The organism is Streptomyces sp. SolWspMP-5a-2 (assembly GCF_900091845.1).
GTDB lineage: Bacteria > Actinomycetota > Actinomycetes > Streptomycetales > Streptomycetaceae > Streptomyces > Streptomyces doudnae.
Window position 1 is genome coordinate 1 of record NZ_FMCI01000141.1, and the last position, 55,108, is coordinate 55,108.

Consider the following 55,108-nt stretch of genomic DNA (forward strand, 5'->3'; position numbering starts at 1 on the left):
GGCACCCACCCGCGGTCGGGCGCGGGGACGGGGGGCGGACTCCGAACTGCGGAGTGACCGGTATGCACCGTAAAGTGCCGGTAAATCCTTTCAGTGCGGCCGTTCCGCACCGCCACCCCGCCCGAGCACGAGGGGATCCGCCGTGACCTATCCGCCGCCGCCCGGCACACCCCGGGCCCGTATCCCGGGGCCGCAGCAGCCGCCGCCGACGTACCCGCAGATCCGTCCCGGCCTGTGGAAGCGGTGCCTGTGGGGCGGGCTCGCGCTGTGGGTGCTGACCGCGTTCGTCACGTACGCCACGAAGAACACCACCCTGCTGCCGACGCTGATCCTGCTCGGCAGCTTCCTGGTGCCGGTCACCTTCGTCCTGTGGGCCTACGAGCGGCACGGCCGCGACCTGGGCGTCAGCGTGATCCTCGGCTGCTTCCTGACCGGTGGCACGCTGGGCGTCCTGGGCGCCTCGCTCATGGAGTACTACCTCGTCCATCCGTCCCTGTGGATGTTCGTCGGCGTCGGCCTGATCGAGGAGGCCGTCAAGGTGGCGGCGCTGATGTTCGTGCTGCGCCGCCAGGTGCGGATCAGGGGCATGCGCGCCGGACTGGTGCTCGGCGCCACCGTCGGCTTCGGCTTCGCCGCCCTGGAGTCCGCCGGGTACGCCTTCAACGCCGCGCTCAGCACCGACGGGATCGACCTGCGCGCCCTGCTCCAGACCGAGATCCTGCGCGGCGTCCTGGCCCCCTTCGGACACGGCCTGTGGACGGCGATCATCGGCGGGGTGCTGCTCTCCTGGCGTCGCCCGAACGGCCGCTTCCGCTTCGCCGCGCCGGTGGTCGGCACCTATCTCGGGGTGGCCCTGCTGCACGCCCTGTGGGACTCGACGCACGGCATCGCGGTCTGGCTGGTGGCCCAGCTGACCAGCGGCGGCCTGGACCGGGAGCTGTTCGCGCAGGGGTACATCCCGCGCCCGACCGACCAGCAGGCGCACCTGTTCACGCTGTTCTCGGTGGGGGGCCTGGTGGTGGTGGCGCTGTTCGGGGTGGCCTGGGTGCGGGCGCTGGCCCGCCGGGACCCCTCTTGGAGAAATACCCCCTAGGGGTATAACGTGGGGAAGGACGGGGTCCCCCGTGGGCCCCGCCGACCCCACACGCCTCGACGAGGAGAACGACATGACCGCCCCGACCGACACCCCGGGATCCGTGACCGCCGTCTACCGGGTCACCGGCATGAGCTGCGGACACTGCGAGGGTTCCGTCTCCGGTGAGCTGTCCGAACTGCCCGGCGTGACGTCGGTGAAGGCCGTCGCGTCGACCGGCGAGGTCACCGTGGTGTCCGAGGCGCCCCTGGACGAGGCCGCCGTGCGCGCCGCCGTCGACGAGGCGGGCTTCGAGCTGGCGGGCACCGGCACGGTCTGAGCACCCGCCCGCACCACCACGGCGCCGCCCGCCCCGCACCGCACGGGGCGGGACGCCCGCGCCACCACGACGAACAGCACCTGTTCTCCGACCGGGCCGTGCCGACCAGCTGATACTGGCTCCGCGCGGTCCGGTCCGATGTCTGGAGTCCGGACATGACCACCACCACGACCACCCGGTCACCGGGAGACCCGGCCGACACCACCGGCACGAGCGACGTCGAGCTGCTGATCGGCGGGATGACGTGCGCCTCCTGCGCCGCCCGCGTCGAGAAGAAGCTCAACCGGATCGACGGCGTCAGCGCCTCGGTCAACTACGCGACCGAGAAGGCGCATGTCAGCTATCCGGCGGGCATCGAGGTCGCCGACCTGATCGCCACCGTCGTCAGGACCGGGTACACGGCCGAGGAGCCGCCCCCGCCGCGCCCCGCGCCCGAGGAGGCGCCCGAGGCCGCCGAGGACCCGGAGCTGGCCGGGTACAGGCAGCGCCTCACCGTCACCGCGCTGCTCGCCGTCCCGGTGATCCTGCTGTCGATGATCCCCGCGCTCCAGTTCGCCGACTGGCAGTGGCTGGCGCTGACGCTGGCCGCGCCCGCGGTCGTCTGGGGCGGGCTGCCGCTGCACCGGGCCGCGTGGACCAACGCCCGGCACGGCGCCGCCACCATGGACACCCTGGTCTCGATCGGGACGCTGGCCGCGTTCGGCTGGTCGCTGTGGGCGCTGTTCCTCGGGGACGCGGGCATGGCCGGCATGAAGGACGAGTTCCGCTTCACCGTGTCGCGCGCCGACGGCGCCTCCACCATCTACCTGGAGGTGGCCGCGGGGGTCGTCGCCTTCGTCCTGCTCGGCCGTTATCTGGAGGCCAGGTCCAAGCGGCAGGCGGGGGCCGCGCTGCGGGCCCTGATGGAGCTGGGCGCCAAGGACGTCGCCGTCCTGCGCGACGGCCGCGAGGTGCGGATCCCGGTGGCCGACCTGGCCGTCGGCGACCGCTTCGTCGTCCGGCCGGGCGAGAAGGTCGCCACCGACGGTACGGTCGTCGAGGGCGCGTCCGCGGTGGACGCCTCCATGCTGACCGGAGAGTCGGTGCCGGTGGACGTGGGCGTCGGCTCCGCCGTCACCGGCGCGACCGTGAACGTCGGCGGGCGGCTGGTCGTCGCGGCGGCCCGGGTCGGCGCGGACACCCAGCTCGCCCGGATGGCGCGGCTGGTGGAGGAGGCGCAGAACGGCAAGGCCGAGGTGCAGCGGCTGGCCGACCGGATCTCGGCGGTGTTCGTGCCCGTCGTCCTGGTCCTGACGCTCGTCACCGCCGGCGTCTGGCTCGCCGTCACCGGCGACACGGTGGCCGCGTTCACCGCCGCCGTCGCCGTCCTGATCATCGCCTGCCCGTGCGCGCTCGGACTGGCCACCCCGACCGCGCTGCTGGTCGGCACCGGCCGGGGCGCCCAGCTCGGCATCCTCATCAAGGGCCCCGAGGTCCTGGAGTCCACCCGCCGCGTCGACACCGTCGTCCTCGACAAGACCGGCACGGTCACCACCGGCCGCATGACCCTGCGCGAGGTGTACGCCGACGGCGCCACCGGCGCCGACGAGGTGCTGCGGCTCGCGGGCGCCGTCGAGCACGCCTCCGAGCACCCGGTGGCCCGCGCGATCGCCGCGGGCGCCGCCGAGCGGCTCGGGGAGCTGCCCGGGGTGAGCGGCTTCGAGAACGTGCCCGGCAGGGGCGTGCGCGGGCGCGTCGGGGACCGCGAGGTGGCCGTGGGCCGTCTCTTCGACACGCTCCCCGAGGAGCTGGCACAGGCCAAGGAGGCGGCCGAGCGGGACGGGCGGACCGCCGTCACGGTCGGCTGGGACGGGACCGCGCGCGGTGTCGTGACCGTCGCCGACGCGGTGAAGGAGACCAGCGCCGAGGCGGTGGGCGCGCTGCGCGCGCTCGGCCTCACGCCGGTGCTGCTGACCGGGGACAACCGGGCGGTGGCCGAGGCGGTGGCCCGGGAGGTCGGCATCACTGAGGTGGTGGCGGAGGTGCTGCCGGGGGAGAAGGTCGACGCCGTACGGCGGTTGCAGCGCGAGGGCCGGTCGGTGGCGATGGTCGGGGACGGGGTGAACGACGCGGCGGCGCTGGCCGTCGCCGACCTCGGGCTCGCCATGGGGACCGGGACGGACGCGGCGATCGAGGCGAGCGACCTGACGCTGGTCCGCGGGGACCTGCGGGTGGCCGCGGACGCGATCCGGCTCGCCCGGCGGACCCTGGGTACCATCAGGGGCAACCTCGTCTGGGCCTTCGGGTACAACGTGGCCGCGCTGCCGCTGGCGGCGGCGGGACTGCTCAACCCGATGATCGCCGGGGCCGCGATGGCCTTCTCGTCGGTCTTCGTGGTGACGAACAGCCTCCGGTTGCGGACGTTCCGTTGACCTCCGCCCCCGGTACGGTGGAATCCGGCCGGAGTTACCGCGGGTTCGCGCAAGTCGAGGTAAGAGTCCCTCTAGAGTCCTGCGCCAGCCTCACATAAGCTCTTCACAAGGCTCGCGCATCATCCTTACGCTTGAGTCCCTGTCGCCGTATCGGGGCTCTTGCGTAGCTATCGGACATATGCAAGAGACGCAGATCACAGTGATGCGAACGTAACCATCAAAGGGGCTCGAAGGTCTAAGTTGACGATGTCAGGCAGCGTCTTGGGGGGCGTTTCCTGGCATCTGAGGATGTCTTGGGGGACTTCCTCAGAGATGCGTTGCCGGGGCACGTACACCGGGCAGCTTTGAGCGGCCATCCCGACGTGCGCTGTCCCGGCAGATCGCACCTGGCAGTACCTAGCAGCACCCAGTAGTACGGCGAGTTCTGCTCGTTCTGCTCAACCGCAACACCAGCGATTTCAGGCGCTGTCCTCACAGACGCCCGGCCGGATCCCGTGGGGGGAATCCGCACCGGGACATGGGAAGGCGCCCTGGACGTCGGCCCGTGGGGGGACCGCCGCCAGGGCGCCTTCCGCTTTCCGCGCCTCTTCGCGCGCCCTGAGCCGCTCCAGGACCCGAAAATCCCTCTGCGGCCCTTCCGCCCTGCGATCTCGCAGCGTTGCCGCCTCGCCGCCTTACGCCCTGCCGCCCTGCCGCCTCGATCAGGGCGAGCCCGTGCGGCCGTGTCCGTAGGCCCGCGCGCGCGACGGCCCCCGGGCACGACGAAGGGGCGCCGGATGAACCGGCGCCCCTTCGTGGGCCGCTGAGGCCACGCGCGGGCGAGCAGCGGGTCAGCGCTCCTCGACCGCCACGAAGTCGCGCTCGACGACGCCCGTGTAGATCTGGCGCGGACGGCCGATGCGGGAGCCGGGCTCCTTGATCATCTCGTGCCACTGCGCGATCCAGCCCGGGAGCCGGCCGAGGGCGAACAGGACCGTGAACATCTCGGTCGGGAAGCCCATGGCCCGGTAGATCAGGCCGGTGTAGAAGTCGACGTTCGGGTAGAGGCTGCGCGAGACGAAGTAGTCGTCGGAGAGCGCGTGCTCCTCCAGCTTCAGGGCGATGTCCAGCAGCTCGTCGGACTTGCCCAGCGCGGAGAGGACGTCGTGCGCGGCGGCCTTGATGATCTTGGCGCGCGGGTCGAAGTTCTTGTAGACCCGGTGGCCGAAGCCCATCAGGCGGACGCCGTCCTCCTTGTTCTTCACCTTGCGGATGAAGGCGTCGACGTCGCCGCCGTCCTCGCGGATGCCCTCCAGCATCTCCAGCACGGACTGGTTGGCGCCGCCGTGCAGCGGACCCCAGAGCGCGTTGATGCCGGCCGAGATGGAGGCGAACATGTTCGCCTGCGAGGAGCCCACCAGGCGCACCGTCGACGTCGAACAGTTCTGCTCGTGGTCGGCGTGCAGGATGAGGAGCTTGTCGAGGGCGGAGACGACGACCGGGTCGGGGTCGTACTCCTGCGCGGGGACCGAGAAGGTCATGCGGAGGAAGTTCTCGACGTAGCCGAGGTCGTTGCGCGGGTAGACGAACGGGTGGCCGATCGACTTCTTGTACGCGTAGGCCGCGATCGTCGGGAGCTTGGCGAGCAGCCGGATCGTGGAGAGGTTGCGCTGCTTCTCGTCGAACGGGTTGTGGCTGTCCTGGTAGAACGTGGACAGCGCCGAGACCACCGACGACAGCATCGCCATCGGGTGCGCGTCGCGCGGGAAGCCCCGGTAGAAGTTCTTGACGTCCTCGTGCAGCATCGTGTGCTGCGTGATCTCGTCCTGGAACGAGGTCAGCTCGTCGCCCTTGGGCAGCTCACCGTTGATCAGCAGGTAGGCCACCTCAAGGAAGGTGGAGCGCTCGGCCAGCTGCTCGATCGGGTAGCCGCGGTAGCGGAGGATGCCCGCCTCACCGTCGAGGTAGGTGATCGCGGATTTATAGGCAGCGGTGTTCCCGTACCCGCTGTCCAGCGTCACCAGACCGGTCTGGGCGCGGAGCTTCCCGATGTCGAAGCCCATGTCGCCGACGGTGCTGTCGATCACCGGGTAGGTGTACTCGCCGTCGCCGTACCGCAGTACTACAGAGTTGTCGCTCACGTCTTCCCTCACCGACGTTGTGCCTCATCTTCGAGGTGCCCTGACTGTCTCTACCTTCCCCCACTTGGTGTAGGAGAGTGCACTCGGGGTCGACCATCGGGTCTATCGGCGGCACTCAGTGCCGCCAACTCGCTCATCCTGCCCCCTGTGTTCCCCGACGGGAAGTGCTGTGTGACCTTCGCGACTCATTTGATCGATCATTTGTTGTGATCCTTGACACAGGGCGGTCGCGTCCGCCATCGCGTATGTCGGGGGTCGGTGCTCCGGGGCCACGGAGGTCGACGTTCCGTGTCCGGTGCCAGCCTCGCAGACGGGGGCCGGGTCAGACCCGTGGCGGAGCGGGGGCGAGCCGGAAGTCGAGTGCCGTGCACCGCCGTCCGGCGGAGACCGTGCGGACCGCCTGGCCGATCGCCTTGCGCGAGCCGACCAGCACGACCAGGCGCTTGGCGCGGGTGACGGCCGTATACAACAGGTTCCGCTGCAGCATCATCCAGGCGCCCGTGGTGACCGGGATCACCACCGCCGGGTACTCGCTGCCCTGCGAACGGTGGATGGTCACGGCGTAGGCGTGCGCCAGCTCGTCGAGTTCGTCGAACTCGTACGGCACCTCCTCGTCCTCGTCGGTCAGCACGGTCAGCCGCTGCTCGACCGGATCGAGGGAGGTGACGACGCCGACCGTGCCGTTGAAGACGCCGTTCGCGCCCTTCTCGTAGTTGTTGCGGATCTGGGTGACCTTGTCGCCGACCCGGAAGACCCGGCCGCCGAACCGCTTCTCCGGCAGGTCGGGGCGGGCCGGGGTGATCGCCTGCTGGAGCAGGCCGTTGAGGGTGCCCGCGCCCGCCGGGCCCCGGTGCATCGGGGCGAGGACCTGGATGTCGCGGCGCGGGTCGAGGCCGAACTTGGCGGGGATGCGGCGAGCGGCGACGTCGACGGTGACGCGGCCCGCGTCCTCCGTCTCGTCCTCGACGAAGAGGAAGAAGTCCTTCAGGCCGTCGGTGACGGGGTGCTGGCCCGCGTTGATGCGGTGCGCGTTGGTGACCACCCCCGACTCCTGCGCCTGCCGGAAGACCCGGGTCAGGCGCACCGCCGGGATCGGGCCGCCGTCGGCCAGCAGGTCGCGCAGCACCTCGCCCGCGCCGACGCTGGGGAGTTGGTCCACGTCGCCCACGAAGAGCAGGTGTGCGCCCGGCGGGACCGCCTTGACCAGCTTGTTCGCCAGCAGCAGGTCCAGCATGGACGCCTCGTCCACGACGACGAGGTCCGCGTCGAGCGGGCGGTCGCGGTCGTAGGCGGCGTCCCCGCCGGGCTTCAGCTCCAGGAGGCGGTGCACGGTGGACGCCTCGGCGCCGGTCAGCTCGGCGAGCCGTTTGGCGGCGCGGCCGGTGGGGGCGGCGAGGACCACACGGGCGCCGCGGGCGCGGGCCAGCTCCACGATCGAGCGGACCGTGAAGGACTTGCCGCAGCCGGGGCCGCCGGTCAGCACGGCGACCTTCCGCGTCAGCGCGAGCCTGACGGCGGACTCCTGCTCCGGGGCCAGCTCCACGCCCGTCCGGCCCCTGAGCCAGCCGAGCGCGCGGGCCCAGTCGACGTCCTGGAAGGCGGGCATCCGGTCCTCGTCGGTGCGCAGGAGGCGCAGGAGCTGGGCGGCGAGGGAGAGTTCGGCGCGGTGGAAGGGGACCAGGTAGACGGCGGTGACGGGCTCGCCGCCGTCGGGGCCCGGGACCTTCTCGCGGATCACGCCGGGTTCCTCGCCGTCCTCCCCCGGCGCGGCCAGCTCGGCGAGGCACTCGATGACGAGGCCGGTGTCGACCTGGAGGAGTTTCACCGCGTCGGAGATCAGCCGCTCCTCGGGCAGGTAGCAGTTGCCCTGGTCCGTCGCCTGCGACAGCGCGTACTGGAGCCCGGCCTTGACCCGCTCGGGGCTGTCGTGCGGGATGCCCACGGACTGGGCGATCTTGTCGGCGGTGAGGAACCCGATGCCCCAGACGTCGGCGGCGAGCCGGTAGGGCTGGTTCTTCACCACGGAGATCGACGCGTCGCCGTACTTCTTGTAGATGCGGACCGCGATCGACGTCGACACCTCGACGCTCTGGAGGAAGAGCATGACCTCCTTGATCGCTTTCTGCTCCTCCCAGGCGTCGGCGATCTTCCTGGTGCGCTTGGGGCCGAGCCCCGGCACCTCGATCAGCCGCTTCGGCTCCTCCTCGATGATCCGGAGGGTGTCGACGCCGAAGTGCCGGGTGATGCGGTCGGCGAAGACCGGCCCGATGCCCTTGACCAGGCCGGAGCCGAGGTAGCGCCTGATGCCCTGGACGGTGGCGGGCAGGACGGTCGTGTAGTTCTCCACGGTGAACTGCTTGCCGTACTGCGGGTGGGAGCCCCAACGGCCCTCCATCCGCAGCGACTCCCCCGCCTGCGCGCCGAGCAGCGCGCCGACGACCGTGAGGAGATCGCCCGCGCCGCGTCCGGTGTCGACGCGGGCGACCGTGTAGCCGTTCTCCTCGTTGGCGTACGTGATCCGCTCCAGCACGCCTTCGAGCGTGGCGAGGCCCGTCTGATTGGACATGCCCCGACGGTACCGGTGAGGTCTGACACCGACCCCGCGGTCAGCCGCGGGAGGCCCGCTTCACCGCGTCGAGAGACACCGCGAAGGCGGCCACGGGAAAGGCGGGAACGGCCCGCGAACGGGCCTTGGTTGAAGGGCTCCGGGTTGCGCTTCCGCGTCGATGAAGGCCGAGCCGTGCGGTACGTCGCGGACGACCGTGTCCAGCGCCGGGACCGGACCGCCCGGGTGCACCGCTCGGCGACCCGGGCACGTACGCCTGGTGCGAACTCGCCTCGGTGCCCGGTCAGCCGGCCTGACGGAGCAGGCTCCAGGGGGTGTCGTCGCCCAGGATCTCCCGGATGTCGGGGCTCTCGGCGGTGGACGCCGCGCTGCGCGGGAACAGGTCCCGCTCGTACGCGGTGAGCGCCGCCTCGGTGTCGCCCGGGTGGGCGGCGACGGCCCTGGCGAGTGCGGCGCCGTCGTACATCGCCAGGTTGGCGCCCTCGCCGTTCGGCCCGGTGAGGTGGGCCGCGTCACCGAGCAGGGTCACCCCGGGGGTCCGGTCCCAGCGGTGGTCGGCGGGCAGGGTGTGCAGGGTGCGCACGACCGGCGGGGTGTCGCCCTCGGTGATCAGCGCGGTCAACTCCGGTGCCCAGCCGTCGAACTCGCCCCGTATCCGCGCGGTGGCCCGCGCCGGGTCGGTGACGTCGATCCCGTCGATCCACTCCCGCGACCGCGCGAGCATCACCCAGGCGTGGAGGTTCCCGTCGCGCTCCCGGTGCGCCAGCAGCCCCTTGCCCGGTTCGAGCGCCATCAGCGTGCCGCCGCCGACCATGCGCGCGGTCCGCGGGTGCCGGTGGTCGCCGTCGAGGAGGTGGGACTCGACGAACGACACCCCCGTGTACGTGGGGACGGCCTCCGACAGCAGCGGCCTGACCCGCGACCAGGCGCCGTCCGCGCCCACCAGCAGGCTCGTGACGACGGTGGCGCCGTCGGCGAAGACCACCTCGTGGCGTCCCGCGCCCAGGGGCCGGACCGTCCTGACCTTGTGGCCCCAGCGGACGGTGCCCGCCGGGAGGGAGTCGAGCAGCAGACGGCGCAGCTCGCCGCGGAGCACCTCGGGCTTGCCGCCGGTGCCGTCGTCGGGCACGTCCAGCAGGATCTTCCCGTCCCGGTCCATGAGCCGCAGCGCCTGGCGTCCCGCCAGGACCAGGTCCTGGAACGCGTCCAGCAGACCGGCCTCGCGCAGGGCGGGCTGGCCGTTGTACTCGCGGATGTCGAGCAGTCCGCCCTGGGCGCGCGCCGTCGGGGACGCCTCCGCCTCGTAGACCGTGGACGGGATGCCGTGGACGTGCAGGACACGGGCGAGGGTGAGGCCCCCCAGCCCGGCACCGATGATCGTGACGTCGGACGTCATGACGGCTCCTTGTGATCACGCCTGCCGGGCGGACGCCCGAGCGGCTCTGCACCGAAGCTCCCAGGCACCCCCGACAGGCCGCCGACACGCACGCGACAACGCACCCACACCTCCGACAGGCGACCGACGGGGCCGAAGCGCCCGGTCTGCCCCGCTCCCAGCCCTTGACCCGGCCGTGGACGGCCGTCAGAACCGCGTTCAGCTCGCGGGGCGTGCGACGACCGGGGCACGTACGTCTGGTGCGAACTTCCGGCCGCCCAGCTCGTTGATCTCATCGCACGAAAGGAGAGCTGATGGTCGTCGACTCGTGCCTGGTCGATCCCCAGGCGAAGCAGATGTGGAGGGACCTGATGACGGCGATCCAGTACTTCTGGCGGCACCCCCTGGCGGAGCAGGTGCGCGAGGAGGGCCGGGAAGAGGGCAGGGAAGAGGGGCGCGAGGAAGGCCGGGAGGAAGGGCGTCTCGGGAAGGCCCGTGAGATGGTTCTGAACATCCTGGAGTGGCGCGGCCTGCCCGTCACGGACGCCACCCGGGCGCGCGTCTGCGCCTGCTCGGACCCCGTCCGGCTCGACGCCTGGGCCCAGCAGGCCACCCACGCCTCGACCGCCGAGGAGTTGTTCACCGGCGAGTGAGCCGACGCGGCCGCCTCCCGCGCGTCAGCCCAGGGCGTCGTCCGGTTCCGGGAAGTCGTCGACCACGGATCTGCCCCGTTCCGGGGCGCGGCGGGGGCGGGCGGTGGTCGCGCCGGTGACGCCCAGGTCGGCGCGCATCGCGTCTCGCATCGTCTCGATCAGGGTCCACAGGTCCCGCTGCGCCTCGGCGGCCGACCGCAGGGTCTCGCCCTCGCCCGGTCTGCCCTGCTCCCAGCGCTTGACCCGGCCGTAGACGGCCGTCAGCGCCGCGTTCACCTCGTGGGCCGGGGCGACGACCGGGTCGGGGGCGATCATCAGCGCCTCCGACCAGCGGTCGCGGAAGGCGTCCTTGGTCTCCTCCAGCACCCGCACGTCGTCCGGTCCGGCCTCGCGGTCCCTCAGCACGTACAGGTGACGGCTGATCGACGTCGCGAACTGCCGTGCGTCCCGGTGGAGTTCCGCGTAGCAGCGGCGCCGCAGCTCGCGGTTCTCCCTGGCCTCCTGGAGCGCCTGGGCCGTCTCCAGCTCGCGCCGCTTGGCCCGGTCCGCGCCGCGCTGGGTGAGCAACGCGCCCCCGAGCGTGCCCGCGACACCCGTCACCGCGATCAACACCGCCCCGATATCCATGGGTTCAGCCTAGGGCGCGACGATTTCCGGTCGTCGGGCTCCCGGGACGGCAGCGTCTTCGCTCCCGGTATCCCCGCCCCGCCGTGGCACCGTCGTCCCGCGCTCCACGCCGTCGCCGGACCGGTCACGATTGGGTCTCGGGGCGGGCACCCCTCTTGCCAGTCGCTCGTGTAATCGATTCCAATCCTCCGTGAAACGTCGATGTAATCGATTCCACAAGGAGGTGGAACGCGATGGCGAGCATCAAGGACGTCGCCGCCGAGGCGGAGGTCTCCGTCGCCACGGTCTCGCGCGTCCTGAACGACCACCCGTCGGTCAGCGCCGCCGCGCGCGTCCGCGTGCTGGCCGCCGTCGACGCCCTGGGCTACCGGCCCAACGCCGTCGCCCGTTCCCTGCGCACCGACCAGACCCGCACCCTCGGCCTGGTCATCAGCGACGTGCTCAACCCCTACTTCACCGAGCTGGCCCGCTCCGTCGAGGAGGAGGCCCGCGCGCTCGGCTACAGCGTCATCATCGGCAACGCCGACGAACGCCCCGAACTCCAGGACCACCACATAAGGACCCTGCTGGACCGCAGGATCGACGGGCTGCTCGTCTCCCCCACCGACGGCGGCTCCCCGCAGATGCTGGACGCCGCGCTGGCCGGGACGCCGATGGTCTTCGTCGACCGGTGGATCCCCGGACTCGACGTGCCCGTGGTGCGCGCCGACGGCACCGGCGCCGTCCGCGACCTCGTCGCCCATCTGCACGGGCTCGGCCACCGGCGGCTCGCGATCATCGCGGGCCCGGCCGCCACCACCACCGGCAGCGAGCGCGTCGAGGCGTTCCGGGACGCGCTCGCCGCGTACGGCGTCCCGCTGCCCGACGTGTACATCGGCCAGGGCGACTTCCAGGCGGAGAGCGGACGCCGGGTCACCGAGGGCTTCCTCGACCTGCCCGTGCCGCCCGAGGTCGTCTTCGCCACCGACAACCTGATGGCGCTGGGCGCCCTGGACGCCGTCCGCGCGCGCGGGCTGCGCGTCCCGGACGACCTCGCGCTCGCCGCCTTCGACGACATCCGCTGGTTCGTGCACACCGACCCGCCGATCACCGCGATCGCGCAGCCGACCGGGGATCTCGGCCGGGCCGCCGTCCGCGCCGTCGTCGACCGGATCGAGGGGCGGGCGCCCGCGTCCGTCACCCTCCCGGCCCGTCTCGTCGTCCGCAGCTCGTGCGGCGAGTCATCCGCAACGAACAGGAGCCAGCCGTGAGCGACCCGGACGAGTTGCTGCGCATCGAGGCCGTACGGAAGACCTTCCCCGGGGTGATCGCGCTCGACGGCGTCGACTTCGACCTGCGCCGGGGCGAGGTGCACGTCCTGCTCGGCGAGAACGGCGCGGGCAAGAGCACCCTCATCAAGATGCTCTCCGGCGCCCACACCCCCGACTCCGGGAGGATCCTGGCCGCCGGGGAGGAGGTGCGCATCCACGGGGCGCAGGACGCCGCCCGCCTCGGGATCGCCACGATCTACCAGGAGTTCAACCTGGTGCCCGACCTCACCGTCGCCGAGAACATCTTCCTGGGACGGCAGCCGCGCCGGTTCGGCATGATCGACCGGCGCCGCATGGAGGCCGACGCCGAGGTGCTCCTGGCGCGCGTCGGCGTCGACGTCTCCCCCCGCGCGCGGGTGCGTGAACTCGGCATCGCCCGGCTCCAGATGGTCGAGATCGCCAAGGCGCTGAGCCTGGACGCGCGCGTGCTCATCATGGACGAGCCGACCGCCGTGCTCACCTCCGAGGAGGTCGAGAAGCTGTTCGCGATCGTGCGGGCGCTGCGCGCGGACGGCGTCGGGGTCGTCTTCATCACCCACCACCTGGACGAGATCGCCGCCCTCGGCGACCGGGTCACCGTCATCCGGGACGGGAGGTCCGTCGGCCAGGTGCCCGCCTCCACCCCCGAGGACGAACTCGTCCGGCTGATGGTGGGCCGCTCCATCGCGCAGCAGTACCCGCGCGAACGGCCCGCCGCCGGGACCGCGTTGCTCTCCGTCCGGGGCCTCACCCGGGACGGCGCCTTCGCCGACGTCGGCTTCGAGGTGCGCGCCGGTGAGGTGGTCGGCATCGCCGGTCTGGTCGGCGCGGGACGCACCGAGGTCGCGCGGGCCGTCTTCGGCGCCGACCCCTACGACCGGGGCAGCGTGCGTGTCGGCGGCAGGGAGCTGCGGCGCGGGGACGTCAACGCGGCGATGGCCGCCGGGATCGGCCTGGTGCCCGAGGACCGCAAGGGCCAGGGCCTGGTCCTGGACGCGTCCGTCGAGGAGAACCTCGGCCTGGTCACCCTGCGCTCCGCCAGCCGCGCCGGGGTCGTCGACCGGAAGGCGCAGCACACGGCGGCCGAGCGGATCGCCGGGCAGCTCGGGGTGCGGATGGCGGGCCTCGGCCAGCAGGTGCGCACCCTGTCCGGCGGCAACCAGCAGAAGGTCGTCATCGGCAAGTGGCTGCTCGCCGACGCGAAGGTCCTCATCCTCGACGAGCCGACGCGCGGCATCGACGTCGGCGCGAAGGTCGAGATCTACCAGCTGATCAACGAACTGACGGCCGCCGGTGCCGCCGTCCTGATGATCTCCAGCGACCTCCCGGAGGTGCTCGGCATGAGCGACCGGGTCCTGGTCATGGCGCAGGGCCGGATCGCGGGCGAACTCACCGCCGACGAGGCCACCCAGGACGCGGTGATGTCCCTCGCCGTCAGTACTCCCGTCCCCGCCCCCGCCACCGCCACCGGCGGCACCCCTGCTACCGAAACGGAGGCCCCCCGTGGCCACTGACACGCTCAAGAGCGCGACGGGCGCGAGCGGCCCTGCGGGGCTGCGCCGGCTGCTGCTCGACAACGGCGCGCTGACCGCGCTGATCGTCCTCGTCGTCGCCCTGTCGGCGCTCTCCGGGGACTTCCTGACCGCCGACAACCTGCTGAACGTCGGGGTCCAGGCGGCCGTCACCGCCGTCCTCGCCTTCGGCGTCACCTTCGTCATCGTCTCCGCCGGGATCGACCTGTCGGTCGGCTCGGTGGCCGCGCTGTCGGCGACCGTGCTCGCCTGGGGCGCCACCCAGCACGGGGTGCCCGTGGTCCTCGCCGTGGTCCTCGCCGTGCTCACCGGCATCGTCTGCGGCCTGGTCAACGGCTTCCTCGTCTCGTACGGGAAGCTCCCGCCGTTCATCGCGACGCTCGCCATGCTGTCGGTGGCGCGCGGGCTGTCGCTGGTGCTGTCCGGCGGGGTGCCGATCCCGTTCCCCGACTCGGTCTCGCACCTCGGCGACACCCTCGGCGACTGGCTGCCGGTGCCGGTGCTGGTCATGGTGGCGATGGGGCTGATCGCCGCGTTCGTGCTCGGCCGCACCTACATCGGCCGCTCCATGTACGCGATCGGCGGCAACGAGGAGGCCGCGCGCCTGTCCGGGCTGCGGGTCAAGCGGCAGAAGCTCGCGATCTACGCGCTCTCCGGCCTCTTCGCCGCCGTCGCCGGTGTCGTGCTCGCCGCCCGGCTCTCCTCCGCGCAGCCGCAGGCCGCCGACGGCTACGAACTCGACGCCATCGCCGCCGTCGTCATCGGCGGCGCCTCCCTCGCGGGCGGCACCGGCAAGGCGTCCGGCACCCTGATCGGCGCGCTGATCCTCGCGGTGCTGCGCAACGGCCTCAACCTGCTGAACGTGTCCGCGTTCTGGCAGCAGGTCGTGATCGGCGTGGTGATCGCCCTCGCGGTGCTGTTCGACACGCTGCGCCGCAAGGCGGGGGCGACCCCGGTGGCGGCGGGCACCGGCGGCGGCAGGGGCCGTCAGGCGGCGACGTACGGTCTCGCGGCCGTCGTCACGGTGGCGATCGTCGGCGCGACCTCCTTCCTGCACAACGGCTCGTCCGCGGCGGCGAATCCGAGGATCGGCCTGTCGCTGTCCACCCTCAACAACCCCTTCTTCGTGCAGATCCGGGCGGGCGCGCAGGCCGAGGCGAGGAAGAAGGGCGTCGACCTGACCGTCACCGACGCCCAGAACGACGCCTCGCAGCAGGCCAACCAGCTCCAGAACTTCACCAGTTCGGGCCTGGGCGCGATCGTCGTCAACCCGGTGGACTCGGACGCCGCGAGCAACTCCGTGAAGGCCGCGGGCAAGGCGCGGATCCCGGTGGTCGCCGTGGACCGGGGCGTCAACGGCGCGACCACGGCCACGCTGGTCGCCTCCGACAACGTCGCCGGTGGTGAACTCGCCGCGAAGACCCTCGCCGAGAAGCTCGGCGGCACCGGCAGGATCGTCATCCTCCAGGGGCAGGCCGGCACCTCCGCCGCCCGCGAGCGCGCCCAGGGCTTCGCCGCCGGGCTCAGGAAGTACCCCGGCATCAAGGTCGTCGCCCAGCAGCCCGCCGACTTCGACCGCAGCAAGGGGCTCGACGTGATGTCGAACCTGCTCCAGTCCCACCCGGACGTGCGGGGCGTCATCGCCGCCAACGACGAGATGGCGCTCGGCGCGATCAAGGCACTCGGCTCCAAGGCGGGCGCCTCGGTGCCCGTGGTCGGGTTCGACGGCACGCCGGACGGCCTCGCCGCCGTCAAGAAGGGCACGCTGTACGCGTCCGTCGCCCAGCAGCCCACCCAGCTCGGCAGGATCGCCGTGGACAACGCCCTCAAGGCGATCCGGGGCGAGAAGGTCGACGCGACGGTCAAGGTGCCGGTGAAGGTCGTCACCAAGGAGAACGCGGCCGGATTCACGGGCTGAGCCCCGCCGTCCCGTTCCCCCCGCCTCTCCAGGGAGTTCCCATGTACGACTACGACCTGCTGGTCGTGGGATCGGCCAACGCCGATCTGGTCATCGACGTCGAACGGCGTCCCGGCGCCGGTGAGACGGTGCTCGGCGGCGACCTCGCCGTCCACCCCGGCGGCAAGGGCGCCAACCAGGCTGTCGCGGCGGCCCGCCTCGGCGCTCGCACCGCGCTGCTGGCCCGGGTCGGCGACGACGGCCACGGACGGCTGCTCCTCGACTCGCTGCGCACGGCCGGTGTCGCGACGGCGGGCGTCCTGACGGGCGGGGCGCCGACCGGCGTCGCGCTGATCACCGTCGACCCGTCGGGTGACAACAGCATCGTGGTGTCACCGGGCGCCAACGGCCGGCTGACCCCCGGGGACGTGCGGGACGCCGACCGCCTCCTGCGGACCTCGCGGGTCGTCTCGGCGCAGTTGGAGATCCCGCTGGAGACGGTCGTGGAGGTCGTCCGGAGGCTGCCCGAGGGCGGCCGGTTCGTGCTGAACCCGTCGCCGCCCCGGCCGCTGCCGCGCGAGGTGCTCGCGGCCTGCGACCCGCTGATCGTCAACGAGCACGAGGCGAAGGTGATCCTGGGCGGCGCGGCGGCCGGGGACGCCCCCGAGGACTGGGCGCGGTCGCTGCTCGCCGAGGGCCCGCGCTCGGTGGTCGTCACCCTGGGCGCCGAGGGCGCGCTGGTCGCCTCGGCGGCGGACGCGGACGAAGCCCGTGACGGGGATGGGGAAGGGGACGGCGTGGAGGTGGCGCGGGTGGCGCCGGTGCGGGTCGACGCCGTCGACACCACGGGCGCGGGCGACGCGTTCACGGCGGCGCTGGCCTGGCGGCTGGGGACCGGCGCGACCCTCGCGGAGGCGGCCGGGTACGCGGCACGGGTCGGGGCGGCCGCGGTCACCCGGCGCGGGGCGCAGGAGTCGTTCCCGACCGGCGCCGAGGTGGGGGCGCCGTGAGGCGGGCGGGCATCCTGAACCGTCATCTCACGGGCGCGATGGCCGCGTTGGGGCACGGGGACGGGGTGCTGGTGTGCGACGCCGGGATGCCGATCCCGGAGGGGCCCCGGGTGGTGGACCTGGCGTTCAGGGCCGGGGTGCCGGCGTTCGCCGAGGTCCTCGACGGGCTGCTCGCGGAGCTGGTCGTGGAGGGCGCGACGGCGGCGGCCGAGGTGACCGGCGCCAACCCGGAGGCGGCGGCGCTGCTGGCGGACCGCTTCCCGGACGCGCTGACGCTGGTCCCTCACGAGGACCTGAAACGGCTGACGGCGGACGCCCGGCTGGTGGTCCGCACGGGCGAGGCCCGCCCGTACGCGAACGTGCTGCTGCGGTGCGGGGTGTTCTTCTGACGCTTCGCCGAGCGGCGGGGGCCGGAGGTCCCGGGAGCCCGGGGACTCTGCGGCGCCCGGGGATGTCCCGGCCGGGTTTCCCGCGACGTCGGGGAGCCTCGGCCCGGGGTCCTCTCCGGTTGCCAGAAAGGCGTCAGGGGCCCGGTCCGTCGACCGGGCCCCCGCTGCTTTCCCCTCCCCAGAACGCCTCGCGATCCCCCCCCGGGTCCCCCACCGAGACGTCCTGATGCCCAGTACGACGGGCGGGATGGGGGGAGGGTTGTACGGCGGTGCGGATTTTTTTCGCCGGATCCCTGAGCGACCGGACACTTCCGGCGTGACGGACGTCACAACTCGCTAGAATGCGGGGGACCGTTGGGGAGCGTCTCGTGGAATCCGATCTCGCTGTACCGCTTCATGCCGTCAGCGTCACCGGCGTCGTCCTCAAGGACGACGGTCGCCTGCTCGCGATCAAGCGGGCGGACGACGGCACTTGGGTGCCGCCGGGAGGGCTGTTGGAAAGAGACGAAGAAGTGGAGCAAGGAGTCGTCCGCGAAGTCTTCGAGGAGACCGGCGTCACAGTGCGACCTGTGCGGCTCACCGGTGTCTACAAGAACGTCTCCCTGCGCACGATAACCATCGCCCTCCTCTGTCATGTGGAGGCGGGCGAGCCCCGCGTCTCGGACGAGGCGGTGGACGTCAGGTGGTTGACCCAGAAGGAGGCCGAATTGATGATGCCTCCCCTTCGCGCGCTCAGAGTGCGGGACGCGCTCGACTCGAACGGTCCGTTCGTCCGGTCCTACTGACGCGGTCGGAGGTGCGCATCACGTTCTACGCGCGGGTACTGCGGGTGCCCCTGCTGGTGATGGTCCTGGCCACCGCCGCCGTCCATGAGGGGACCAGACGCCTCTCGATCAGCAGCGACACCGAGGTGATGGGGCTGCTGTCCCAGTTCGACGGCACGGCCACCACCGTCTTCGTGGCCCTCGCCACGTTACGCGCCTCGGTCAGATCCGAGACCCCGGAGGGAAACGCACGCATGTGGCGGCGCTCGGTACGGTTCCAGTTCGCAGCGGCGTTTGCGCTCGTCGCGTTCGTCGTCGCGACCGCCGCGGCGCACTACACGAATCTGGGCTCATGGGCCGTGGCACTCAATATCACCACGACGGTCAGCGTGCTGTGGGCACTCGTCGGCCCGATCGAGCCGGCATGACCCTGCGCCTGGAGTACGACCTCTCCCTCGCGCCGTCCTCGCACGTGGACCGGATCGTCACCGCCGTAAGGACCGGGCTCCTGGCGCATCGGACAGACCGCCTGGCGGACATCGGCATGACCTACCGCACGGACACCCGTCAGGACGGGCTGAGGCTCTCCCTCAGCGTGGACCTCGAACTCGGCGACTTCGGAATGGCCGAACGAGGTTCGGCGGGGTTGGTCGCTCTGCTCGGAGGCACGAGCTTCCGGGATCCCGCGATCCGGAAGGTGACGCTGAGCGCGTTCGGCCCGCGGGAGAGTGACTCCTTCTTCCCGGGCCCGGTCCTCGGGACCGGGCTCCTGGACGGGTCCGCCTCTCCCGCGCCCTGGCTCTCCGTGCCCGTGCCGAAGACAGCGGCCCGGCAGTCCTGGAACGACGTGAGCCGCACCCTGGTACGGGCCGGGGTGCAGGTCATCACCGACCTCAGCCTGAACGTGAACGACCAAGAACTGGCCACACGCGCCGAGGTCGTGGCGGAGGAGGCGACTGCGGCACGCCCTGTCGCGCTCTTCTTCAACGCGACGAGCAGACTCGAGTACGCGGTCAGGCTGGTCGAGAAGATCGCCACGGACGTGCAGCCCCGGACCCCCAACATCACCCTGGGCATCCGTATGTGCCCGGTGGCCATGGGCTTCTCGGTCTTCGAGTACCTGCGCGCCTGGAACGTGCCGATCTTCGCCTACACGCTCGCCTCCTACCCGTCGGGCCGTACCTCCTGGAGTCAGTCCGCCTACGCCTCGATGATCCACGCCATGGGCGGTGACATCGTCAACGTCGGGCTGCTGAGCGTCCCCGCCCTGGAGAGCGGAACGCTCTACGAAGCCATCATGCCTCTCCTCAACCGGAGAAACGGCGGCAGAGCCAGCCTGCCCGCGCTGACCGGAGGCGTCGAGCCACGTGCCGCCTACGCGTACGCGGCGGCCGTCGACGATCCCGTACTGCTCCACACCATGACCCCGGTCTTCCGCGGCGGCCTCGAACGACGGAGCGTGCGAAGACGGGTCAAGGCCATCCGCGAGGCGGTGGAGGCCGGCCGACGGTCGCTGGACATCGAGCGCCTCTTCGCCGAGCGCAACTCCTCTGTGCGCAACTGGCAGGAACTCGAAGAAGAAAGGTGAAGAACCAGAGTGAACGACGGACGACAGCCCACACCGGGAGAGCCCGAAGCGGGCACAGACCACCGCGCGGGCACACTGCACGTCCTGGGGAGCGGATCGGCCAGGCCGAGCGCCGCTCGGGCGAACTCCTCGTACCTGGTCGAGGCCGCCGGTTCGCTGCTGGCCGTCGACTGCAGCGGCAGCCCCGTGCACGAGATCCTGCGCCGCGGGCTCGATCCCGGTTCTCTGCGGCACCTCCTCCTGACTCATGGCCACGCCGACCATGTGTACGGCCTTCCCAGCCTGATCCACTCCCTGTGGATGCTGGGCCTGTGCAAGGAGGAACCGCTCACCGTTCACGGGACGCCTGAGACGCTCGGTGTCGGGCGGGCGCTTCTCGCTCCCTTCGGGCTCGAGCAGCGGCGCAACGCCCCCCGCATCGATTGGAACCCCGTCACACCAGACCGCCCCACCGCCTGCGAGGGCATCAAGGCACTCGCCGTCACCGCTTTCCCCGTCACCCATGGCGGCATGGAGGCACTCGGGTACCGAATTCTCGACACCGTTCTCTCCGGCGACGCCGTCTGCGACGACCGGCTGGCAAGCGCGGTCGACGACTCCGTGCGGACACTCGTCGTCGACTGCGGCGGCGGCCGGTCCGGGAACGCGGGGCACGCGGGCGCCACGGACATCGCACAACTCGTACGTGCGCGGACCGCGTTGGAGACCGTCCTGCTGACGCACATCGGATTCCCGGCGGACGAGGAGCGCGAGGTGCTGGACGCGTTCCACGGCTGCCGGGCCGACGTGCGCATCCTCGCGGACGGTGATCGCCTTGAACTCGTCTGATCCGACGATCTTCTGCAGCATGGGAGGCTCGGGCTCGACGTACCTGCGCCAGGCTCTGGGCAGGGCCGGGCTGGCCGTTCACAACAAGCCGGACATCGTGCACCACCGCCACTGGGTGAAGCAGGGCCGCGCCGCGCAGAGCGCCGAATTCACGCGGCGGGCCGACGGTTGGAACCTGGACACCGACGATGTCACCGGCATACGGCACTACCTCGACCGGCTCGCCTCGGCCCCGGCCACGACGGCGGTGCTGAGCACCTGGGCGGAACAGCACCTCCTGCGGCACACCGGTCGGCGACGCGTCGTCTTCCTCCTCCGTGAACCGGCGGCGGCCTACCGTTCGATGTGCGAACCCGGCCGGCACGGAGACATCGCCGACGAGTACGGCGGACCGGACTCATGGTTCGCGGTCTTCTACGCCGAACGCTGGCGCAAGATCGCTGAGGAGTATCTGACGCTGCGTGCGGCAGGCTGGGACGTCTTCCTCTGGTCCTACGAGCACCTGCCCGAGCACGCTCGCAGGGACGGCTACGGCGAGATCGTCACCGGCTGGCGGTGTTCGGCCCCTCGCCTGCGACCGGCTCTCCGGGACCAGACGATCGATCTGATCAGGCGCTGCACGGACGAGGTACGAGAAGCCCTGGACATGTCCGACTGGTGAGAGGGAGCCGCCATGGCCACAGGGCCGACCGTCACAGGCGACGTCGCGATCGGGAGACGCAACACCTTCGCACCCGGTGTCGTGATCTACGGCCCAGCGGTCATAGGCGACGACAATTTCTTCGGTGCCTACTCCGTCATCGGCGGGCGATGCCGCCAGGCACATCGGCGGAGCGTCGCCCGGCACGGCACCGGAGCGGTCCACATCGGCAACGGCAACTACTTCGGGGAGCACTCCGTCGTGCACGGCCCGATCGGGAACGTCACAGTCGTCCGCGACAACAGCTCGGTCGGGGCAGGCACCGTTCTGGCCCACGACACGCACACGGGCTCTCATGTCACCCTCTCCGTCAACTGCGTCGTGGGGGGCCACAGCGTCCTGCTCGACTGGAGCGGGCTCGGCATCGGAAGCACCCTGCACCCCAGGACCGTCATGGGTCAGTGGTCCTACGCGGGCATGGCTGCCGTGGTCACCCGCACGGTGCGTCCGGGCCATCTGGTGATCGGCAACCCCGCACGCCCCCTGCGCCCGAACTACGAGGCGTTCGTCCGCTCCGGCCTGGACGCCATGTCCTTGACGCAACTCCGTGAGTTTTTGGAGACCGGAGAGATACCGGAGGGACCAGTGCTGGTCTCCCGTGCCGTGGCCGAGTTCGAGACCGCGGTGGCACAGACGGTCAGGAACAGAGTGCTGCGGAGCTGGGCGGATGTGGAATCGGAGCGCTCGCGAGCGGTCGCCGGTGACTGACGTCTCCGACCCGACCGGTCGTCCGATGCCGTTGTGGCTCGCCGCACGCTCCGTGTGCGGGGCGCACCGTGACCAGTTGACACCGGCCACGGCACCACGCCTGAGCTGGGGAGCGGTCGTCATGTCGACGACCGGTCCGGGAAGCACGGGTCGGCTTCTGCGATCCGTCTTCTACGGCCTCAGGGGCGTGGCAGACGTGTGGCGTCGCCGTCACGCCGTCAGCGAGGACCACGTGCTCCTCGACGCCCTGCTCCTGGCGCTCCGTACCGGTTGTGACAGCCGCGACATCGCCGCGCTGCGCCGATGCGGGAGATCTGGTCTCGACGCCCTGAACGGTGTGGTGCCCCGCGCACGCCGCGCGGAACACCGGGACTGGAACAACTGTGCCGTGGCAGCGGCGCTGGTCAACGACAAAACGGAGTGCAACCGACGGCTAGGGTCGGCGGGGATCGACGTCCCCCGCCAGGTCCCGGTCCCTCCGACGACCCGCATCCGTGCACGGGACGGGGGTCCGGCCGCGCAGGTCCTGGAGTTCAGCCATCCGGACATCCCACCCGGCACCCTCTGTGTCCTGAAGGACCGCCAAGGACTGCAGGGCGACTCCGTGTGGGCGGCCCGCACATGCCAGGAGCCGTCCCCGGGGCACCACGAGGCCGCCAAGGGATCTGAGCAACTGCGGGAGTTGGTGCGCGGGGATCGACTCGTCGCCGAGGAGCGGCTGAGGCCGCCGGACTGGTTCGCTGAGGCAGGTGACACCGCTCTGCCGACCGTGCGCGTGGTCACATCCCGGCTCAGCGGGCGCACGGAGGTGGTGGGCATGGTCCTGTTCCGCGGCGGGCCCGGCGCCGTCGCCGCCAATCGCAGACAGGGCGGCACCGCGCATCTGATGGGCGAGGACGGTTCCTTCGGGGACGGGCTGGACGCACAGGGTGCGGACCGGGGGCCATGCGCCTACGTTCTTCCCGCTCCCTGGGCCACGGGGATGCGCGCGATGTGTGTGCGGGCCCACCGGTTGTTCCCGTGCCTCGGCTCGGTCGGCTGGGACGTGGGACTGGCTCAGCGAGGTCCTGTCCTTCTTGAGGGCAACCCGAACTGGGGCATGAATGTTCCTCAGTTGATGCCGGGTAGGCCCATGCTGCAGGAGTTCAGACGGACCCGCATCAGGGAGGACTGGCGGAGCAGACCCGGGGCGCGGGAGAGGGGCGGACCGTGAAAGAGGCCGACGTGCACATAGCCAGACTCGACGACCCACGGTCGAGCGCCTTCCTCGCCTTCGCTCGCCGGGCCACGCTGGACAGCCTCACCGCCCTGCGGTCGCATCGGCACACCGCACCTGGACAGAGCTGCCTCTGCGCGTGGTACCGGGGGGAGGTGATCGGCTGCACCTCCTGGCTCCCCCGGCGCAGGCTCCGCTACGCGAACCTGGAGGGCGCCCAATCCCACTTGACGGCTGTACACCTGTGTTCGTCCGAAGTCCTGCCGGAATTTCGCGGACTCGGGGTCGGCAGCCTGCTCTACGAGCGCAGGCTCGTGGAGTGCGGCGGCGCCGACCAGCCCGTCAGTGTCGAGATCCTCGGCCGCGGCCGTCCTCTGTCCGTCGCGGCAGGAGCCCTGCCCGGCCTCGTCTGGCACCTCGCCCGCGGCTTCCTGATCGTCGGACACAGCGTCGACGAGGACGCCGGTCCCGTACTGGCCCGGAAGGCGCCGGCGGCTACCGCCACGCTCCCGCGCACTGCGTCGCCCGCGACGTCTTCTGAACGGATCTGAGCGACACGACATCGCCACAGCTCAGTGCACGGCCATGAGCAGGGAGAAGTGGTGCCATTCGCGATCAGTCCGTAGTGATCTGAGCGCAGTCGACGTCATCCCCAGAGTGTGATTAACGCAACGTGCGTCACGGGAACTGAGCGACCGAGCCGTGGTCAACTCTCGCGAAGTCGCTGGCAGTTGCCTTGATCGCCACATACGTGGCATGCCGACCGCCCGGTAGGTGCCGCCGCGCCACCCGCGCGAACCCTCCGGCACCCGCAGACGCGGCTTTCACGCACCGTGGCGCACGGTGCCGCCCGGTACTGTGTGGGGCTATCACCGCTCCCCGGAGGGTCCGCGAAGACGACGTGGGCGCCCCGCGGGGTTCACGAACGTGGACCAGAAAGGGGGCGGCCCGATGGCTGCACAGCCAGAGGGACACCAGAACACCACAGCGGACAAGATCTACCGTCGCACCCGCTGGCTCGGACTTGTCTTCACGATCTACAAGATCGTGCGCGAGTTCCTGAGCCACTAAAGGGAACAGCCCCGACCCGAAGGTCGGGGCGGACCCGATCTGGTGTTGCCAGAGGGCCTCATCTCTGCATGCTTGGCGGCTTCGGAGATGGGGCTCTCGCCTTGTCCTGAGCAACGGCCCCATCTTGCCCTGCTCCCAAGATCCTTCGCGACACTTGCACACAGGTCGCGCCACACGCAGGATCGTCAACTCCGGTCCGGATTCCAGCGTTCGACCTGATCAGATAATGCGTGGCCACGCGAAAGTGATGCAAGTCACAAGTTTGATAGTGACGCAAGGCACAGTAGCTTGTCCGATTTATTCGGTTCTACCGGCGCGTAAGCCCGGTATCCGATGTGGCGGCGGAAATCGTACAGGACGGCACTGACAAACCGGTCCCCTTGCGCCACGGGGGTCCCCGATCGTGTATCGCGCTCTCAGCGGAGCGCGATACACGGACCCCGTCCGGGGCTAGGGACTGGTGTGTGCCCGGAAGCGTTCCGTCGTCTCCGTCAGGACCTCTCTGCCGTCCCTCGCCCAGAGGCCGTCGTTGAAGAGTTCCACCTCGATCGGGCCGGTGTACCCGGCCGCCTCCACGTGGGCCTGCCAGGCGCGCAGGTCGATCGCGCCGTCGCCGAGCTGGCCCCGGCCGTTGAGGACGCCCTCGGGCAACGGCGTCGTCCAGTCGGCGAGTTGGAAGGTGTGGATGCGGTCGCCCGCGCCCGCCCTGGCGATCTGGGCGGGCGCCTGGTCGTCCCACCAGACGTGGTACGTGTCGACCGCGACGCCGACCTGGTGGGCCGGGAAGCGTTCGGCGAGGTCCAGGGCCTGGGTCAGGGTGGAGACCACGCAGCGGTCGGCCGCGTACATCGGGTGCAGGGGCTCGATCGCGAGGCGGACGCCGTGTTCCTCGGCGTACGGGCCCAGTTCGGCCAGCGCGTCCGCGATCCGCTCGCGGGCGCCCGGCAGGTCCTTGGACCCGGCGGGCAGGCCGCCGGAGACCAGCACCAGGGTGTCGGTGCCCAGCGCGGCGGCCTCGTCGACGGCCCGCCTGTTGTCGGCGATCGCCTCGGCGCGCTCGGCCGGGGAGATCGCCGTGAGGAAGCCTCCCCGGCACAGCGTGGTGACCGTCAGACCCGCGTCGCGGACCAGCTTCGCCGCCGCCCGGACGCCGTACGCCTGGACCGGCTCCCGCCACAGGCCGACCCCGGTGACGCCCGACGCGGCGCAGGCGTCGGCCAGTTCGGGCAGCGAGAGCTGCTTGACCGTCATCTGGTTGATGGAGAAGCGTTCGAGTCCGGTGCTCACTGGTTCACCCCGTGCAGGGACAGCAGGTTCCTCATCCGTTCCTCGGCCAGCTTCGGGTCGGGGAACAGTCCGAGGCCGTCGGCGAGTCGGTAGGCGTGCGCCAGGTGCGGCAGGGAGCGGGCCGCCTGGAGGCCGCCGACCATCGTGAAGTGGCTCTGGTGGCCCGCGAGCCAGGCCAGGAACACCACGCCGGTCTTGTAGAAGCGGGTCGGCGCCTGGAACAGGTGGCGGGACAACTCGACCGTGGGGTCCAGGAGTTCGCGGAATCCCCCGGTGTCCCCCGGTGTCCAGGACCCGGACCGCCTCGGCGGCGAGCGGGCCCAGCGGGTCGAAGATGCCGAGCAGGGCGTGGCTGAAGCCCTGTTCGTCGCCCGCGATCAGCTCGGGGTAGTGGAAGTCGTCGCCGGTGTAGCAGCGCACGCCCTGCGGCAGCCGTCGGCGCAGCTCCACCTCGCGCCGGGCGTCCAGGAGCGAGACCTTGATGCCGTCGACCTTGTCGGGGTGGGCGGCGATCACGTCGAGGAAGGTGTCCGTCGCGGTGTCGAGGTCGGCGGAGCCCCAGTAGCCCTCCAGGGCCGGGTCGAACATCGGGCCGAGCCAGTGCAGCACGACCGGTTCGGCCGCCTGGCGCAGCAGGTGCCCGTAGACCTCCAGGTACTCCTCGGGGCCCGAGGCGGCGGCCGCCAGCGCCCTGGACGCCATCAGGACGGCCTGCGCGCCGGACTCCTCGACGAGCGCGAGCTGCTCCTCGTAGGCGGCGCGGACCTCGGCGAGGGTGCCCGCGGTGATCTGGTCGGTGCCGACCCCGCAGGCGATCCGGCCGCCGGACGCCTTCGCCTCGGCGGCGCTGCGGCGGATCAGCTCGGCCGCGGTCGGCCAGTCGAGGCCCATGCCGCGCTGGGCGGTGTCCATGGCCTCGGCGACCCCGAGGCCGTGCGACCACAGGTGGCGGCGGAAGGCGAGGGTGGCGTCCCAGTCGACGGCGGCCGGTCCGTCCGGGGTGGTGTCGGCGAGGGGGTCGGCGACGACATGGGCCGCCGAGAAGACCGTACGGGAGGTGAAGGGGGCGCCCGGGGTGAGGGCGCGCGGCTCGGCGCGGGGCTCGTAGGCCCGCAACCCGCGGTCGGGGTAAGGGAGTCGGAGGGTCACAGCGTGATCTCCGGGACGTCGAACCGGCGGCCCTCGGCGGACGACTTCAGCCCCAGCTCGGCGAGTTGGACGCCGCGGGCACCGGCGAGCAGGTCCCAGCGGTAGGGCGCGTCGGCGTACACGTGGCGCAGGAACAGCTCCCACTGCGCCTTGAAGCCGTTGTCGAACTCCTCGTTGTCCGGGACCTCCTGCCACTGGTCGCGGAAGGAGTAGGTGGCCGGGATGTCGGGGTTCCAGACCGGCTTGGGGGTCGTACCGCGGTGCTGGACACGGCAGTTGCGCAGTCCGGCGACGGCGGAGCCCTCGGTGCCGTCGACCTGGAACTCGACGAGTTCGTCGCGGTTGACCCGCACCGCCCAGGAGGAGTTGATCTGCGCGACGGCGCCGCCGTCGAGTTCGAAGATGCCGTAGGCGGCGTCGTCGGCGGTGGCGTCGTAGGGCTTGTCCTGCTCGTCCCAGCGCTGCGTGATGTGCGTGGTGGCGATCGCCTGGACGGACCTCACCCGGCCGAACAGCTCGTGCAGCACGTACTCCCAGTGCGGGAACATGTCGACGACGATGCCGCCGCCGTCCTCCGCGCGGTAGTTCCAGGACGGGCGCTGGGCCTCCTGCCAGTCGCCCTCGAAGACCCAGTAGCCGAACTCGCCGCGCACGGAGAGGATCCGTCCGAAGAAGCCGCCGTCGACGAGGCGCTTGAGCTTGAGCAGGCCCGGCAGGAACAGCTTGTCCTGGACGACGCCGTGCTTGATGCCGGCCGCGTCGGCGAGCCGGGCCAGTTCCAGGGCGCCGTCGAGACCGGTGGCGGTCGGCTTCTCGGTGTAGAGGTGCTTGCCCGCGGCGATCGCCTTGGTGAGCGCTTCCTGCCGGGCGGAGGTGACCTGGGCGTCGAAGTAGATGTCGACGGACGGGTCGGCGAGGACCGCGTCCAGGTCGGTGGAGACGTGCTCGATGCCGTGCCGTTCGGCGAGCGCGCGCAGGGCGTGCTCGCGGCGGCCGACCAGGATCGGTTCCGGCCACAGCACGGTGCCGTCGCCGAGGTCGAGGCCGCCCTGTTCGCGGATGGCCAGGATGGAACGGACCAGGTGCTGGCGGTAGCCCATGCGTCCGGTCACGCCGTTCATGGCGATACGCACCGTCTTGCGTGTCACGTCATTCCCTTCGCAGGTGTCGTACACAGCGTCGTCCGCGGTGTGCGTGCCGCGTACGCCCTCCTGATGAGCGACTCAGCAAGCGCTTTCTATGTAAGGAGAAGCTAGCCTCTGAACCATGGTCCGGACAAGACCGTGACCGCTTCGAGTTGTTCGAGGGTACGAACGGGTGGGCGCCGGGGCCGTAAGGTCTGCTCCGGACGGCGGACCCGGGGAACGGGGGCGCGGCGCCTCCCGGGGGACCAGGCGCGGCCACTCGCGGGTGCGGGGAGCGCGTCACCCCGGGAACCACCGGGCGCCGGTGGCCCGTCCCCGACGTCGGACGGGCGGACGCGCGGGCCCGCGGCGCACGGCGTCGGGCCGTACGGGCGGCGCGCGGGCGGACGGACGCGAGGGCGGACGGGCCGGGCAGGCCCACGACGAGCAGGGGCACAACGAGGTGCTACGACAGATGCGCGACCGGAGGACGACGAGATGACGGTGACCCTGGCGGACGTGGCGGCCCGCGCGCAGGTCTCCCCCGCGACGGTGTCGCGCGTGCTGAACGGGAACTACCCGGTGGCCGCGTCCACCCGGGAGCGGGTGCTGAAGGCCGTCGACGACCTGGACTACGTCCTCAACGGCCCGGCGAGCGCGCTGGCCGCGGCCACCTCGGACCTGGTCGGCATCCTGGTCAACGACATCGCCGACCCGTTCTTCGGGATCATGGCGAGTGCGATCCAGTCCGAGATCGGCGGACCCGGCGGCCGGGCGGGCGGCGAACGGCTCGCGGTGACCTGCAACACCGGGGGCTCCCCGGAACGCGAACTGACCTATCTGACGCTGCTTCAGCGGCAGCGGGCCGCGGCCGTGGTGCTGACCGGCGGCGCGGTCGAGAACGAACCCCATCTGGCGGCCGTGGCGGCCAAGTTGCGCAGGCTGTCGGAGGCCGGGACGCGGGTGGTGCTGTGCGGTCGGCCGCCCGCCCCCGACACCGGCGCGATCGCGCTGACCTTCGACAACCGGGGCGGTGGCCAGCGGCTCACCGAGCACCTGATCGGGCTCGGCCACCGGCGGCTCGGCTACCTCGCGGGTCCCGAGGAGCGGACCACGACCCGCCACCGCCTGGAGGGCCACCGCGCCGCGCTGAAGGCGGCCGGGATCGCGGAGGACCCGCGCTGGACCGTGCACGGACGGTACGACCGGCAGGCCGGGTACGAGGCCACGCTGGAGCTGCTGCGCCGCGACCCGACGCTCACGGCGGTCGTCGCCGCGAACGACTCGGTGGCACTGGGCGCCTGCGCCGCGCTGCGGGAGTCGGGGCTGCGCATCCCGGACGACGTCTCGGTGGCGGGCTTCGACGACCTCCCGTTCAGCGTCGACGCGGTGCCCGCGCTGACGACGGTCAGGCTCCCGCTCGCGGAGGCGGGCGCCCGCGCGGGCCGCATCGCGATGGGCCGCGAGGAGGCACCGCCCGGGGGGATCGCCACGGTGCGGGGGGAGTTGATGGTCCGGGGGTCCACGGGGGTGCCGCGGGGGTGAGGGCGGTGCCGGTGCCTGCCCGGCGCGTCGGGGACGGCACCGTCGCGGCGGTCGTGAGCCGGGGCAGGGTCGGCGGGGGCTGTCCTCGGACGGTGATCGGCGCGCGGCCCGCGAGCCGTAGCCCGGGGGGTGGGGGGATCGGGGCGGGTGGCCCGGCACCCCTCCGGTGAGTATCCCGGCGGTGGCGACGAGCGTCTGCCGGGCGGGGGCGGGGTCGTGCGCGTCGTGAGCCGGGCAGCGCGGTGACGAGACGGGCAGTGGCGACGGACGTCGTCCGGGCGGCGCCGTGGTCGTACGGGCCCTGAACCGGGCAGCGCGGTGACGAGCCGGGCGGTGGCGACGGACGTCAGCCGGGCGGGACCGTCGTCGTGCGGGCCCTGAACCGGGCAGCGCGGTGACGGGACGGGCGGTGGCGACGGACATCAGCCGGGCGGCGCCGAGGTCGTACGAGTCCCCGAACCGCGCAAGGCGGACGCCGGGGTCGGGCCGCCCGGAGCAGCCGGAAGCCGATCGGCGCTGGGCGGGGGGCCGCCGGGCCGATCGGCTGGTGCTGGGGTGGGCGTCAGGCCGGGGAGTCCGGGGACGTCGCCCGGGTCGGCGTCAGGTCGGGAACGTCGCCGGGGGCGTCAGGTTCGCGAACGTCCGCCGTGTGGGCGTCAGTTCGTGGGTGTGGTCTTCCCGCGGGGCCTCAGCAGGCCCGCTCGGGCCGCCCTGCGCAGGTAGATCCAGGTCGGGATCGAGCAGATCAGGATCGCCACGAAGCTCGACTCCGGGCCGAAGGTGCCGCCGGTCAGGGCGTCGGGGCCGGACAGGATGCCGTGGACCAGGCCCGTCGGGGCGTCGTCGTTGCCGGAGACCGTGGTGCCGAACAGACCGCTCTCCGCGAAGTTCCAGCCGAAGTGGATGCCGATCGGCAGCCACAGCGAGCGGGTCGCCGCGTAGACCGCGCCCAGCATCAGGCCGCCCTCCACCGCGATGGCCAGCGCGCCCCACACCGTGGCACCGGGGTTGAGCAGGTGCAGGCCGCCGAAGAGGAGCGCGGAGATCGTCAACGCGCCCCGGGTGCCCGTGAGTTCCTCCAGGGCGCCGAAGACCACGCCGCGGAAGAGGAGTTCCTCGGTGACGGCGACGCCCGCCATGATGCCGAGCAGCGTCAGCATGCCGCCCACGGAGACCCCGCCCTCGGTCCGGTAGCCGCCGAACAGGACGATCGCCGCGAGCGTCGCCGTGAAGAGGCCGAGGCCCACGACCGTCCCGGTGCGCAGGGAGCGGACGGCTCCCCCGGGGGCCAGCTCGGTCACCGGGCGCCCGTCGAGGCGGCGTACGACCGCCGCGTAGACGCCCGCGCCGCCCAGCGCGATCAGGGCGCCCGCCAGCAGCGACAGCACCGGGTTCGATCCGGCGACCACCCGGATGCCGGCCGCGACCGCGAGCACCACGGCGATGATCACCACCGGCGCGCCCAGCCGCACCCACCGCGGGTACTCCCGGGCCGGGGCCTCGACCGGGGTCTGCGCGAACAGACCCTCGTAGCGGATCCTCAGCGACTGCGCGCTCCCGAGCGACATGACCTGTCTCCTCCATGACTCCCGCAGCGCCGGTCCTTCCGTGCCCCGCTTCGACACGAGGAACGCTATGAGCGGCGGGGGGTCCCGGACGTCGCCCCGGGGTGGACACCGGGAGTAGCTCTCCCGGGGGACACGGGTGGGAGGAGGGCCCTGTCCCACGGTGCCCCTCTGCCCGGCGCCTTGTCCCCCCGGTGCCCCTGGCACCGGAGTCCCCTCACTCCCCCGTCGGCACCAGGCCGAGCCGGTGGGCCAGGACCACCGCCTGGACGCGGTCGCGCAGGTCGAGTTTGGTGAGGATGCGGGAGACGTACGTCTTCACCGTCTCGCGGCTGATCACCAGCCGCTCCGCGATCTCCCCGTTCGACAGGCCCTCGGCGATGAGCTTCAGGACCTCCGTCTCGCGCGGCGCGAGGACCGACAGCGCCTCGGGGACGGCGGGCCGCCGCGCGTCGGGGCGGATGCGGTCGGCGAAGCGGCCCACCAGCCGCCGGGTGACGGCGGGCGCGAGCAGCGACTCCCCCGCGGCCACCGTGCGGATGCCCGCGACGAGTTCACGCGGCGGCGCGTCCTTGAGCAGGAACCCGGACGCCCCCGCGCGCAGCGCCTCGTACACGTACGCGTCGAGGTTGAACGTCGTGACGACGAGGATCTTCACCGGTTCGCCGGCGTCCGGTCCGGCCAGCAGCCGGGTCGCCTCGATGCCGTCGAGCCGGGGCATCCTGATGTCCATCACGACGACGTCCGGGCGCAGTGCGCGGGCCGCCTCCACCGCCGCGACACCGTCGGCCGCCTCCCCGACGACCTCCAGGTCCGGCTGTGCGGAGAAGATGGTGACGTACCCGGTGCGGACGAGTTCCTGGTCCTCGCAGACCAGCACCCTGATCGGTGTCACGCCCCGCCTCCCGCCGGGATGCGGGCCAGCACCGCGAAGCCGCCGTCCGGCGCGGCTCCGGTCCGCAACTCGCCGCCGACCACGCCGACCCGCTCCCGCAGTCCGGCGAGGCCGTGCCCGCCGCCGCGCACGAACGTCCCGCGGGGCACGGGCACCGCGCCCTCCGCGGGGGCCGGTTCCGTCGTCACCTCTACCTCGATCTCCTCGTCCCCGTACCGGACCCGCACGTGCGTGGGGTGGCCGGGGGCGTGCTTCAGCGCGTTGGTCAGGGACTCCTGGACCACCCGGTACGCGGCGAGTTCCACGGCCGACGCCATCGCCCGGCGCTCCCCGTGCTCGGTCAGCCGCACCGGCTGGCCCGCCGCCCTGGTGTGCTCGACGAGGTCGCCCAGGGTGCCGTGCGACGGGGCGGGCGCGCGGTCGTCGCCGTCCGCCCCGGCGCCGGACGCGTTCAGCACGCCGAGCAGGTGCTTGAGGTCGGTCAGGGCCCTGCGTCCCGAGTCGCTGATCGCCTCCAGGCCGGTGGCGACCCGGTCGGGGGCGTCGGCGAGCACGAACTGGGCCGCGTCCGCCTGGACCACCATCGCGGTGACGTGGTGGGTGACCACGTCGTGCAACTCCGCCGCGATGCGCGCCCGTTCGCGGGCCATGGCGGCCTCGGCGGCGGCCTTCCGCCGCTCCTCCTCCGCGATCCGCCAGGACCGCACCGCCCGGCCGACGCCCCAACAGGCCACCTGGACCAGGTAGATGAGGACGAAGTCGGAGAAGTCCTGCGGTGTGCCGCGCCGGTGCAGGCCGATCGCGAACAGCACGTAGAGCGCGGTGGCGACGGCGGCCCCGACGGCCAGGCGGACACCGTCCCCACGGGGCCGCGCCGGGACGTTCCCCTCGGCTCCCGCTCCCGTTCCCGTACGCGTACCCGTCGTCGTCCCGGTCCCTGCCGGTGGCCCCGGCCCCGGCTTCTCCGTCGTCCCGCGCGGGGATCGGCCGCCCGGTCCGTGCGCGCCCACCCCGTACAGGGCGATGTACAGGCCCACGCTCGCGAACGTCTGCGGATATCCCGCCAGTTCGTGGAGGGCGAACGCCGTCGCGACCACGGCGAGGCAGAGGCCGGGCCAGCGCCTCCGTACCGCCAGCGGCAGCCAGAGCGCGGCGGTCAGCAGGACGCCGGGCAGGTCGTAGGGGCGGGTCGGCAGATCGCCGAACTCCGCGCCGACGGGGGCCATGACGGGCGCGAACACCACCGGGGCGAGCAGCGCGGCGAGGACGCCGTCGCGCGTGCCGACCCCGAGAGCGGCCCATCGCGCGCGGCCGATCCGCTCAACGCGCAGCACAGGTGAAACGGTCCTCTCGAACACGGGGGCGAGCTTAGCCGCAGGCGCTCACGCCGACGGCAGGTTGCGGCGGTAGCGGCCGGGGGTCTGCCCCACCAGCGCGGTGAAGCTGTTGATGAACGTGCTGGGGTTGGACCAGCCGCAGGCGTGCGCGGTCTCCAGCACCCCGGCGCCCTCCGTGAGCATCACCAGGGCGTGGTGCACCCGGAGTTGGGTCCGCCACCGGGTGAAGCCGGTGCCCATCTGTTCGCGGAAGAGACGGCTGAGGGTCCGTTCGCCGACCCCGATGACGTGGCCCAGTTCGCCGAGGGTGGCCGTGGTCGCCGGGTCCCGCTCCATGATCCGGGCCAGCTCGCGCAGCCGGGGGTCCTGCGGCTCGGGCAGGTGCAGCGGCTCCTCGGGCGCCGGTCCGAGTTCGTCCACGACGACATGGCGCAGCCGGTCCCGCGCCTCCCGGGAGCGCGGGGCCGGGTCCGGGCCGGTGAGCGCGAGCAGCGCCTCGCGGGCGAGCGGGGTCGTGGACAGGACGGCGGGCCGGTCGGGGAGCTGGCGGGCGAGCGACGCGGTGACGAAGACGATCCGCATGTCGGTGCGGCCGTGCGCCCGGTGCGAGTGGTCGTGCCGGGCGGGGATCCACGCGGTGCGGTTGGCGGGGATGATCCAGGTCTGTCCGGAGGCGGACGCGGAGAGCACCCCGCGCGCCGGATAGATCAGGTGGCCCTGGCTGTGCTGGTGGACCGGGGTGCGCTCACGGTGCCCCAGGTCGTGGGTCTGCTCCCCCGCCGGGTGGCGGACTATCGTCATAACTGATCAGAATAACGGTCGACTGCGGGGCGGGCCCGCGGGTGGACTGGTCCCATGCACGAACACCCCTCACACCGGAACGCGCCGCCTGATCCGGTCCCGGACCCGGCCCCGGACCCGGCCCCGGTCCCGGTCACGGACGCGGCCCCGGAGCCGGTCCCCGATCCCCTCCAGGACGGGCGGCCTGACCCGCTCCCGTCGTCCACCGCGCCCCAGGACTCGCCCGCGCCCCGGCCGTCACCCACGCCCACGCCCGCGTCCGCGTCCCGGCCTGCGGATCGGCCGTCGTCCGCGAGCCCGTCAGGGCCCGTCGTCGCCGCGGCCGTCGTCCCTGGTGGGCGGTTCGGGCGGGGTGGGCCGGTGCTGCTCGCGGCCGGGCTGCTGCTGGCCGCGCTCAACCTGCGGATGGCCGTCGCGAGCGTCGGGCCGGTGCTGAGCGACATCGAGCGCGGCCAGCCGCTCTCGGCGACCGCCACCGGCGTGCTCACCACCATCCCGGTGCTCTGCTTCGGCGGCTTCGCCTTCGCCACCCCGGCCCTGGTCAGACGGTGGGGCATGCACCGGCTGCTGGGCGCGACGATGCTGCTGCTCGGGATCGGGGTGCTGGCCAGGCTCCAGCCGTCCACGGCCGCCCTGTTCACCGGGACCGTGGTCGCGGGGGCCTCGATCGCCGTCGCCAACGTCCTGATGCCCGGTCTGATCAAGCACGACTTCGCCCACCGGTCGGCCCTGATGATGGGCCTGTACACGACCAGCCTGTTCATCGGCGCGGCGGCGGCCTCCGGCCTGACGGTGCCGCTGGAGAACGCCCTCGGGACCGGCTGGCGGCAGGCGCTCGCGCTGTGGGCACTGCCCGCGCTCGCCGCGTTCCTGCTCTGGCTGCCGCAGACGGGCCGCCACCGGCCGCCGCGCCCGGCCGACCGGCTGCCCGCGACCGCCGCCGTGCGCGGCACCCTCGTGCGCGACCTGGCGCGGGACCGCACCGCCTGGGCGGTGACCGTCTTCATGGGCACCCAGAGCCTCGGCTACTACGCGCTGCTGTCCTGGATCCCGTCGCTGCTCCAGGACTCGGGGATGTCGGCGGGGCAGGCGGGCTGGATGCTGTCCTTCTCCACCTTCCCCGGCTTCACCGCCTCCCTGCTCACGCCCGCGCTCGGGCGGCGCCCGGCCGGACGGGCACCCGCGGTGGCGGCCACGGTGGTGCTGTGCGGCGCGGCCTACGCGGGCCTGGCCTTCGCCCCCGTCCCCCTCGCCTACCTGTGGATGGTGCTGCTGGGGCTCGGCCAGGGGGCCGCGATCAGCCTGGCGCTCAGCTTCATCGTGTGGTGCGCGCCGGACGCGGCGCACGCCTCGGCGCTGTCGACGCTGGCGCAGGGCACGGGGTACCTGGTGGCCGCGCTGGGTCCGTTCGGCCTGGGCGCGATCCACGGGCTCACGGACGGGTGGACGGTGCCGATGGCGGCGCTGGGCGCCGTGCTCGCGGCCCAGCTCGCCGCCGGACTGCTGGCGGCCCGCGCCCGCACGGGGTGACCCTCGCGCCGTGGGGCACCGCGGCGGCCGGTCTCAGTACACGCAGCGGTCGGGGTCGGGGTCGATCGTGAGGGCGATCACGTCGTCGAGGCGGTCGCGCACGGCGAGCAGGTCGGTGATCCGCCCGTCGATGCGGGCCCGCTCCTCCTCCAGCTGGCCCAGCAGCGTCGGGGCCGCCCGGCCCGAGTCCACGCAGGGCAGCACCTGGCGGACCACCCTGCTGGGCAGCCCGGCCGCGTACAGGAGCTGGATCAGCCTGACCCGGTCGACGGCCGAGTCGGGGTAGTGCCGCTGGCCGCCGGGGCTGCGGTCCGCGGGGAGCAGGTCCTGCTCCTCGTAGTAGCGCAGCGCCCGGACGCTCACTCCCGCCTTGTCGGCGACCTCTCCGATCCGCACCGCTCCTCCTCCGTGCCGGGCCCGACTTGCACCTGACGTCAGCGTCAGGTTCTAGCGTACGAGATGTCCGCGGGACGACGGCCCACCGGCCCCGCCCGCCCCTCTCACGTACGGCCGGTTCACCCCGCCGGAAAGGCAGGCTCCTGTGCGCGCAGCTCGATACCACCGGTACGGAGGCGTGGAGACCCTGGTGGTCGAGGAAGCGCCCGACCCGCTCCCCGGCCCGGGTGAGGTACGGGTCCGGGTCACGGCGGCCGGGGTCAACCCCGTCGACTGGAAGGTGCGTTCCGGCGCGGTGCGCGACCTCCTCGCCGTCGAACTGCCCGCGATCCCCGGGCGGGAGGCCGTCGGCACGGTCGACGCGACCGGCGAGGGCGTGCGGGACGTGGCGGTCGGCGACCGGGTCTTCGGACTCGGCGGGGTCACCGGCGCGACGGCGGAGCTGGCCGTGTTCTCGGCCTGGGCGCCCGCGCCCGGCACATGGACGGACGAGGAGGCGGCCGGTGCCGCGCTGGCGTCGGTGACCGCGATGGGCGGGCTCCGGGCGCTCGGTCCGCTGCGGGGGCGCACCCTGCTGGTCGAGGGCGCCGCCGGGGGCGTGGGCAGCGCCGCGGTCGAGATCGCGGTGGCCCGGGGCGCCACGGTGATCGGGACGGCGGGGGCGGGCAACCACGCCTTCCTCGCCTCGCTCGGGGCCGTCCCCACCACCTACGGCGACGGTCTCGCGGAGCGGCTCGGCGTGCTGGCCCCGGGCGGCGTCGACCTGGTGCTCGACACCGCGGCCTCCGGGTCGCTCGACGACCTCGTGGCGATCGCCGGTGACCCCGCCCGGGTCTCGACCATCGCCGACCACGCCAACGCGGCCCGCCTGGGCACGCATCTGGTCAACGCGGAGAACGACCCCGCGTTCCTGGCGGAGGCGGCCGACCTCGGACGGCGGGGCGACTACCGGCCGCGCGTCGAGCGGACGTACCCGCTGGAGCGGATCGGGGACGCCCACGCGCGGTCCGAACTCGGCCACACCCGGGGGAAGATCGTCGTCCGGATCTGAGACCACCCCGGCCCACCACCGGCCTGGCCCGACCCGGTCCGCCCCAGCCCGGCACCTTCCGTCTCGGGCCCTGGGAACGGGGACGGCCACCACCCGGGAGGGACGCCCGGGAACGCCGTCACCCGGCACCCCGGAGAGACCGCCGGGGATGCCCCGCCGCCCTGCGCCAAGCCCCCGGTGGCGCTCGCCCTCCCGCCTACCGCCTACCGCCTACGAACCCTGCGGGGTGTCCAGGTCTCTGGTGGCCAGGAGGAGCAGGGCCACCGCGGGCAGCCACAGGACGATCACGCCCAGGGGGCCCGTCCAGACGCCGAACAGGCCTGCGGGGACGGCCAGCAGGGCGGCGCCCGCGGACTGGACGCCGCGCAGCAGGAGCCTCGGCGGGACGCCCTCGGCGGCGAAGGCGCGGGCCCGGGTCAGCGCCGACCGGCCCGCGTGGACGGCGAAGAGGCCCAGCGCGGCCAGCGCGAGCGACCCGGCCGTGGTGAACAGGGAGCGGCCCTCGGGGGTGTCGTCGGTGGACTGGGTGACCCCGTCCTTGGTGACCGCGGGCGCGTAGTCCCGCCAGCGGGTGACGACGACCTCGTCGCCCGCCCGCAGATGGCGCAGCAGCGGTTCGGCGCCGCCCATGGGCAGGCTGCGGGGCGCCGCCCGTGCCCCGGTGAGGTGCAGGTCGTAGCGGGGGTTCTTGGGGTGGTCGCGGATCTCGGTGCCGCTGACCGTGGCGGTCACCGGGCGCAGGCAGTCGTCCCCGGCCGCGAGGGTGCAGGGCAGCGCGGTGCGGAAGGCGCGCTCCTCGGCGACCGACGCGGGCACCACGGCAAGTCCGACCCCGGCGGCGACCAGCAGCACCGTCCCGAGCAGCGCGGCGCAGACGCCCCAGCCGCGGTGCCAGAGGACGCGGCAGCGCGGCGGCCCGTCCTGTCCGCCGGTCACGCCGGGGCCCTCCGCCGCACCCGGGGGCGGCCCGTCGGCGCGGTCCGGGCGGTGCCGCTCCCGCGTCGGCGGCCGGTCCCCGGGGGCCGCCTCCCCCGCACCGGCCGGTCCTCGCCCGCCATCGCCGCCGCCCCTCTCGGTCGCACCGCGGCCATTGAGCCACAGGCGCCCCGGGGACCGCCTAATCCTTGTCCACCCTGGGGTGACTTCCCTGTCCCCTGCGGGTGTCCGCCGTCACGGCGATGACTTTTCGTACGACCATCGGTCTGCAGTGGGTGAGCGTCCACCGGGGCGCGGAACGACGAGGAGTGGGTCGGCATGCGGGTCGTGGTGAGCGAGTTCATGAGTCTCGACGGGGTCGTGCAGGCGCCCGGGGGTCCGCAGGAGGACACGGACGGCGGGTTCGCGCACGGCGGCTGGTCGCATCCGTACTTCGACCCGGAGGTCGTGGGCGGGGCGTTCGCCGAGGGCCTCCAGCGGGCCGCCGCGCTGCTGTACGGCCGCCGCACCTATCTGACGATGGCGAAGGCGTGGCCCGAGCGGGCCGGTGACCCGTTCGCCGATCTGCTGAACGGGCTGCCGAAGTACGTCGTCTCGGACACCCTCGGGGACGCCGAGCTGACCTGGGGCGACACCACGCGCATCCCGGGCCGCGAGGCGATCGCCCGGATCCGGGAGCTGCGCGCGGACGGGGACGGCGACCTCGCGATGATGGGCAGCCCCACGCTGGTGCGGGCCCTGCTCGCGGAAGGGCTCGTCGACGAGCTGCGGCTGATCGTGATGCCGGTGCTGCTCGGCGGCGGCAAGTCGGTCTTCCCGGCGGACGGGGCGCGGCGCCCGTTCGAGCTGGTCTCGGCGACCACCGCGAAGACCGGCGCGCAGGTCTGCGTCTACCGGCCCGCGGCCGACTGACCCGGGGCGCCGAGGCTCCCCGGGCATGAACGGACGGCGCACTCGCCCGGGGCCGGGGGCGTCACGGACATGGACGGACGGCGCACTCGCCCGGGGGGGCCGGGGGCGTCACGGGCATGGACGGGCGGCGCCTCTCGTCCTACCCTCGGAATCCGCAGCATCTCTGACTGGGTCAGAGGTTTCCTCCGGACCGCGGGGCCGCATCATGACCGTCCAGGACGTCCGCGCCTTCAACCGCTTCTACACGAACGTCATCGGCGCGCTCGACTACAGCCGTCACCTCTACGCGCCGTTCACCCTCACCGAGTCCCGGGTGCTGTACGAACTCGCGCACGCCCCGCGCACCGACGCCGCCGACCTGCGCGCCCAGCTCTCCCTGGACGCCGGGTACCTGAGCCGCATCCTCAACAAGTTCGAGGAGGACGGGCTGGTCGAGCGGTCGCCGTCCGAGACCGACCCCAGACGGCGCCGCGTCACCCTCACCGGGCGCGGCCGGGAGACCGCCGCGCTGCTCGCCGAGCGGGCCGACCGGTCCGTCGGCGCGCTGCTCGGCGGGGTCGGCGCCGCCGACAGGACCCGGCTCGCCGAGGCACTGCGCACCGTCCGCGAGATCCTCTCCGACGGCCGCCCGCCGCGCCCCGAGGACGTCGTGCTGCGCGAGCCGCGCCCCGGCGACCTGGGCTGGATCGTGCAGCGCAACGCGGCCCTGTACGCGGCCGAGTACGGGTTCAACGCCGACTACGAGGGCCTCGTCGCGCGGATCGTCGCCGACTTCGGCGAGGACCACGACCCGCACCTGGAGCGGGTGTGGATCGCCGAGCTTGACGGCCGCCCGGTGGGGTGCGTGATGTGCGTGCGCGACGAGGCTCCCGGCAGCGCCCGGCTGCGGCTGCTGCTGGTCGAGCCCGAGGCGCGCGGGCTCGGCGTCGGGGACCGGCTGGTCGGGGCGGTCGTCGGCTTCGCGCGCGGGGCCGGGTACCGGGACGTCGTGCTGTGGACCAACGACATCCTGACCGCCGCCCGCCGCCTCTACCTGCGGCACGGGTTCGCGCTCGCGGCGGAGAAACCGCACCGCTCGTTCGGAAAGGACCTGAACGGCCAGGACTGGCGCCTGGACCTGCACCGCGCCCGCGAGTGACAGTGGGAATCATGAAACTGGCCTTCTCCACCCTCGGTGTCCCGGCCCTGCCCGTCCCGGACGTGATCCGGCTCGCGACCGACCACGGCTACCACGGCGTCGAACTGCGCGCCCACCCGGAGGAGCCGGTCCACCCCGGCCTCGACCTCGCCCGCAGGAAGGACGCGGCCCGCCGGTTCGCGGACGCCGGGATCGAGGTCCTGGGCGTCGCCGGGTACCCGCGGGTGGCCGCGCCGGGCGAGGACGGACCGGTGATCGAGGAGATCCGCCGACTCGTCGACCTCGCCGCCGACCTCGGCGCCCGCCATGTGCGGGTCTTCCCCGGCGCGGGCGAGGGCCGGAGCGCGGGCGAGGCGGACGCGACCGCCGCCCGGCGCCTGGGCACCGCCGCCGAGTACGCCGCCGACCACGGCGTCCGGGTCCTGCTGGAGACCCACGACTCGCATCCGGCGGGCGCCGACGCGATCCGCGTCCTGGGCCGGGTCGGGCACCGCAGCGCGGGCGCGCTCTGGGACGTCATGCACACCTGGCTGGCGGGCGAGCAGCCCGCGGAGTCGTACGCGGCGCTCGCGCCGTTCCTCGGCTACGTGCAGGTCAAGGACATCGCGTCGGCCGGCGACCGGACCCCGCTGGCGCTGGGCGCGGGCGTGCTGCCGCTCGCCGAGGTCGTGGAGGTGCTGTCCCGGCACGGCTGGGACGGCTGGCTGTGCTGGGAGTACGAGAAGCGCTGGTACGAGGACGCGGCCCCGCTGCCGGAACTGCTGACGGCGGGGCGCGACCTGCTGTCGAGGCTCCTCACCGAGTCGGCGTGAGCAGCGCGGCGGGCGTCCGGCTCCCCGGGGAGAGGGAGGCCACCGCCACCCCGCCCACCAGCAGGGCCGCCGCGCACCACCGCAGCGGGGTCACGTCCTCGCCGAGGAACAGCGCAGCCGACGACATCCCGAAGACCGGGACCAGCAGCGAGAACGGGGCGACGGTGGACGCCGGGTGGCGGCGCAGCAGCCACCCCCACGCCCCGAAGCCGAAGACCGTCGTCACCCACGCCACGTAGACGACCGTGCCCGCGCCCTGCCAGTCGAGGGCGGCCAGCGCGGCGCGGTCCCGGTCCTGACCCTCCACCAGGAGGGAGAGCGCCAGCAGCGGCAGGACCGGGACCGTGCTGACCCAGACCATGAAGTTGAGGGCGTCCGGCGGGGCGGCCCTGCGGGTCAGCACGTTCGAGACGCCCCAGCAGGCCGCCGCGGCGACCACCAGGGCGAAGGCGCCGAGCGGTCCCGAGGCGCCCTCGTCGACGGCGGCCACGCCGATCCCGGCCAGCGCCACCAGCATCCCGGCGAGTCGGACCCGGGAGGGGCGCTCGCCGAGCACCGCGAACGCGACGGCGGCCGTGAACACCGCCTGGATCTGGAGCACCAGCGAGGAGAGGCCGGCCGGCATGCCCGCGCTCATCCCGACGAAGAGCAGCCCGAACTTGGCCACCCCGAGGGCCGCCCCGACCGACAGGATCCACTTCCAGGCCACCGTCGGGCGCCCCACGAAGAAGACCGCGGGCAGGGCCGCGACCAGGAAGCGCAGGGCCGAGAAGAGCAGCGGCGGGAAGTGGCCGAGGCCGACCTCGATGACGGTGAAGTTGACGCCCCAGACGGCCGTCACGAGGACGGCGAGGGCCACATGTGCGGGTCGCATGCGTCGAGGATCACGTCCCGCGACCGTGTAGCACCAGCGATGATTGCTGCACGGTCGGATGTAGCGACACTGAAGAATCGGGACCCTGATGCTGGATCTCCACCGCCTGCGGGCCCTGCACGCCGTCTCGGTGCACGGCACCGTCGGCGCCGCCGCCACCGCGCTCGGGTTCACGCCGTCCGCCGTCTCCCAGCAGATCACCAAGCTGGAGCGGGAGACCAGGACCGTCCTGCTCGAACGCGCCGGGCGCGGGGTGCGGCTCACCCCGGAGGCCCGTCAACTCGTCTCGGCGGCGCAGGAGTTGATGGCGATCATGGAGCAGGCGGAGACGCGCCTCGAGGAGCGGCGCGGGGTGCCGTCCGGGCGGCTGACCATCGCCGCGTTCCCGTCCAGCGCGCGCGGTCTGCTGCCCGGCGTCCTCGCCGACCTCGCGGCCCGCCACCCCGACCTGGACGCCCGCCTCACCGAGGTCGACCCGCACCTCTCCGTCGATCTGGTGGCGCGGGGCGCGGTGGACCTCGCGGTCGCCCACGACTGGGACATCGCGCCGCTGCCCACACCGGCGGGGGTCGAACAGGCGGTGATCGGCGACGACCCCTGCACGCTGCTGGTGCCCGAGGGGCACGCCTTCGCCGGGCGGGGTCCGGTGCGGCGGGAGGACCTGGGCGGGCAGCGGTGGGTGTGCCAGCCGCCCGGCCGGGTCTGCCACGACTGGCTGCTGCGGACCCTGCGGGCCGCCGGGCACGAACCGGACGTCGTCCACCAGGCCGACGAGAACCCCACCCAGGTCGCGCTGGTCGCCGCGGGGCTCGGCATCTCCCTGATGCCGCGGCTCGGGCGGGGGCCGCTGCCGCCCGGGGTCGCGGAGGTGCGGCTCGAACCGACGCCGGTGCGGCGGCTGTACGCGGTGTGGCGCGCGGGCGCGGCGAGGCGTCCGGCGATCGCGGAGACGGTACGCGTGCTGCGCGCCCACTGGACGACCCTGCCCCAGCCCTGACCCCGCCGCCCCCAACCCCGGCCCACACCGACGCGGCACGCGACAGGCCCCCGGGCCCGCCCCGCCCCGGCCACCAGCGAGCCGGGTTCACCCCCGGCCCCCACGCTCACCCCGGCCCCCACCCGGGTTCGCCCCTCCCCGTGAAAACCCTCCCCTCTCACCCGTGGCCGTCCGCGGCGGGGCACCCCTGCGTGGGGTCGGCCGCTCCGCCGACCGGTCGCTGGGCCCTGCCGGGGCCGGCGGTATGCCGCCATCGGCGTGCCCCCGGGCAACGGCGCCGGTGGCGGCCCCCCACTGGGTACCGTGCGCACTCCCTTGACTGGCGGAAACTTCCCGGTTACTGCTGAACGCACGGAAGTTTCCTTCAGCGGATCACCTCCGGAAGGAGCGCACGTGCCCTCCAGACGTACCGTCCTCGCCGCGACGCTGGGCGCCACCGCGTCCCTCGCGGCCACCGGCACCGGCCACGCCGCCGAACGCGGGCTCCGGTCCCTCGTCGACCGCATGACCCTGCCCGAGAAGGTCGGCCAGCTGTTCGTCATGCGGGTCTACGGCCACTCCGCCACCGCCCCCGACCCGGCCGACGCCGACGCCAACCGCGCGGAGATCGGCGTCCGCAACGCCGCCGAGCTGATCGCCGAGTACCACGTCGGCGGCATCATCTACTTCACCTGGGCGCACAACACCCGCGACCCGCACCAGATCGCCGCCCTCTCCAACGGCATCCAGCGGGCCTCCCTCGCCCGGCCGCGCGGACTGCCCGTGCTGATCTCCACCGACCAGGAGCACGGCGCCGTCTGCCGGGTCGGGGCGCCCGCGACCCTGCTGCCCGGCGCGATGGCGATCGGCGCGGGCCGCTCCCGCGACGACGCCCGCGCCCTGGGCCGGATCTCCGGCCGTGAGCTGCGCGCCCTCGGCATCCGCCAGGACTACGCGCCGGTCGCCGACGTGAACGTCAACCCGGCCAACCCGGTCATCGGGGTCCGCTCCTACGGCTCCGACCCGGACGCCGTCGCCGCGCTGGTCGCCGCCGGGATCGCCGGGTACCGGCGGTCGTCCGTCGCGGCGACCGCCAAGCACTTCCCCGGGCACGGCGACACGGCCGTGGACAGCCACACCGGGTTCCCCGTCATCACGCACAGCCGCGCCCTGTGGTCGTCGCTGGACGCGGTCCCGTTCCGGGCCGCGATCCGGGCGGGCGTCGACTCGATCATGACGGGGCATCTGATGGTCCCCGCCCTCGACGGCTCGGGCGACCCCGCCACCCTCTCCCACCCGATCGTCACCGGCGTGCTCCGCGGCGAACTCGGCTACGACGGGCTGGTGGTCACCGACGCGCTCGGCATGGCGGGCGTGCGCACCAAGTACGGCGACGACCGGGTCCCGGTGCTCGCCCTGAAGGCCGGTGTCGACCAGCTCCTCAACCCGCCCTCCCTGCAGGTCGCCTGGAACGCCGTCCTGCAGGCCGTCGAGGAGGGCGAGCTGACGGAGGAGCGGATCGACGCGTCGGTGCTGCGGATCCTGCGCCTGAAGTCCAGCCTCGGCCTGTTCGAGGAGCCGTACGTCGACGAGGACGAGGTGGACCTGGTCGTCGGCGTCCGGGCGCACCGGGCGAGCGCCGACCGGATGGCCGAGCGGACCACGACCCTGCTGGCCAACGAGGGCGGTCTGCTGCCGCTTTCGCCGCGCACCCGGCCCCGGCTCCTGGTGGCGGGCGCCGACCCGGCCTCCCCGTCCGGCACCACCGGCCCGCCGACCTCCGTGCTCGCGGCGGCCCTGACCGGACTGGGCTTCACCGCGACCGCCCGCCCGACCGGGACCGCGCCGTCACCGGCCGTGATCGCGGAGGCGGTGGCGGCCGCGCGGGACGTGGACGCGATCGTCGTCGGCACCTGTGACCTGACGGCGGACAGTCCGCAGAGGACCCTGGTCGAACGGCTCACCGCGACCGGGAAGCCGGTCGTGGCGGTGGCGATCCGCAACCCCTACGACCTCGCCCACCTCCCCGGCGTCCCGGCGGTGCTCGCCACCTACTCCTGGACCGACGTCGAACTGCGGGCTGCGGCCCGGGTGATCGCCGGGCGGGTCGGGCCCAGGGGACGGCTGCCGGTCCCGGTCCCGGCCGCCGACGACCCGTCGAGGGAGCTGCGTCCGCTCGGCTACGGGCTGACGTACGGGGACCGTCCGACGGCGTGAACGGCCGCGCCCCGGCCGCTGTCGGCGGCCGGGGCGCGGTGCGGTGCGGTGCGGTCAGGGGCGCAGCGCGGGCTCGCGCTCCACGTCCCTGACGTCGAGCCGGGCGTCGTACGGCGCCAGCGGGGCGGGCCGGGCGGTCGCGGCGGCGGGTGCCACCCCGGCCCAGTCCAGGATGCGGGCGGTGGCCATCGCCTTCTCGTCGGCGGCGAGTCCGGCGACGTTCGCGCCGTGGTTCATGCCGGGCGCGGTGAGGACGTAGGAGTCCTCGGCGCCCTTGCCGAGGCGGAACCGCTCGGCGCCCCACGGGTCGTTCTGCCCGTACACGAACAGCATGTTCCGGGCGTGGTGGCGCACCCAGGTGTCGATGTCGCGCATCGCGTGCGGCTGGAACCGCATCGGGATGGACCGGGGCACGAAGTTGCGCGGCGGCTGGTAGCCGTAGCGGACGTACTTCCTCTCGATGTACGGGAAGTGGATGGTCGGCGCCCCGAGCTGGGTGCCGGCCTGGTAGTAGTACGGCGTGTACGGGGACAGGCCCTGGTCGGTGTAGAAGGAGAACCCGGAGATGGTGTCGACGGAGTTCCAGATGTCGTCGTCACTGGCGTTCTTCGCGTCGGCCGGGACGGTGGCGCAGTCGGAGACCAGGCTGTACTGCCAGAAGCCCCAGACGTAGTCGAGGACGACGGCCTCGTAGGCCCGGTCGAGGCCGCCGATGGTGGCGAAGGTGTAGCCGTTGTCGGCCGCGTACGCCGCGTACTTCCGCTCCAGCGGTCCGCGGCGCACCAGGGCCTCGCGCTGGACGGCGTTCAGCCGGTCGCGGCACTCCTTGGTGCCGACCCGGGCGAAGAAGCGGTCGTAGGCGGAGTCCTCGTCGTTGACGACGTCGTTGGGGGCGACGTACGCGACGACGCCGTCCATGTCACCGGGGTGGAAGCGCTCGTAGTAGGTGGCGGTCATGCCGCCCTTCGAGCCGCCGGTGGCCAGCCAGTTGGCCGGGTAGATCTTCTTCAGCGCGGTGAAGACGCGGTGCTGGTCGTCGGCGGCCTGCCGGATGTCGAGCTTGGACCAGTCGGCCGGTTCGGGCCGGGACGGCGTGAAGTAGCGGTACTCCAGGGAGACCTGGTTGCCGTCGACGATCTGGGTCGGCTCGCGCCTGCTCGGCGTGGTGGAGACGTTGTAGCCGCCGGTGTAGAAGACCGTCGGCCTGCTGACGTCCTTGTGCAGCACGGTGATCCGCTGCTGGAACGTTCCCTTGGACGGGTGCCGGTGGTCGACCGGCTGGGTGAAGCCGAGGACGAAGAACCGGTACCCCGGGTACGGCTTCTCCTCGATCAGGCTCATCCCCGGTACGGCGAGCAGCCTGTCCTTGATGTCGGCGGTGTCGGTGACCCCGCCGGTGCCGGCCGTCCCGGTGGCCCGCGGCCCGGCGGCGGTGGCCGCCCCGGCCGTGCTGCCCAGCGTGCCCATGAGCACGGTGAGCGTCAGCAGCCATCTGAGCGCCTTGCGCATGCACCCTCCCCTGTTCGGTACAGATGTCCGCCGGAAGCTAACCGAGCAACCGGTCCCGGCACCAGGGGAGTTCATGAATTGGCTGTGCGGAACCCGTGGGTCAGCAGAGGATCCACCCGGAGCTGACCGTCCCGCCGCCGACCCGGCCCTCGATCCGGACGCAGCGGCGCCCGGCGTGCACGGTGACCGGTCCCGCGTGGTGGGTGTACCAGCCGGTGTCGGTGACGGGCCGGTTGCCGCGCGCCTGGACGCTGACCGACATGGTGCGCCTGGCCCCGTTCGCGCGGGCCGGGAGGGTGACGGCGCAGACGTAGCCGTCGCGCTTGTGGACGTGCACGGTGCCGGTGGAGAACGGCAGCCGCCGCACCTCGCGCCCGGCGCACAGGGCGCTCGGCACGGCCGTCGGCGGCGCCGCGGCCGTGAGGGTGCCGACCGCGGCCAGCAGCGCGAGGCACAGGGCGGGCCCGCGCGGTACCGCCCCGCGGACGGACGACAGGACCGCGCGGGCCCGCCCCGGTGCGAGCCGCTGTCGTGCCCCGCCGCTGTCCACCGGTGCTCCCTTCGTCCCGCGCGCCGAGGCCGCGCCCCGGCGCGGACCTCCCGTGCCTCGTCCGTACTGATGTACGGACGCCTGAGGTCCGCGCAGGGTTGCCCTCCCGGTGTCCGGCGGGCCGGCGGTCAGGGGAGCTGGGGCGCCAGCACCGGCTCGCCCGGCTCGTCGTCGGAGCTGCCCGCGAAGGTCCGCCACAGCCGCGCGTACCGGCCCTCGCGGGCGAGGAGTTCGGCGTGCGTGCCGTCCTCCGCGACCCGGCCGCGGTCCATGACGACGATCCGGTCGGCGCGTGCCGCCGTGGTCAGCCGGTGCGCCACCACCAGGGTGGTCCTGCGGCCCGCGAGCCGGTCCGTGGCCTGGTTGACCAGCGCCTCGGTGGCGAGGTCGAGGGCGGCCGTCGCCTCGTCGAGGAGCAGGACGTCCGGGTCGACGAGTTCGGCGCGGGCCAGCGCGATGAGCTGCCGCTGTCCGGCCGAGAGGTTGCGGCCGCGCTCGGCGACCTCGTGCAGGTAGCCGCCGTCGAGGGTGGCGATCATCTCGTGCGCGCCGACCGCCCTGGCCGCCGCCTCCACCTGGGCGTCGGTGGCGTCCGGGCGGCCGTAGGCGATGGCGTCGCGGACGGTGCCCTGGAAGAGGTACGCCTCCTGCGGGACGACGCCGAGCCGGTGCCGGTAGGAGGTGAGGTCGAGGGCGCGCAGATCGGTGCCGTCGACGGTGACCCGGCCGCCCGTCGGGTCGTAGAAGCGGGCGACGAGCTTGACCACCGTCGACTTGCCCGCGCCGGTCTCGCCGACGAACGCGACGGTCTGCCCGGCCGGTATCCGCAGGTCGACGCCGCTGATGGCCTCCTCGTCCGTGCCGTACGCGAAGCGCACGTCCTCGAAGGCGATGTCGCCGCGGAGCGAGAGGACGTCGAGGGGTTCGTCGGCGGTGCCGGTGGAGGTGGGCTCCCGCAGGAGTTCCTGGATGCGGCCCAGCGAGACGGTGGCCTGCTGGTAGCCGTCGAAGACCTGGGAGAGCTGCTGGACGGGCGCGAAGAACAGGTCGATGTAGAGCAGGTAGGCGACCAGCGCGCCGGTGGTGAGGGTGGCGTCGTCGACCCGGCCCGCGCCGGTGACCAGGACGGCCGCCGCCGCGACCGACGACAGGAGCTGGACGAACGGGAAGTAGACCGAGATGAGCCACTGGCCGCGGATGCGGGCCTGCCGGTAGCTGTCGCTGCGCTCGGCGAACCGGGCGCCGCCGTCCCGCTCGCGTCCGAAGGCCTGCACGATGCGCAGTCCGGCCACCGACTCCTGGAGGTCGGCGTTGACCACCGAGACGCGCTCGCGGGCGAGTTCGTACGCCTTCACGCTGGCCCGGCGGAAGAACCAGGTCGCCACGATCAGCGGCGGCAGCGTCGCGAAGACGACCAGCGCGAGCTGCACGTCGATCACCAGCAGGGCGACCATGATCCCGAAGAAGGTGACGACGGAGACGAACGCGGTGACCAGACCGGTCTGCAGGAACGTCGACAGGGCGTCGACGTCGGTGGTCATCCGGGTCATGATCCGGCCGGTCAGCTCGCGCTCGTAGTAGTCGAGGCCGAGCCGCTGGAGCTGCGCGAAGATCTTCAGGCGCAGCGCGTAGAGGACGCGCTCGCCGGTGCGGCCGGTCATCCGGGTCTCGCCGATCTGCGCCGCCCACTGGACGAGGACGGCGACCAGGCCGAGCAGCGCGGCGGCCCAGACCGCGCCGAGCGCCGCCGCGGTGACGCCCTGGTCGATGCCGTGCCGGATCAGCACCGGCAGCAGCAGCCCCATCCCGGCGTCGACGGCCACCAGGGCGAGGCTGACCAGCAGCGGGAGGCGGAAGCCGGAGAGCAGGCGGCGCAGGCCGTAGGAGTCCTCGGCGCGCACCGCGCGGCCCTCGTCGATGCCGGGGGTGTCGGTGGCCGGGGGCAGCGCGTCGACCTGGGCGAGCAGTCCCGGGGTGGCGGGCGTGCCGGACAGGGCGGTGTCCTTGGGGGCGCGGTCGCCGCTCCACAGGCGGGGGGTGACCCCGCGTTCGGCATCGAAGGCGGCGTCCAGCTCGTCGCGGACGGAGGTGTCCTCCGGGCGGGCGGCGGGCCGGGGGCGGCCGGGGGAGACGCCGCCCGGTTCGTCGGGGTCGGTGAGCAGCCGCCGGTAGAGCGCGGAGCGGGCCTGCAGCTCCTCGTGGGTGCCGATGTCGGCGAGCGCGCCCCGGTCCAGGACGGCGATGCGGTCGGCGAGGGCGAGGGTGGAGCGGCGGTGCGCGATCAGCAGGGTGGTGCGGCCCCGCATGACCTGTTTGAGGGCTTCATGGATCTCGTGCTCGACGCGGGCGTCGACGGCGGAGGTGGCGTCGTCCAGGACGAGCAGCCGGGGGTCGGCGAGGATCGCGCGGGCCAGGGCGACGCGCTGGCGCTGGCCGCCGGAGAGGGTCAGTCCGTGTTCGCCGACCTTGGTGGCGTAGCCGTCGGGCAGCTCGCTGATGAAGCCGTCGGCCTGGGCGGCGCGGGCCGCCTCGCGTATCTGGTCGTCGGTGGCGTCGGGGCGGCCGTAGGCGATGTTGTCGCGGACGGTCTCGGAGAAGAGGAAGGAGTCCTCGGGGACCAGCCCGATCGCGGACCGCAGCGAGGCGAGGGTCAGCTCGCGGACGTCGTGCCCGCCGACCAGGACGGCGCCGTGGCCGACGTCGTAGAAGCGGGGCAGCAGCAGGGAGACGGTGGACTTGCCCGAGCCGGAGGAGCCGACGACGGCGAGGGTCTCGCCCGCGCCGATCTCGAAGCTGAGGCCGGACAGCACCGGACGGCCTTCCGCGTAGCCGAAGGAGACGTCGTCGAACTCGACGGTGGCGGGCGCGTCGGCGGGGAGCGTCTTCGTGCCGTCGCTCATCGACGGCTCGGTGTCGATCAGTTCGAGGACGCGCTCGGTGCTGGCCCTGGCCTGCTGGCCGACGGTGAGGACCATGGCGAGCATCCGCACCGGCCCGACGAGCTGGGCGAGGTAGGTGGAGAAGGCGACGAACGTGCCGAGCGTGATGTGGCCGCGCACCGCGAGCCAGCCGCCGAACGCGAGCATGGCGACCTGCCCGAAGGCGGGCACGGCCTGGAGGGCGGGGGTGTAGCGGGAGTTGAGCCGGATGGTGCGCAGCCGCCCGGCGAACAGCCGCCTGCTGACCTCGCGCAGCTTGCCGGTCTCCTGCTCCTCCTGCCCGAACCCCTTGACCACGCGGACGCCGCTGACGGCGCCGTCCACGACGCCCGCGACGGCGGCGGCCTGGGCCTGCGCGTACCAGGTGGCGGGGTGCAGCCGGGAGCGGCTGCGGCGGGCGATCCACCACAGCGCGGGCGCGACCGCGAGGGCGACCAGGGTGAGCGGCGGGGAGAGCCACGCCATGATGCCCAGCGAGATCATGAACAGCAGGAGGTTCCCGATGGTCATCGGGAGCATGAACAGCAGGCCCTGGATCAGCTGGAGGTCGCTGGTGGCGCGGCCGACGACCTGCCCGGTGGACAGCTCGTCCTGACGGCGGCCGTCGAGCCGGGTGATCGTCGTGAACATCTCGGTGCGCAGGTCGTGCTGGACGTCCAGGGCGAGCCGCCCGCCGTAGTAGCGGCGGATGTACGTGAGGACGTACACGACGGCGGCGGCGGCGAGCAGCGCCCCGGCCCACGGCGCCATGGACCGGGTGTGGTCCTCGACGACGTCGTCGATGATCACTTTGGTGATCAGCGGGACGACGGCCAGGACCGCCATCCCCGCCAGCGAGGAGCCGAGAGCGAGGACGACGTCCTTCGGATACCGCCAGGCGTATCCGGCCAGTCGCCGTGCCCATCCCCGTTGTGCTTCCACGCGGGTGCCTCCCTCTGCTGCCGTGTACGCCGCAGGGGCTAACGCCGGCGGGGGCGGATTTCATCCCGCCGCAACAAACGGCGGGCGGACGGCCCGGGTGGTGGGACCCCGGGGGCGGCTCAGTGCGGGAGGCGGATCCGGAGCCGGTAGAAGCGGGTGGTCTGGGCCGGGTTCTGGTTGTCGTCGCTGGCCAGCAGGGTCCGCAGGGTCCCGTGGTCACGGCCGGTGACCGCCATCGCCTCGATGTTGTCGAGGAGCGGGTTGGGCTGCGGCTGCTTGGCGGTGGCGCCCAGGGAGGGGCAGTCGGCGAGGTCGGCGAGCAGGGTCTTGGTGATCAGGCGGACCCCGCGCTGCCCGGTGAGGTTCTCGGTGCCGCCGGTGTCGGTGGCGCGGCGCGGGTCGGCCAGGTAGAGGCGGACGGTGTTGCCGACGCCCGCGGTGAAGCCGCGCTCCAGGACCAGCAGGCGGCCGTCCCCGGTGGCCTGGACCTCGGGGACGCCGAGCCCGGCGTCGGTGCGGTAGCCGTACTGGGCGGCGGGCGTGAAGGGGGCGCCGGGGGCGCGCCGCCAGGTCTGGAAGCGGACGATGTCCGGGCTGTCGCCGCTGATCGCGGACTCCATGGCGGCCAGCAGGGTGTGCCCGCCCGGCAGCAGGGTCAGGCCCTCGAAGGTGAGGTTGGCGGTGGCGCGGCCGGCCGGGGCGACCAGCAGGGCGGAGGGGACCGGGAGGCGTTCGAGGACGCGGCCGTCGCGGCTGTAGCGGCGGACGGACGGTTCCGTCTCGGAGGTGACCAGGCGGGTGCCGTCGCGGTCCACGGCCAGCCCCTCGGAGTCCAGCTCGGCGCCGTGCTCGTCGGCGAGCGCGATCACCGAGCGCGGGGCGAGGGTGCGGGCGTCGAGGCCGAAGAGCGAGGACCGGTCGGAGAGGGCGGCGAGGGAGCCGTCGCGGTCCACGGCGAGGGCGGAGACGTTCCCGACGAAGGTGCCGTGGAACTCCGTCTTGTCGAGCGCGTCGGAGAAGCCGTCGAGGGTGACGGACGGCGAGCAGGACCCGCCGCGGTGGGCGGAGGCCGTGGCGGGTCCGGCGGTGGCGGGTCCGGCGGCGGTCAGGCAGGTGGCCGCCGTCAGGGCCGCGGCGGTGGACGCGAGTACGGTTCGCAGGCGCATGGGCGTCACCGTAGGGCGGTGGGGTGACGGGCGGGAGTACGCGGGGCGTCAGCTCGCGGCCAGATCCCGGTGGATGACCTTGGCGACGCCCTGCACGGTCGCGATGCCGTAGTCCATGGTGGCGTTGCCGTGGGTGAGGACCGTCATCGCGTAGTCGTGGCCGCCGCCGGTGAAGGTGCCGACGCTGTGCACCCGCCAGCCCAGGGTGGCCCGCGACAGCCAGCCGTTCTTCACGTGCCAGGCGACCTTGGCGGGGGCTCCGTAGGGGGTGCCCCAGCGCTGCGAGGCGACGACCTGGCCCATGAGCTTGAGGACGTAGGCGCGGGAGCTGTCGCTCAGCACCGCGTTCGGGGCGTTGACCAGCCCGAGCAGCTTCTGCTCGTCGGTGACCGTGATCTGGGTCAGGCCCCAGTAGCCGTCTGCGCCCGGCTGGGTCCTGGTCATGCCCGCGGCGGCCAGGAACCCCTTGATCCTCGTCATGCCGAGCTGCTTCCAGAGCTTGCTGGTCGCGGCGTTGTCGGACTGGGTGATCATGGCCTTGGCCAGGGTGTTCTCGGTGGCCGTGAGGTACCGGCCGTGCTTCTTGGCGTCCCACAGCAGGGCGGCCAGCACGGTGACCTTGACGACGCTCGCGGAGTCGTAGGCGCTGGTGGCGCGCAGCGAGCAGGTGGTGTCGGTGGTGCGGTCGTGGAGTCCGACGGCGACCGTGCCCTTGCGCCCGGCGAGGGCGGCGGTGATGTCCTTCTGGAGCTTGGCGGCGAGCCCGGCCCTGGCGGAGGTGCAGCTGACGGCGGGGGCGGCGGCGCTCGCGGGCGCGGCGGCCACGCAGGGTATGAGAAGACCGGCGCCGAGCACGGCGGCGACGGCCGGGCCTCTGCGGCGGCGGGACGTCTGGTGAGTCATGCCGGGTTGACTCGCCGGTTCACCCGAAGGGTTGTACGAACGGGTGAGTTTTTCGCCGGTCTTTACCGATGTCTACCGATTGACTGCCGCATTTCAGCCGTTTCCGACCGTTTCATACCGATCGGGGCCCGTTCCCGGCGCGGGGCCCGCGCGCCGGGGACGGGCCGGGGATCAGGCGCCGCGCACGACCGGTCCGACGACCGTGCCCGCGGCGACCTTGAGACGGCCCGTGGCGACGGACGTGCCCGGGATCACGCCGCCCGGCGCCCGCAGCGTGAACGACGCCCGGTCGGCGGGCCTGGCGCGGCGCCCGTCGGGCACCTGGATGTCGAAGTGCACCGGGTGGCCGGGGCCGAAGGTGACCACGGTCCGCTGGTCGCCGTAGCGCCCGGCGCTGACGCCGACCCGCGCGCCGTGCTCGGTGAACCGCACGTCCGACGGCGACCCGGCGAGGCGGCAGGAGGCGTAGCCGCGCGGCGCGGTCAGGGTGACCCGGTAGTGGCGGTGCCCGGCGCTGCCGGGCGCCGGGGTGATCCGGGCGATGTGGTTGGCCGGACGGCACGCGGACGGCGCGCTGCCCGCCGCCGTCGCGGCCTGTGCCGCCCCGGCGACGGCGCCGCCCGACAGCACGACGGCGGCCAGCGAGACGGCGATCGTCCGGTGAGTACGCATCATGAACGCTCCTTGCCCTGTTCGTCGGCCCCGCGGACGGTCCCGCCGGGCCCGTGGCCGGAAGGCTGTCTCCCGACCACTTCGCCAGGAATGTCCCAGGAACGGCGGAGGCGTACACCGGTCACCCGGGCTCTATTACCGACCTCTCACCCATCCACAGGCTGCCCCCAGGCTGAGCACAGCCGTCACCCAAGGCGCGTATGCACGGTTCCCTGGTGACATCTGCCACCGATCCACTCCCCCACCCGAACGTGTCCCCCGACCGGGCCGCGGCGGCCCCGCCCGCCCCGCCCGCCGAGTCCGCGGACACCGCGCCGCGCTGGTCGCTGCCCGCGCTGATCGCGATCCTGGTCCTGGCGGCCGCCCTGTACTCCTGGAACCTCTCCGGCTCCAGCCTCAACAGCTTCTACAGCGCCGCCGTCTACAGCGGCACCCAGAGCTGGAAGGCCTGGTTCTTCGGCTCGCTGGACGCCGGGAACTTCCTGACCGTCGACAAGCCGCCGTTCGCCCTGATGGTCATGGGTCTGTCCTGCCGCATCCTCGGGTTCGGCACCTGGCAGATGATGGTCCCCGAGGTCGGGGCCGCGCTCGGCACGATCTGGATCCTGCACGCCTCGGTGAAGCGGACGTTCGGGCACGCGGCGGCGGCCCTCGCCGCGCTCGTCCTCGCCCTGACGCCCATCACGGTCGCGATCAACCGGGACAACAACCCCGACACGATCCTCGTGCTGCTGATGGTCTCCGGCGCGGCCCTCGCCCTGCGCGCCACCCGGGACGACCGGCTGCTGCCGCTGATCGGCTCGGCTGTCTGCTTCGGCCTCGCCTTCAACACCAAGATGCTCCAGGGCTACATCGCGCTCCCCGCGGTCTTCGCCGTGTACCTGGTCGCCTCCCGGCTCGGCTGGCGCAGGAAGGCCGTCAACCTGGCGCTCGCCGCGGTCGCGCTGGCCGTCTCCAGCTTCTGGTGGGCGACGGCGGTCTCGCTGGTCCCCGCCGACGACCGCCCCTACATCGGCGGCTCGACGGACGGCTCGGCCTGGGACCTGATCATGGGCTACAACGGTCTCGGCCGCGTCCTCGGCGGCGAGGGCAACGGCGGCGGGGGCGGCGGAGGCGGAGGCGGAGGCGGAGGCGGCGGCACGTTCGCGGGCACCGCGGGCATCGGCCGCATGTTCAACGACATCCTCGGCGGCCAGATCTCCTGGCTGATCCCCTTCGCGGGCATCGCGCTCGTCGCCGGGCTCGTCCGGTGCGGACGGGCCCCGCGCACCGACCTCACCCGGGCCGGGCTGATCCTGTGGGGCGGCTGGCTGGTGCTGCACTACCTGACCTTCGCGATGGCCGAGGGCACCATGCACCCGTACTACACGACCGCCCTCGCCCCCGGGATCGCGGCGCTCACCGGCGCGGGCGGGGTCATGCTGTGGCGCGCGTTCCGCGGCGCCGACACCCGCTGGACGTGGGTGCTGCCCGCGGCCCTCGCGGTCACCGGCGGCTGGGCGGTCGTGCTGCTGCGCCGGGCCGACGGCTGGAACACCTGGCTCTGGCCGTGCGTGGGCGTGCTGACGGTCCTGGCGGTCGCCGGACTGCTGGTGTTCCGCTCCGGCCACCGGGCCCGGCTGCTGGCCGCGTCCGTGGCGGCGGCGATCGTCGCGGCGCTCGCGGGCCCGGCCGCCTACGCGGCCTCCCCCGCCCTCAGCTCCGCCTCCGGCGGCATGGGCGGCACCAACCCGACGGCGGGCCCGTC

Annotated in this window: 45 protein-coding genes and 1 pseudogene; 26 read left to right on the forward strand and 20 right to left on the reverse strand. The window is 73.1% G+C overall.

The window, feature by feature from the left end; all coding sequences use genetic code 11:
- The first annotated feature begins 142 nt into the window (after positions 1-142).
- The 3 genes from GA0115242_RS13740 to GA0115242_RS13750 all read left to right on the forward strand — a co-directional run bounded on the left by GA0115242_RS13740 (position 143) and on the right by GA0115242_RS13750 (position 3,823).
- Positions 143-1,093, forward strand: coding sequence for a PrsW family intramembrane metalloprotease (locus GA0115242_RS13740; RefSeq protein ID WP_093828107.1), 951 nt, complete (start codon positions 143-145; stop codon positions 1,091-1,093).
- 73 nt (positions 1,094-1,166) lie between these two features.
- Entirely contained in the window at positions 1,167-1,412 is a 246-nt protein-coding gene (locus tag GA0115242_RS13745; protein WP_093828176.1) for a heavy-metal-associated domain-containing protein, read from the forward strand.
- 155 nt (positions 1,413-1,567) lie between these two features.
- Positions 1,568-3,823, forward strand: coding sequence for a heavy metal translocating P-type ATPase (locus GA0115242_RS13750; RefSeq protein WP_093828109.1), 2,256 nt, complete (start codon positions 1,568-1,570; stop codon positions 3,821-3,823).
- Positions 3,824-4,653: 830 nt separating this feature from the next.
- Here GA0115242_RS13750 and GA0115242_RS13755 read toward each other — a convergent pair.
- The 3 genes from GA0115242_RS13755 to GA0115242_RS13765 form a co-directional block, all read right to left on the reverse strand.
- A complete protein-coding gene (locus GA0115242_RS13755) occupies positions 4,654-5,943 on the reverse strand; it encodes a citrate synthase (RefSeq protein ID WP_093828111.1) in 1,290 nt (429 codons plus the stop codon).
- Between the two features lie 322 nt (positions 5,944-6,265).
- Positions 6,266-8,509 carry an SF1B family DNA helicase RecD2 gene (locus GA0115242_RS13760; protein WP_093828113.1) on the reverse strand — a complete coding sequence of 748 codons (2,244 nt, stop codon included), beginning with the start codon at positions 8,507-8,509 and terminating at the stop codon, positions 6,266-6,268.
- A 283-nt stretch (positions 8,510-8,792) separates the two neighbouring features.
- Positions 8,793-9,905, reverse strand: a complete 1,113-nt coding sequence (locus GA0115242_RS13765; protein ID WP_093828115.1) for an FAD-dependent oxidoreductase — start codon at positions 9,903-9,905, stop codon at positions 8,793-8,795.
- A 293-nt stretch (positions 9,906-10,198) separates the two neighbouring features.
- Between GA0115242_RS13765 and GA0115242_RS13775 the strand changes: the two genes are divergently transcribed.
- The gene (locus tag GA0115242_RS13775; protein WP_370672278.1) at positions 10,199-10,537 is read left to right on the forward strand and encodes a hypothetical protein; all 339 of its coding nucleotides are present in this window, start codon (positions 10,199-10,201) and stop codon (positions 10,535-10,537) included.
- A gap of 24 nt (positions 10,538-10,561) precedes the next feature.
- Here the strand turns inward: GA0115242_RS13775 and GA0115242_RS13780 are convergent, their stop codons facing one another.
- Complete coding sequence (locus tag GA0115242_RS13780; RefSeq protein WP_237549031.1) at positions 10,562-11,164, reverse strand: hypothetical protein; 603 nt, start codon at positions 11,162-11,164, stop codon at positions 10,562-10,564.
- Between the two features lie 233 nt (positions 11,165-11,397).
- Here GA0115242_RS13780 and GA0115242_RS13785 point away from each other — a divergent pair, with 233 nt between their 5' ends.
- The 13 genes from GA0115242_RS13785 to GA0115242_RS13845 all read left to right on the forward strand — a co-directional run bounded on the left by GA0115242_RS13785 (position 11,398) and on the right by GA0115242_RS13845 (position 23,636).
- Positions 11,398-12,414, forward strand: coding sequence for a LacI family DNA-binding transcriptional regulator (locus tag GA0115242_RS13785; RefSeq protein WP_093828117.1), 1,017 nt, complete (start codon positions 11,398-11,400; stop codon positions 12,412-12,414).
- Positions 12,411-13,967, forward strand: coding sequence for a sugar ABC transporter ATP-binding protein (locus GA0115242_RS13790; protein ID WP_093828118.1), 1,557 nt, complete (start codon positions 12,411-12,413; stop codon positions 13,965-13,967). The genes GA0115242_RS13785 and GA0115242_RS13790 overlap by 4 nt, the downstream gene beginning before the upstream one ends.
- Positions 13,957-15,903 (forward strand): ABC transporter permease/substrate-binding protein, encoded by a 1,947-nt coding sequence (locus tag GA0115242_RS13795; RefSeq protein ID WP_093828119.1) that lies wholly within the window; start codon positions 13,957-13,959, stop codon positions 15,901-15,903. Before GA0115242_RS13790 ends, GA0115242_RS13795 begins: the two co-directional genes overlap by 11 nt.
- 41 nt (positions 15,904-15,944) lie before the next feature.
- On the forward strand, positions 15,945-16,892 hold the full coding sequence (locus GA0115242_RS13800) for a ribokinase (RefSeq protein ID WP_093828120.1): 948 nt from the start codon (positions 15,945-15,947) through the stop codon (positions 16,890-16,892).
- The gene (gene rbsD / locus GA0115242_RS13805) at positions 16,889-17,281 is read left to right on the forward strand and encodes a D-ribose pyranase (protein ID WP_093828122.1); all 393 of its coding nucleotides are present in this window, start codon (positions 16,889-16,891) and stop codon (positions 17,279-17,281) included. The genes GA0115242_RS13800 and rbsD overlap by 4 nt, the downstream gene beginning before the upstream one ends.
- Positions 17,282-17,649: 368 nt before the next feature.
- Entirely contained in the window at positions 17,650-18,066 is a 417-nt protein-coding gene (locus tag GA0115242_RS13810) for an NUDIX hydrolase (protein ID WP_256089426.1), read from the forward strand.
- Positions 18,067-18,077: 11 nt separating this feature from the next.
- Positions 18,078-18,473 (forward strand): hypothetical protein, encoded by a 396-nt coding sequence (locus tag GA0115242_RS13815; RefSeq protein ID WP_093828126.1) that lies wholly within the window; start codon positions 18,078-18,080, stop codon positions 18,471-18,473.
- Positions 18,470-19,633 (forward strand): hypothetical protein, encoded by a 1,164-nt coding sequence (locus GA0115242_RS13820; RefSeq protein WP_093828128.1) that lies wholly within the window; start codon positions 18,470-18,472, stop codon positions 19,631-19,633. Before GA0115242_RS13815 ends, GA0115242_RS13820 begins: the two co-directional genes overlap by 4 nt.
- 9 nt (positions 19,634-19,642) lie before the next feature.
- Positions 19,643-20,461: an MBL fold metallo-hydrolase gene (locus GA0115242_RS13825; protein WP_093828130.1), complete on the forward strand. Its 819-nt coding sequence runs from the start codon at positions 19,643-19,645 to the stop codon at positions 20,459-20,461.
- Between the two features lie 19 nt (positions 20,462-20,480).
- A complete protein-coding gene (locus tag GA0115242_RS13830; protein WP_093828132.1) occupies positions 20,481-21,122 on the forward strand; it encodes a hypothetical protein in 642 nt (213 codons plus the stop codon).
- A gap of 12 nt (positions 21,123-21,134) precedes the next feature.
- Positions 21,135-21,869: a hypothetical protein gene (locus GA0115242_RS13835; RefSeq protein WP_093828134.1), complete on the forward strand. Its 735-nt coding sequence runs from the start codon at positions 21,135-21,137 to the stop codon at positions 21,867-21,869.
- Between the two features lie 187 nt (positions 21,870-22,056).
- A complete protein-coding gene (locus tag GA0115242_RS13840) occupies positions 22,057-23,082 on the forward strand; it encodes a sugar-transfer associated ATP-grasp domain-containing protein (RefSeq protein ID WP_161353136.1) in 1,026 nt (341 codons plus the stop codon).
- An 11-nt stretch (positions 23,083-23,093) separates the two neighbouring features.
- Entirely contained in the window at positions 23,094-23,636 is a 543-nt protein-coding gene (locus GA0115242_RS13845; RefSeq protein ID WP_161353138.1) for a GNAT family N-acetyltransferase, read from the forward strand.
- 970 nt (positions 23,637-24,606) lie between these two features.
- On the opposite strand, the gene GA0115242_RS13850 is transcribed toward GA0115242_RS13845, so the two are convergent.
- From GA0115242_RS13850 to GA0115242_RS13860, 3 genes and pseudogenes are all read right to left on the reverse strand, one after another.
- Positions 24,607-25,407 (reverse strand): sugar phosphate isomerase/epimerase family protein, encoded by an 801-nt coding sequence (locus GA0115242_RS13850; RefSeq protein ID WP_093828178.1) that lies wholly within the window; start codon positions 25,405-25,407, stop codon positions 24,607-24,609.
- Between the two features lie 32 nt (positions 25,408-25,439).
- A pseudogene (locus GA0115242_RS13855) lies at positions 25,440-26,592 on the reverse strand (dihydrodipicolinate synthase family protein).
- Entirely contained in the window at positions 26,589-27,740 is a 1,152-nt protein-coding gene (locus GA0115242_RS13860) for a Gfo/Idh/MocA family protein (RefSeq protein ID WP_093828180.1), read from the reverse strand. The pseudogene GA0115242_RS13855 and the gene GA0115242_RS13860 overlap by 4 nt, the downstream one beginning before the upstream one ends.
- A 474-nt stretch (positions 27,741-28,214) precedes the next feature.
- Here GA0115242_RS13860 and GA0115242_RS13865 point away from each other — a divergent pair, with 474 nt between their 5' ends.
- Positions 28,215-29,261, forward strand: coding sequence for a LacI family DNA-binding transcriptional regulator (locus tag GA0115242_RS13865; RefSeq protein ID WP_093828140.1), 1,047 nt, complete (start codon positions 28,215-28,217; stop codon positions 29,259-29,261).
- A gap of 656 nt (positions 29,262-29,917) precedes the next feature.
- Here the strand turns inward: GA0115242_RS13865 and GA0115242_RS13870 are convergent.
- The 4 genes from GA0115242_RS13870 to GA0115242_RS13885 all read right to left on the reverse strand — a co-directional run bounded on the left by GA0115242_RS13870 (position 29,918) and on the right by GA0115242_RS13885 (position 33,859).
- The gene (locus GA0115242_RS13870; protein WP_093828142.1) at positions 29,918-30,829 is read right to left on the reverse strand and encodes a CPBP family intramembrane glutamic endopeptidase; all 912 of its coding nucleotides are present in this window, start codon (positions 30,827-30,829) and stop codon (positions 29,918-29,920) included.
- A gap of 214 nt (positions 30,830-31,043) precedes the next feature.
- A complete protein-coding gene (locus tag GA0115242_RS13875) occupies positions 31,044-31,721 on the reverse strand; it encodes a response regulator (RefSeq protein ID WP_093828144.1) in 678 nt (225 codons plus the stop codon).
- Positions 31,718-33,055 carry a sensor histidine kinase gene (locus GA0115242_RS13880; protein WP_256089427.1) on the reverse strand — a complete coding sequence of 446 codons (1,338 nt, stop codon included), beginning with the start codon at positions 33,053-33,055 and terminating at the stop codon, positions 31,718-31,720. The genes GA0115242_RS13875 and GA0115242_RS13880 overlap by 4 nt, the downstream gene beginning before the upstream one ends.
- A 48-nt stretch (positions 33,056-33,103) precedes the next feature.
- Entirely contained in the window at positions 33,104-33,859 is a 756-nt protein-coding gene (locus GA0115242_RS13885; protein WP_093828146.1) for an AraC family transcriptional regulator, read from the reverse strand.
- A 360-nt stretch (positions 33,860-34,219) separates the two neighbouring features.
- On the opposite strand from GA0115242_RS13885, the gene GA0115242_RS13895 reads away from it, so the two are divergent.
- Positions 34,220-35,389 carry an MFS transporter gene (locus GA0115242_RS13895; RefSeq protein WP_256089428.1) on the forward strand — a complete coding sequence of 390 codons (1,170 nt, stop codon included), beginning with the start codon at positions 34,220-34,222 and terminating at the stop codon, positions 35,387-35,389.
- Positions 35,390-35,422: 33 nt separating this feature from the next.
- Here the strand turns inward: GA0115242_RS13895 and GA0115242_RS13900 are convergent, their stop codons facing one another.
- On the reverse strand, positions 35,423-35,785 hold the full coding sequence (locus GA0115242_RS13900) for a MerR family transcriptional regulator (protein WP_093828148.1): 363 nt from the start codon (positions 35,783-35,785) through the stop codon (positions 35,423-35,425).
- A gap of 145 nt (positions 35,786-35,930) precedes the next feature.
- Between GA0115242_RS13900 and GA0115242_RS13905 the strand changes: the two genes are divergently transcribed.
- Positions 35,931-36,836 carry an NADP-dependent oxidoreductase gene (locus GA0115242_RS13905; protein ID WP_093828150.1) on the forward strand — a complete coding sequence of 302 codons (906 nt, stop codon included), beginning with the start codon at positions 35,931-35,933 and terminating at the stop codon, positions 36,834-36,836.
- 210 nt (positions 36,837-37,046) lie between these two features.
- On the opposite strand, the gene GA0115242_RS13910 is transcribed toward GA0115242_RS13905, so the two are convergent.
- Entirely contained in the window at positions 37,047-37,772 is a 726-nt protein-coding gene (locus GA0115242_RS13910) for a hypothetical protein (RefSeq protein WP_093828152.1), read from the reverse strand.
- 318 nt (positions 37,773-38,090) lie between these two features.
- Between GA0115242_RS13910 and GA0115242_RS13915 the strand changes: the two genes are divergently transcribed.
- From GA0115242_RS13915 to GA0115242_RS13925, 3 genes are all read left to right on the forward strand, one after another.
- The gene (locus GA0115242_RS13915) at positions 38,091-38,684 is read left to right on the forward strand and encodes a dihydrofolate reductase family protein (RefSeq protein ID WP_093828154.1); all 594 of its coding nucleotides are present in this window, start codon (positions 38,091-38,093) and stop codon (positions 38,682-38,684) included.
- Positions 38,685-38,889: 205 nt separating this feature from the next.
- Positions 38,890-39,822 carry a bifunctional helix-turn-helix transcriptional regulator/GNAT family N-acetyltransferase gene (locus tag GA0115242_RS13920; RefSeq protein ID WP_093828156.1) on the forward strand — a complete coding sequence of 311 codons (933 nt, stop codon included), beginning with the start codon at positions 38,890-38,892 and terminating at the stop codon, positions 39,820-39,822.
- 11 nt (positions 39,823-39,833) lie between these two features.
- On the forward strand, positions 39,834-40,634 hold the full coding sequence (locus tag GA0115242_RS13925; RefSeq protein WP_161353140.1) for a sugar phosphate isomerase/epimerase family protein: 801 nt from the start codon (positions 39,834-39,836) through the stop codon (positions 40,632-40,634).
- Here the strand turns inward: GA0115242_RS13925 and GA0115242_RS13930 are convergent.
- Positions 40,618-41,508, reverse strand: coding sequence for an EamA family transporter (locus GA0115242_RS13930; RefSeq protein WP_093828160.1), 891 nt, complete (start codon positions 41,506-41,508; stop codon positions 40,618-40,620). The genes GA0115242_RS13925 and GA0115242_RS13930 overlap by 17 nt on opposite strands.
- Before the next feature lie 88 nt (positions 41,509-41,596).
- Between GA0115242_RS13930 and GA0115242_RS13935 the strand changes: the two genes are divergently transcribed.
- On the forward strand, positions 41,597-42,505 hold the full coding sequence (locus GA0115242_RS13935) for a LysR family transcriptional regulator (RefSeq protein ID WP_093828162.1): 909 nt from the start codon (positions 41,597-41,599) through the stop codon (positions 42,503-42,505).
- Between the two features lie 393 nt (positions 42,506-42,898).
- Positions 42,899-44,701 (forward strand): glycoside hydrolase family 3 protein, encoded by a 1,803-nt coding sequence (locus GA0115242_RS13940; RefSeq protein WP_093828164.1) that lies wholly within the window; start codon positions 42,899-42,901, stop codon positions 44,699-44,701.
- A 54-nt stretch (positions 44,702-44,755) separates the two neighbouring features.
- On the opposite strand, the gene GA0115242_RS13945 is transcribed toward GA0115242_RS13940, so the two are convergent.
- From GA0115242_RS13945 to GA0115242_RS13970, 6 genes are all read right to left on the reverse strand, one after another.
- A complete protein-coding gene (locus GA0115242_RS13945; RefSeq protein WP_093828166.1) occupies positions 44,756-46,210 on the reverse strand; it encodes a S28 family serine protease in 1,455 nt (484 codons plus the stop codon).
- Positions 46,211-46,310: 100 nt separating this feature from the next.
- On the reverse strand, positions 46,311-46,706 hold the full coding sequence (locus tag GA0115242_RS13950) for a hypothetical protein (protein ID WP_093828184.1): 396 nt from the start codon (positions 46,704-46,706) through the stop codon (positions 46,311-46,313).
- Between the two features lie 182 nt (positions 46,707-46,888).
- Positions 46,889-50,620, reverse strand: a complete 3,732-nt coding sequence (locus GA0115242_RS13955; protein WP_093828168.1) for an ABC transporter ATP-binding protein — start codon at positions 50,618-50,620, stop codon at positions 46,889-46,891.
- A 119-nt stretch (positions 50,621-50,739) separates the two neighbouring features.
- Positions 50,740-51,786 carry an esterase-like activity of phytase family protein gene (locus GA0115242_RS13960; RefSeq protein ID WP_093828170.1) on the reverse strand — a complete coding sequence of 349 codons (1,047 nt, stop codon included), beginning with the start codon at positions 51,784-51,786 and terminating at the stop codon, positions 50,740-50,742.
- Positions 51,787-51,834: 48 nt separating this feature from the next.
- Positions 51,835-52,689: a serine hydrolase gene (locus GA0115242_RS13965; protein ID WP_093828172.1), complete on the reverse strand. Its 855-nt coding sequence runs from the start codon at positions 52,687-52,689 to the stop codon at positions 51,835-51,837.
- Positions 52,690-52,860: 171 nt separating this feature from the next.
- On the reverse strand, positions 52,861-53,364 hold the full coding sequence (locus tag GA0115242_RS13970; protein WP_093828174.1) for a DUF4232 domain-containing protein: 504 nt from the start codon (positions 53,362-53,364) through the stop codon (positions 52,861-52,863).
- A 212-nt stretch (positions 53,365-53,576) separates the two neighbouring features.
- Between GA0115242_RS13970 and GA0115242_RS13975 the strand changes: the two genes are divergently transcribed.
- Positions 53,577-55,108 (forward strand): glycosyltransferase family 39 protein (locus GA0115242_RS13975; RefSeq protein ID WP_093828186.1); only part of this gene is annotated, 1,532 nt, incomplete at its 3' end.

Excerpts from the sequence above, each read along its gene's own strand:
- GA0115242_RS13745 (WP_093828176.1), top strand. The coding sequence starts at position 1,167 with ATGACCGCCCCGACCGACACCCCGGGATCCGTGACCGCCGTCTACCGG.
- GA0115242_RS13750 (WP_093828109.1), top strand. The coding sequence starts at position 1,568 with ATGACCACCACCACGACCACCCGGTCACCGGGAGACCCGGCCGACACC.
- GA0115242_RS13760 (WP_093828113.1), bottom strand. The coding sequence starts at position 8,509 with ATGTCCAATCAGACGGGCCTCGCCACGCTCGAAGGCGTGCTGGAGCGG.
- GA0115242_RS13765 (WP_093828115.1), bottom strand. The coding sequence starts at position 9,905 with ATGACGTCCGACGTCACGATCATCGGTGCCGGGCTGGGGGGCCTCACC.
- GA0115242_RS13775 (WP_370672278.1), top strand. The coding sequence starts at position 10,199 with ATGGTCGTCGACTCGTGCCTGGTCGATCCCCAGGCGAAGCAGATGTGG.
- GA0115242_RS13780 (WP_237549031.1), bottom strand. The coding sequence starts at position 11,164 with ATGGATATCGGGGCGGTGTTGATCGCGGTGACGGGTGTCGCGGGCACG.
- GA0115242_RS13785 (WP_093828117.1), top strand. The coding sequence starts at position 11,398 with ATGGCGAGCATCAAGGACGTCGCCGCCGAGGCGGAGGTCTCCGTCGCC.
- GA0115242_RS13800 (WP_093828120.1), top strand. The coding sequence starts at position 15,945 with ATGTACGACTACGACCTGCTGGTCGTGGGATCGGCCAACGCCGATCTG.
- GA0115242_RS13820 (WP_093828128.1), top strand. The coding sequence starts at position 18,470 with ATGACCCTGCGCCTGGAGTACGACCTCTCCCTCGCGCCGTCCTCGCAC.
- GA0115242_RS13830 (WP_093828132.1), top strand. The coding sequence starts at position 20,481 with ATGGGAGGCTCGGGCTCGACGTACCTGCGCCAGGCTCTGGGCAGGGCC.
- GA0115242_RS13835 (WP_093828134.1), top strand. The coding sequence starts at position 21,135 with ATGGCCACAGGGCCGACCGTCACAGGCGACGTCGCGATCGGGAGACGC.
- GA0115242_RS13850 (WP_093828178.1), bottom strand. The coding sequence starts at position 25,407 with ATGACGGTCAAGCAGCTCTCGCTGCCCGAACTGGCCGACGCCTGCGCC.
- GA0115242_RS13865 (WP_093828140.1), top strand. The coding sequence starts at position 28,215 with ATGACGGTGACCCTGGCGGACGTGGCGGCCCGCGCGCAGGTCTCCCCC.
- GA0115242_RS13870 (WP_093828142.1), bottom strand. The coding sequence starts at position 30,829 with ATGTCGCTCGGGAGCGCGCAGTCGCTGAGGATCCGCTACGAGGGTCTG.
- GA0115242_RS13885 (WP_093828146.1), bottom strand. The coding sequence starts at position 33,859 with ATGACGATAGTCCGCCACCCGGCGGGGGAGCAGACCCACGACCTGGGG.
- GA0115242_RS13915 (WP_093828154.1), top strand. The coding sequence starts at position 38,091 with ATGCGGGTCGTGGTGAGCGAGTTCATGAGTCTCGACGGGGTCGTGCAG.
- GA0115242_RS13920 (WP_093828156.1), top strand. The coding sequence starts at position 38,890 with ATGACCGTCCAGGACGTCCGCGCCTTCAACCGCTTCTACACGAACGTC.
- GA0115242_RS13925 (WP_161353140.1), top strand. The coding sequence starts at position 39,834 with ATGAAACTGGCCTTCTCCACCCTCGGTGTCCCGGCCCTGCCCGTCCCG.
- GA0115242_RS13930 (WP_093828160.1), bottom strand. The coding sequence starts at position 41,508 with ATGCGACCCGCACATGTGGCCCTCGCCGTCCTCGTGACGGCCGTCTGG.
- GA0115242_RS13935 (WP_093828162.1), top strand. The coding sequence starts at position 41,597 with ATGCTGGATCTCCACCGCCTGCGGGCCCTGCACGCCGTCTCGGTGCAC.
- GA0115242_RS13945 (WP_093828166.1), bottom strand. The coding sequence starts at position 46,210 with ATGCGCAAGGCGCTCAGATGGCTGCTGACGCTCACCGTGCTCATGGGC.
- GA0115242_RS13960 (WP_093828170.1), bottom strand. The coding sequence starts at position 51,786 with ATGCGCCTGCGAACCGTACTCGCGTCCACCGCCGCGGCCCTGACGGCG.
- GA0115242_RS13965 (WP_093828172.1), bottom strand. The coding sequence starts at position 52,689 with ATGACTCACCAGACGTCCCGCCGCCGCAGAGGCCCGGCCGTCGCCGCC.
- GA0115242_RS13970 (WP_093828174.1), bottom strand. The coding sequence starts at position 53,364 with ATGATGCGTACTCACCGGACGATCGCCGTCTCGCTGGCCGCCGTCGTG.